Annotated in this window: 51 protein-coding genes (1 of these 51 running past the window's edge); 27 read left to right on the forward strand and 24 right to left on the reverse strand. The window is 69.5% G+C overall.

What is annotated here, in order from left to right:
* Positions 1–507 precede the first annotated feature (507 nt).
* A complete protein-coding gene (locus JUB11_RS20970; RefSeq protein WP_207460534.1) occupies positions 508–1434 on the forward strand; it encodes a hypothetical protein in 927 nt (308 codons plus the stop codon).
* A 372-nt stretch (positions 1435–1806) separates the two neighbouring features.
* Here JUB11_RS20970 and JUB11_RS20975 read toward each other — a convergent pair whose 3' ends face one another.
* From JUB11_RS20975 to JUB11_RS20985, 3 genes are read right to left on the reverse strand one after another with little or no spacing between them, the layout of a single operon-like run.
* On the reverse strand, positions 1807–2796 hold the full coding sequence (locus JUB11_RS20975) for an aldo/keto reductase (protein ID WP_207460535.1): 990 nt from the start codon (positions 2794–2796) through the stop codon (positions 1807–1809).
* A gap of 43 nt (positions 2797–2839) precedes the next feature.
* Positions 2840–3958: a patatin-like phospholipase family protein gene (locus JUB11_RS20980; protein WP_207460537.1), complete on the reverse strand. Its 1119-nt coding sequence runs from the start codon at positions 3956–3958 to the stop codon at positions 2840–2842.
* 39 nt (positions 3959–3997) lie between these two features.
* Positions 3998–5101 carry an SDR family oxidoreductase gene (locus tag JUB11_RS20985; RefSeq protein ID WP_207460538.1) on the reverse strand — a complete coding sequence of 368 codons (1104 nt, stop codon included), beginning with the start codon at positions 5099–5101 and terminating at the stop codon, positions 3998–4000.
* Between the two features lie 196 nt (positions 5102–5297).
* Between JUB11_RS20985 and JUB11_RS20990 the strand changes: the two genes are divergently transcribed.
* Complete coding sequence (locus JUB11_RS20990; RefSeq protein WP_348771480.1) at positions 5298–9359, forward strand: PAS domain S-box protein; 4062 nt, start codon at positions 5298–5300, stop codon at positions 9357–9359.
* 17 nt (positions 9360–9376) lie between these two features.
* Here the strand turns inward: JUB11_RS20990 and JUB11_RS20995 are convergent, their stop codons facing one another.
* Positions 9377–10804, reverse strand: coding sequence for an amidase family protein (locus JUB11_RS20995; protein WP_247887221.1), 1428 nt, complete (start codon positions 10802–10804; stop codon positions 9377–9379).
* A gap of 133 nt (positions 10805–10937) precedes the next feature.
* Complete coding sequence (locus tag JUB11_RS21000; RefSeq protein WP_207460541.1) at positions 10938–11087, reverse strand: hypothetical protein; 150 nt, start codon at positions 11085–11087, stop codon at positions 10938–10940.
* A 243-nt stretch (positions 11088–11330) separates the two neighbouring features.
* Between JUB11_RS21000 and JUB11_RS21005 the strand changes: the two genes are divergently transcribed.
* Complete coding sequence (locus JUB11_RS21005) at positions 11331–13916, forward strand: EAL domain-containing protein (RefSeq protein WP_207460542.1); 2586 nt, start codon at positions 11331–11333, stop codon at positions 13914–13916.
* Here the strand turns inward: JUB11_RS21005 and JUB11_RS21010 are convergent.
* Positions 13879–14802, reverse strand: coding sequence for a LysR family transcriptional regulator (locus JUB11_RS21010; protein WP_207460543.1), 924 nt, complete (start codon positions 14800–14802; stop codon positions 13879–13881). The genes JUB11_RS21005 and JUB11_RS21010 overlap by 38 nt on opposite strands.
* 143 nt (positions 14803–14945) lie before the next feature.
* On the opposite strand from JUB11_RS21010, the gene JUB11_RS21015 reads away from it, so the two are divergent.
* On the forward strand, positions 14946–16169 hold the full coding sequence (locus tag JUB11_RS21015; protein WP_207460545.1) for an MFS transporter: 1224 nt from the start codon (positions 14946–14948) through the stop codon (positions 16167–16169).
* 16 nt (positions 16170–16185) lie between these two features.
* Positions 16186–17010 carry an aldo/keto reductase gene (locus tag JUB11_RS21020; protein WP_207460546.1) on the forward strand — a complete coding sequence of 275 codons (825 nt, stop codon included), beginning with the start codon at positions 16186–16188 and terminating at the stop codon, positions 17008–17010.
* A gap of 100 nt (positions 17011–17110) precedes the next feature.
* Here JUB11_RS21020 and JUB11_RS21025 read toward each other — a convergent pair whose 3' ends face one another.
* Positions 17111–18169, reverse strand: coding sequence for a DUF808 domain-containing protein (locus tag JUB11_RS21025; protein WP_207460547.1), 1059 nt, complete (start codon positions 18167–18169; stop codon positions 17111–17113).
* 127 nt (positions 18170–18296) lie between these two features.
* Positions 18297–19406: a CaiB/BaiF CoA-transferase family protein gene (locus tag JUB11_RS21030; RefSeq protein ID WP_207460549.1), complete on the reverse strand. Its 1110-nt coding sequence runs from the start codon at positions 19404–19406 to the stop codon at positions 18297–18299.
* Between the two features lie 186 nt (positions 19407–19592).
* Here JUB11_RS21030 and JUB11_RS21035 point away from each other — a divergent pair, with 186 nt between their 5' ends.
* A complete protein-coding gene (locus JUB11_RS21035) occupies positions 19593–20021 on the forward strand; it encodes a group III truncated hemoglobin (RefSeq protein WP_247887222.1) in 429 nt (142 codons plus the stop codon).
* 195 nt (positions 20022–20216) lie between these two features.
* Positions 20217–20351 (forward strand): hypothetical protein, encoded by a 135-nt coding sequence (locus JUB11_RS33240; protein WP_282189124.1) that lies wholly within the window; start codon positions 20217–20219, stop codon positions 20349–20351.
* 93 nt (positions 20352–20444) lie between these two features.
* On the opposite strand, the gene nhaA is transcribed toward JUB11_RS33240, so the two are convergent.
* From nhaA to JUB11_RS21050, 3 genes are all read right to left on the reverse strand, one after another.
* The gene (gene nhaA, locus JUB11_RS21040; protein WP_207460551.1) at positions 20445–21671 is read right to left on the reverse strand and encodes a Na+/H+ antiporter NhaA; all 1227 of its coding nucleotides are present in this window, start codon (positions 21669–21671) and stop codon (positions 20445–20447) included.
* Positions 21672–21845: 174 nt separating this feature from the next.
* Positions 21846–23261, reverse strand: coding sequence for an Nramp family divalent metal transporter (locus JUB11_RS21045; RefSeq protein WP_207460553.1), 1416 nt, complete (start codon positions 23259–23261; stop codon positions 21846–21848).
* Between the two features lie 467 nt (positions 23262–23728).
* Positions 23729–23998, reverse strand: a complete 270-nt coding sequence (locus JUB11_RS21050; RefSeq protein WP_207460555.1) for a hypothetical protein — start codon at positions 23996–23998, stop codon at positions 23729–23731.
* A 23-nt stretch (positions 23999–24021) separates the two neighbouring features.
* Between JUB11_RS21050 and JUB11_RS21055 the strand changes: the two genes are divergently transcribed.
* Entirely contained in the window at positions 24022–24735 is a 714-nt protein-coding gene (locus JUB11_RS21055) for a GntR family transcriptional regulator (protein WP_207460557.1), read from the forward strand.
* Between the two features lie 66 nt (positions 24736–24801).
* Here the strand turns inward: JUB11_RS21055 and JUB11_RS21060 are convergent, their stop codons facing one another.
* On the reverse strand, positions 24802–25866 hold the full coding sequence (locus JUB11_RS21060; protein ID WP_207460558.1) for an endonuclease/exonuclease/phosphatase family protein: 1065 nt from the start codon (positions 25864–25866) through the stop codon (positions 24802–24804).
* Positions 25867–25989: 123 nt separating this feature from the next.
* Positions 25990–26283, reverse strand: coding sequence for a hypothetical protein (locus JUB11_RS21065; protein WP_207460559.1), 294 nt, complete (start codon positions 26281–26283; stop codon positions 25990–25992).
* A gap of 220 nt (positions 26284–26503) precedes the next feature.
* Between JUB11_RS21065 and JUB11_RS21070 the strand changes: the two genes are divergently transcribed.
* Together JUB11_RS21070 and JUB11_RS21075 are read left to right on the forward strand one after the other, a co-directional pair.
* Positions 26504–26848 carry a hypothetical protein gene (locus tag JUB11_RS21070; protein WP_207460560.1) on the forward strand — a complete coding sequence of 115 codons (345 nt, stop codon included), beginning with the start codon at positions 26504–26506 and terminating at the stop codon, positions 26846–26848.
* A gap of 140 nt (positions 26849–26988) precedes the next feature.
* Positions 26989–27906, forward strand: coding sequence for a rhodanese-related sulfurtransferase (locus JUB11_RS21075; protein WP_207460561.1), 918 nt, complete (start codon positions 26989–26991; stop codon positions 27904–27906).
* Between the two features lie 41 nt (positions 27907–27947).
* On the opposite strand, the gene JUB11_RS21080 is transcribed toward JUB11_RS21075, so the two are convergent.
* Positions 27948–28145 carry a hypothetical protein gene (locus JUB11_RS21080; protein WP_207460562.1) on the reverse strand — a complete coding sequence of 66 codons (198 nt, stop codon included), beginning with the start codon at positions 28143–28145 and terminating at the stop codon, positions 27948–27950.
* Between the two features lie 323 nt (positions 28146–28468).
* On the opposite strand from JUB11_RS21080, the gene JUB11_RS21085 reads away from it, so the two are divergent.
* Positions 28469–28774 (forward strand): hypothetical protein, encoded by a 306-nt coding sequence (locus tag JUB11_RS21085; protein WP_207460563.1) that lies wholly within the window; start codon positions 28469–28471, stop codon positions 28772–28774.
* A gap of 40 nt (positions 28775–28814) precedes the next feature.
* Here the strand turns inward: JUB11_RS21085 and JUB11_RS21090 are convergent, their stop codons facing one another.
* The gene (locus tag JUB11_RS21090) at positions 28815–30092 is read right to left on the reverse strand and encodes a hypothetical protein (RefSeq protein WP_207460564.1); all 1278 of its coding nucleotides are present in this window, start codon (positions 30090–30092) and stop codon (positions 28815–28817) included.
* A 267-nt stretch (positions 30093–30359) separates the two neighbouring features.
* Here JUB11_RS21090 and JUB11_RS21095 point away from each other — a divergent pair, with 267 nt between their 5' ends.
* Entirely contained in the window at positions 30360–30584 is a 225-nt protein-coding gene (locus tag JUB11_RS21095; protein WP_207460566.1) for a hypothetical protein, read from the forward strand.
* Positions 30585–30617: 33 nt separating this feature from the next.
* Here the strand turns inward: JUB11_RS21095 and JUB11_RS21100 are convergent, their stop codons facing one another.
* A complete protein-coding gene (locus tag JUB11_RS21100) occupies positions 30618–32387 on the reverse strand; it encodes an SLC13 family permease (RefSeq protein WP_207460568.1) in 1770 nt (589 codons plus the stop codon).
* A gap of 247 nt (positions 32388–32634) precedes the next feature.
* Here JUB11_RS21100 and JUB11_RS21105 point away from each other — a divergent pair, with 247 nt between their 5' ends.
* The 3 genes from JUB11_RS21105 to JUB11_RS21115 are packed head-to-tail and all read left to right on the forward strand — an operon-like array spanning position 32635 to position 36500.
* On the forward strand, positions 32635–35568 hold the full coding sequence (locus JUB11_RS21105) for a response regulator (protein ID WP_207460569.1): 2934 nt from the start codon (positions 32635–32637) through the stop codon (positions 35566–35568).
* Positions 35569–35577: 9 nt separating this feature from the next.
* On the forward strand, positions 35578–35961 hold the full coding sequence (locus JUB11_RS21110; RefSeq protein ID WP_207460571.1) for a response regulator: 384 nt from the start codon (positions 35578–35580) through the stop codon (positions 35959–35961).
* Positions 35958–36500 carry a DUF533 domain-containing protein gene (locus JUB11_RS21115; RefSeq protein ID WP_207460573.1) on the forward strand — a complete coding sequence of 181 codons (543 nt, stop codon included), beginning with the start codon at positions 35958–35960 and terminating at the stop codon, positions 36498–36500. The genes JUB11_RS21110 and JUB11_RS21115 overlap by 4 nt, the downstream gene beginning before the upstream one ends.
* A 54-nt stretch (positions 36501–36554) precedes the next feature.
* Here JUB11_RS21115 and JUB11_RS21120 read toward each other — a convergent pair whose 3' ends face one another.
* Entirely contained in the window at positions 36555–36986 is a 432-nt protein-coding gene (locus tag JUB11_RS21120) for a CBS domain-containing protein (RefSeq protein ID WP_247887223.1), read from the reverse strand.
* Positions 36987–37143: 157 nt separating this feature from the next.
* On the opposite strand from JUB11_RS21120, the gene JUB11_RS21125 reads away from it, so the two are divergent.
* Positions 37144–37608, forward strand: a complete 465-nt coding sequence (locus tag JUB11_RS21125; RefSeq protein WP_207460574.1) for a hypothetical protein — start codon at positions 37144–37146, stop codon at positions 37606–37608.
* Here the strand turns inward: JUB11_RS21125 and JUB11_RS21130 are convergent.
* From JUB11_RS21130 to JUB11_RS21150, 5 genes are all read right to left on the reverse strand, one after another.
* Complete coding sequence (locus JUB11_RS21130) at positions 37605–38912, reverse strand: MFS transporter (RefSeq protein WP_207460576.1); 1308 nt, start codon at positions 38910–38912, stop codon at positions 37605–37607. The genes JUB11_RS21125 and JUB11_RS21130 overlap by 4 nt on opposite strands.
* Positions 38852–40156: an FAD-dependent oxidoreductase gene (locus JUB11_RS21135; RefSeq protein ID WP_207460577.1), complete on the reverse strand. Its 1305-nt coding sequence runs from the start codon at positions 40154–40156 to the stop codon at positions 38852–38854. Before JUB11_RS21135 ends, JUB11_RS21130 begins: the two co-directional genes overlap by 61 nt.
* Positions 40157–40253: 97 nt before the next feature.
* Positions 40254–40682, reverse strand: a complete 429-nt coding sequence (locus JUB11_RS21140; protein ID WP_247887224.1) for a PadR family transcriptional regulator — start codon at positions 40680–40682, stop codon at positions 40254–40256.
* Positions 40683–40729: 47 nt separating this feature from the next.
* Positions 40730–41284 carry a GNAT family N-acetyltransferase gene (locus tag JUB11_RS21145; RefSeq protein ID WP_207460579.1) on the reverse strand — a complete coding sequence of 185 codons (555 nt, stop codon included), beginning with the start codon at positions 41282–41284 and terminating at the stop codon, positions 40730–40732.
* 16 nt (positions 41285–41300) lie between these two features.
* Positions 41301–42467 carry an MltA domain-containing protein gene (locus JUB11_RS21150; protein ID WP_207460580.1) on the reverse strand — a complete coding sequence of 389 codons (1167 nt, stop codon included), beginning with the start codon at positions 42465–42467 and terminating at the stop codon, positions 41301–41303.
* 433 nt (positions 42468–42900) lie between these two features.
* Here JUB11_RS21150 and JUB11_RS21155 point away from each other — a divergent pair, with 433 nt between their 5' ends.
* From JUB11_RS21155 to JUB11_RS21170, 4 genes are all read left to right on the forward strand, one after another.
* Positions 42901–44304, forward strand: coding sequence for an RsmB/NOP family class I SAM-dependent RNA methyltransferase (locus tag JUB11_RS21155; RefSeq protein ID WP_207460582.1), 1404 nt, complete (start codon positions 42901–42903; stop codon positions 44302–44304).
* Between the two features lie 160 nt (positions 44305–44464).
* Positions 44465–45058 (forward strand): GNAT family N-acetyltransferase, encoded by a 594-nt coding sequence (locus JUB11_RS21160; protein WP_207460584.1) that lies wholly within the window; start codon positions 44465–44467, stop codon positions 45056–45058.
* 188 nt (positions 45059–45246) lie between these two features.
* Positions 45247–46797, forward strand: a complete 1551-nt coding sequence (guaA, locus tag JUB11_RS21165) for a glutamine-hydrolyzing GMP synthase (protein WP_207460586.1) — start codon at positions 45247–45249, stop codon at positions 46795–46797.
* Positions 46798–47061: 264 nt separating this feature from the next.
* The gene (locus tag JUB11_RS21170; RefSeq protein ID WP_207460588.1) at positions 47062–47322 is read left to right on the forward strand and encodes a hypothetical protein; all 261 of its coding nucleotides are present in this window, start codon (positions 47062–47064) and stop codon (positions 47320–47322) included.
* 400 nt (positions 47323–47722) lie between these two features.
* On the opposite strand, the gene JUB11_RS21175 is transcribed toward JUB11_RS21170, so the two are convergent.
* Entirely contained in the window at positions 47723–48148 is a 426-nt protein-coding gene (locus tag JUB11_RS21175; protein WP_207460589.1) for a response regulator, read from the reverse strand.
* A 222-nt stretch (positions 48149–48370) separates the two neighbouring features.
* On the opposite strand from JUB11_RS21175, the gene JUB11_RS21180 reads away from it, so the two are divergent.
* The 6 genes from JUB11_RS21180 (at position 48371) to JUB11_RS21205 (ending at position 54496) form a co-directional block, all read left to right on the forward strand.
* Entirely contained in the window at positions 48371–48664 is a 294-nt protein-coding gene (locus JUB11_RS21180) for a hypothetical protein (protein ID WP_207460591.1), read from the forward strand.
* Between the two features lie 352 nt (positions 48665–49016).
* Positions 49017–49280, forward strand: a complete 264-nt coding sequence (locus tag JUB11_RS21185; RefSeq protein ID WP_207460593.1) for a hypothetical protein — start codon at positions 49017–49019, stop codon at positions 49278–49280.
* A gap of 348 nt (positions 49281–49628) precedes the next feature.
* Entirely contained in the window at positions 49629–52937 is a 3309-nt protein-coding gene (locus JUB11_RS21190; protein WP_207460594.1) for a PAS domain S-box protein, read from the forward strand.
* Between the two features lie 117 nt (positions 52938–53054).
* Positions 53055–53210: a hypothetical protein gene (locus tag JUB11_RS21195; RefSeq protein ID WP_207460595.1), complete on the forward strand. Its 156-nt coding sequence runs from the start codon at positions 53055–53057 to the stop codon at positions 53208–53210.
* Positions 53211–53226: 16 nt separating this feature from the next.
* Positions 53227–53415 (forward strand): hypothetical protein, encoded by a 189-nt coding sequence (locus JUB11_RS21200; RefSeq protein WP_207460596.1) that lies wholly within the window; start codon positions 53227–53229, stop codon positions 53413–53415.
* Between the two features lie 421 nt (positions 53416–53836).
* Positions 53837–54496 (forward strand): hypothetical protein, encoded by a 660-nt coding sequence (locus tag JUB11_RS21205; RefSeq protein ID WP_207460598.1) that lies wholly within the window; start codon positions 53837–53839, stop codon positions 54494–54496.
* Here JUB11_RS21205 and JUB11_RS21210 read toward each other — a convergent pair.
* The gene (locus JUB11_RS21210) at positions 54471–55199 is read right to left on the reverse strand and encodes a HisA/HisF-related TIM barrel protein (protein WP_207460600.1); all 729 of its coding nucleotides are present in this window, start codon (positions 55197–55199) and stop codon (positions 54471–54473) included. The two genes, JUB11_RS21205 and JUB11_RS21210, sit on opposite strands and share 26 nt — an antisense overlap.
* Between JUB11_RS21210 and JUB11_RS21215 the strand changes: the two genes are divergently transcribed.
* On the forward strand, positions 55198–56141 hold the 5' portion of the coding sequence (locus tag JUB11_RS21215; RefSeq protein ID WP_207460602.1) for an ATP-grasp domain-containing protein. 28 nt of this gene lie beyond the right edge of the window; the window shows 944 of its 972 coding nt (coding positions 1–944); the start codon lies at positions 55198–55200; the stop codon falls past the right edge of the window. The genes JUB11_RS21210 and JUB11_RS21215 overlap by 2 nt on opposite strands.

A 56141-nucleotide genomic window follows, 5' to 3' on the forward strand; every position in this document is an offset into this window, starting at 1 on the left:
CTCGCGCATGGGAACCTCCAAAGCCTCCATAACGCTTTGGAATCACGTTTCTCCAGACGAATCAAGTCTCTGATTGGGTTTTGACCCTAATATGTTGTAGCTTGGCTCTGATTTTATCCTGTAATATTCCTGTAGGTAAAAAAACCTCTATTATGCTCAATTTTGACCATGTTATGAATAGTGCTCTACTGTTTAGCGCCTTGTACGCTTCGCCTTCATTGTCGCATGGTCTATCTGGACGGTGAGCCCGTAGGTTTATTGTTGAGAAAATTTCCTCAAGATGACGGAATTAAGTGTAAGAATGAGCAAAATAATCATTCTGGTTCTTGCGTTGATAATGTGCCAGAATACGGAGATCAGCGCTTTTGGCAGCCCTCTGTGCATGCTAAATATATATACCCCTAAATATAACCCCTCAAAATCTCATTGCGCGCAATTTAATATAAAACCCTAATAATATAAAGGCAGCGCTTCTGGTTTGCAGGCGGATAAAAGGGAGAACAGATAGTGAGTTTTCGCCAGAGTGTTAACTTCGTTCCGCACGAGCAGGTGGATTGGCGAGTATTTGATCCGACGCTGCAGCGCATCACCAACTTTATGCACGTCAGCAACAAACCCGAAGAGCAATGGATCGTTGAAACAACGCGCGCTATTGGGGATTGGCGCTCGCTTGTGCGTACGACCTTCATGCGTACGATCCTAGCCATAGATGCACTTGAAGCCGCAGCCACGGCGTGCGCGGCAAAACCTGAGGAACCCATTTCTATCAACACGTTGCGTCCTAGTCATTGGGGTGCCAAGGAAGTCATCTTACACTCTTGGACAGGGGCGGAGGCAGCTGGCAATCACAGACACACTGCTGCCCTTCTGCCCGCTTACGGGATCACCGACCTAGTCGGCGCCTGGGAGGAAATCACTCTGTCCATGTATCGCATTTTCCTTACCCATCACCCACAACTTCTGATGACTGGCGATCACAAGCAAATGCGCCGCCTCTACTATGATCGTAACAAGGATAAGGCAGCCGAAGAGGCTTGGTCATCGGCCTGGACAAGCCGCTTAGAGGGGTGGGCGCGCAGCAAAACTCACGATGGGTTAGCCAAAGTGTTCAGGGCCTACGTGGAACACGCAAAGTTGAAAACGCCAACATGGCATCGTCATGTCACTGTCACGGATTGGATTATGACTTTAGATGGCTTTGCCGAACTACGCAATTCAATCACCCATGGCGCACATACGGTTTCCGCGAGACTTGCTTCCGCATTCAACCGACCAGGTGCCATGAGCATCGTCTTCACTAGTGGGGACCCACTGCACATTGAGCGCCGCCACCTACAGCTTCTGGAGTGTTTTTTTGATCAACTGCTTTCCGGGCTAAATCTTTCTCTTCTTGAACGTGCAAGGGGTCCGTTGCCGCATCCAAAGCGTCGCTAGTTTTTGTGCGTTCTCGTGCTGGCATTGCTGCTACAATCGACTATTCTTCTGTCCAATCCGAAAAAAGAGAAAGCCCGCCTCCACATGCATGGGGCGGGCAAGTTTCGCGATAGGCCCCCGACCTGTCAAAAAGGGGACGTCGTCACCATGCCCTCGATAACCATCGTTTCTCACCGGAGAGTGCGGCTTACCCATTTCGGGCTCTCCGGCAGCCACGCAAAGAAAAGGCCCGCTCCGGGATGGTCGGAGCGGGCCGAGGTGTGTGCTGTGCAGGGAAATCGCCGCCGGGAATGCCGATGCCCAGCGGCTGGGGAAAGGTTAGGCCCGCCGGGGCACCGCGTCGAATGAACGATATTTCATGTGGCGCCCGGCTCAGCCCGCGGGCGTCGGTGCCTCCTCCGGCAGCAGGCCTTGAGTCTTCAGCGCCCGCCAGAACGCCGCCGGGATCGGCTGGCGCATCAGTTCGGCGTTGTGGCGGACCTTGTCGGCGCCCTTGGCGCCGGGAATGACGGAGGCGACGACGGGGTGCGCCGCGCAGAATTGCAGGGCGGCGGCGCGGATGTCCACGCCGTACTCCTTGCAGAGCGCGGCGATGCGGTCGCGGGCGGCGACCTTGTCGGGCGGGGCCTCGGCGTATTCGAACGTCGTGCCGCCGGCCAGCAGGCCGGAGTTGTAGGGGCCGCCCACCACGATCGACACGCCGCGCTCGGCGCAGGCCGGGAACAGCCCCGCCAGCCCGGCCGTGTCGAGCAGGCTGTAGCGCCCGGCCAGCAGGAAGACGTCCGGATCGGCCATGCGCAGCGCCCGCTCGCAGGCCTCCGTCCGGTTCACGCCCAGGCCCCAGGCGCGGATCACCCCTTCGTCGCGCAGGCGGGTCAGCGCGCGGGCGGCACCCTCCATGGCCTTGTCGAACAGTTCGGTCCAGCCGGCGCCGTGATGGTCCTCGGCGATGTCGTGGATGTAGGCGACATCGATGCGCGCGAGTCCCAGCCGTTGCAGGCTGTCCTCGATGGACCGCAGCGCGCCGTCCGCGGAGTAATCGTATTCCATGCGGAAGGGCAGGCCGCCGACGAAGGGCGGCTGCGGCTTGGCGTTCACGTCCGCCCGGAACAGGCGGCCGACCTTGGTGGACAGAACGAACTCGTCGCGTTCGTACCGGCGCAGCACCCGGCCGAAGCGGTGCTCCGACAGGCCGGAACCGTAATGGGGTGCCGTGTCGAAATAGCGGATGCCGCTGTCCCAGGCGGCGGTCAGGGCACCCTCCGCCGTCTCCTCGTCCACGCGGGCGAACATGTCGCCGAGCGGGGCGCCCCCGAAACCGAGCGGGCCGGGTGGCGCGAAGCGCTTGGTCGTCTCAGCCATTGGAATCTCCTTCGATGATGCGTGATTGGCGGAGCCCCGGCCGTCAGCCGTCCACCTCCGCCGGCTCGCCGCCGCTGAAGGCGTGCAGGGCGAACTCGCCGGGGGCGGCGCGGCGGGCGCCCACGGTGTGCAGGGCCTGCTCCATGTCCGCCCGGCCGCTCTCCCAGCGCTCCGTCAGGACCGGGCGGGAGAAGTCGAAGGCCCGCATCTCGACGTCGCTGGCGACGCTGGCGTGGGACAGCAGCAGCAGCGTGACCGCCCCCTCCGCCCTCATGCCCTCGGCCAGGGCCGGGGCCAGGGCGGGGTCGGCGCGCAGCTCCGCCGGGAGCCGGTCGCCGAGCAGGCGGATCTGCCGGCGCAAGGCGTGGACCCGGCGCAGCTCCTTCACCGCCCGCCAGGTCTGGGTGGAGAGCAGCAGTTCCAGCTGCCGGTCCATCGCCTGCCCGACCGTCCTGGGGCAGCCGCCCTGCCGGCGGAACAGGTCGAGCGCGATGCACAGCCGGTTGTCCGGATCGGGCTCCTCCAGCGCGGCCTCGATCGGCAGGTTGGCCCCCATGCCGCCGTCGAAATACAGGCGCCCGTCGATCTCCACCGGCGGGAAGAAGGGCGGGAAACCGCAGCTCGCCAGCAGATGATCCACGCCGATCGGCCCCTCGGCCGTGTCGAAACGCGCCTCCTCGCCGCTGTGCCCGTCCACGGCGACCACGACCAGCCGGATCTCCCCGCCGTTCAGCCGCTCGAAATCGAGCGCGCGCTTCAGGCTCTCTCGCAAGGGGTCCAGCTCGTAGATGCTGGTGTCCGTCGGCATGCCCGGCAGCATCGACAGGGCGCCCGGAAAGCGCGGCCGGAAGACGGCCGGGCTGCCGAGCAGGGAGGATTGCAGGGCGCGCGCCCGGTTGCCGCCCCAGGTCATCGGCCCGTAGGCCGGCCCAAGAGCGAAGGCCGAGCTGTCCTGCGCCGCCGACTCCCAGAACCCGCGCAGCTTCTCCACCCGCTGTTCGGGCGGGTTGCCGGCGATGATCGCGGCGTTGATGGCGCCCGTGGACACCGCGACCATCCGGTCGGGCCGCAGCCCCCGTGCGTGCAGCGCCTCGTAGGCGCCGCCCTGATAGGCGCCGAGCGCGTTGCCCCCGCCGAGGACGAGCGTGATGCGCTCCGTCATGACGCGTCCCTCACTTCGAAATCCCGATCCGGCCGCTCCTCAATCCAGCCCGTCCGCCATCGCCTCGGCCAGGGGAACGGGCCTTTCCCTCATATGATCCTCCATCCGTTCCGGCATCGCCTCCCGGCGCGTGTCCACCCGCCGCGACCCAGCGCCGGCCCGCTCCTGCGCCCGGCTCCAGTGACGCCACGCCATCAGCCCGAGCGGCAGGCCGACCAGCGCCACGGCTAGCAGCGACGGCACGCCGCCGTTGTTCGGTCCCTTGCGCCAGCCGCCGTCCACCCGGTGCTCGTCGCGCATCGGCTCGAACAGCGTGCCGGTGGTCTCGTCGCTCGGCTCGTCGGCGAGGAAACCGTAATTCAGCGCACGGCCGTTGATCCGCGTCATCAGGGACGGCGCCAGCCGCTTGGACAGGATGGCCGTCCGTCCGGCGCCGCCGATGATCACCTCGGCGCGCGGCCGCTCCACCAGCCCGACCACCGTGCGGGCGACCTTCTCCGGCGTGTAGACCGGCGGGGCGGCGCGCACGCGGTGGTGGCTGTAGTTGGCGGCGTGCTGGAAGAAGGGCGTGTCGATGACCGACGGCAGGATGGTGCAGATGTGGATGTGCGGCTGGTCCAGCACCTCCTGCCGCAGGCTCTCGGCGAGTCCGCGCACGGCGAACTTGCTGGTGGCGTAGGCGGTGGAGTCCGGCTTGGCGAGCCGCCCGACGATGGAGGCGTTGTTGATCAGCACGCCGTGGCCCTGGCTGCGGAACTGCCGCATCGCCGCCTTGGCGCCGTACATGTAGCCGAAGACGTTCGTCTCGATCACCCGGCGCCAGACCTCGGACGGGATGTCCTCGAACCGGCCGAAGACGCCGACGCCCGCGTTGTTGAACCACACGTCGATGCCGCCGAAGCGCGCGACCGCGCGCCGCGCCAGCCGCTCCACGTCCCCCTCGACCGTCACGTCGGTGGGCAGGGCGAAGGCGTTGCCCCCCAGCTCCCGGCATTCCCGCGCCACCTCCTCCAGCCGGTCGGCCCGCCGGGCGGCGAGCAGAAGGTTGGCGCCGCGCTCGGCGAAGGCCAGCGCCGTGGCGCGGCCGATCCCGCTCGACGCGCCCGTGACGACGGCGGACATCCCGGCAAAGGATCGGGTCATGGGGCTCTCCCGGCTGCTTGCTGCGTTGCAAAATCCGGGGTGAGAACAGCGCAATCCTCCGTCCGTTGCAGGGGAATGCGGGGAAGCGGCGGAAACTTCGGGGCGGAAACTTCGGGGCGGCGGCGGGCCGGGGTGCGGAGGATCCCGTGTTCCGGCTGTTGGCGCACGAGGTGACGAACCCTTCAGGAATCCGCCCGTGCCCAACGCCGCCAGCCCGCAAGACGCCATTGCCGAGGAACTGAGTTACCGCAAGCACCAGCAGGAGCTGCTGGCCCATTTCGGCATGGTGGCGCTGAAGAGCACGGACGTCGCCGCCCTGCTCCAGGAGGCGACGCGGCTCTGCGCGGAAGGGCTGCGCACCGAACTGTGCAAGGCGCTGGAGCGGGTGCCCGGACCGGACGGGGAGGACAGGCTGCTGGTCCGGGCCGGCGTCGGCTGGGCGCCGGGCGTGGTGGGGCAGGCCTTCGTCGGGGCCGACCTCGCCTCGCCCGCCGGCTTCGCGCTGAAGACGGGGGAGCCGGTCATCTCCAACCATCTCGGCGGGGAAACGCGCTTCCGCACGCCGCAGCTCCTGGCCGAACACGGGGTGCGGCGGGCGATCAACGTCATCATCCGGGGGGAGGAGGGCCCCTTCGGCGTGCTGGAGGTGGACAGCCCGCAGGAGGGCAAGTTCGACATGGCGGACGCCGCCTTCCTTCAGAGCTTCGCCAACCTGCTGGGCAGCGCCATCGACCGGGCGCGGGTCGAGGCCGCCTTCCACGAGCAGAGCGAGCAGCAGCGCATCATGCTGGAGGGCATCCGCGACCACGCCATCTTCATGATGGACACCGACGGCCGCATCACCAGCTGGCCGTCCGGCGCCCAGGCCATCTTCCAGTGGCGGCCGGAGGAGGTGCTGGGCCAGGACACCGCCATCCTCTTCACGCCGGAGGACCGGGAGGCCTGCGCCCACCGGCGGGAGCTGGACACGGCGCGCGAGACCGGCTTCGCGCTGGACGAGCGCTGGCACGTCCGCAAGGACGGGTCGCTGTTCTTCGCGGAAGGCTCGGTCCGGCCGCTGTCGGACGCGCGCGGCAACCCGCGCGGCTTCCTGAAGGTCGCCCACGACGCGACCGAGCGCCGCCGGACGGAAGAAGCGCTGCGCGAGAACGAGGCGCAGTTCCGCACGCTCGCCGATTCCATCCCGCAGCTCGCCTGGATGGCCGACGACGCCGGGCGGATCTACTGGTACAACCGCCGCTGGTACGATTTCACCGGCACCGAGCCGGGCGAGGCCGAGGGCTGGGACTGGCGGCTCGTCCACCACCCCGACCATGTCGAGCGCGCCGCAAGCCGCTTCCTGCGCGCCATCGAGGCGGGCGAGCCCTGGGAGGACACCTTCCCTCTGCGCGGCCGTGACGGGCAGTTCCGCTGGTTCCTGTCGCGCGCCATGCCGGTGCGTGACGGGCGCGGGCGGGTGGTGCGCTGGCTCGGCACCAACACCGACGTGACCGAGCAGCGCGAGGCGGAGGCCCGCATCGTCGAGGCCGAGCGCCGCCTCCAGATGGCGCTCAGCGGTGCCCGCGTCGGTGCCTGGTCCTGGGACCTGACGAGCGACCGGATCGAAGCCGACGCGCGGCTGCGCGACATCTTCGGCTTCGGCGCGCAGGACCCGCTCCTCGGCGCGCAGGTGTTCGAGCGCATCCACCCCGACGACCGCGCCACCATCCAGGCCATCATCGAGAAGGCGCGCCGGGAGGGCGGGGAGTACGACGCGGAGTTCCGCATCCTGCTGCCGTCCGGCGAGGTGCGCTGGGCCGTCGCCCGCGGCATCGTGGCCGACGCCGGCCCGGACCGGAACCTGCTGCTGATCGGCGTGACCTGGGACACCACCGACCGCAAGCGGGCCGAGGAAAGCCTGCGCATCAGCGAGGAGCGCTTCCGCTCCCTGGTGGAGGCGACCGCCGCCATCGTCTGGAGCGCCTCGGAGGACGGGCGCTTCGTCCGGCCGCAGCCGGGCTGGAGCGCCTTCACCGGCCAGAGCTTCGAGGAGCTTCGGGGGACTGGCTGGATGGAGGCCATCCACCCCGATGACCGGCCCGCCACCATGGCCGCCTGGAACGACGCGCTGGCCAGGCGCGCCATCTACAAGGCCGAACACCGGCTGCGCCGCGAGGACGGGACCTACCGCGACATGCTCGTCCGCGCGGTCCCGATCCTGGACGAGGCCGGCCAGGGTCAGGGCGGTACCCCGGGCAGGATTCAGGAATGGGTGGGCGTGCACACCGACATCACCACCCGCCGCCGCGCCGAGGAGGCCCTGCGCGAGACGGAGGAGCGCTACCGGCTGGCGGCGCGGGCCACCAACGACGCCATCTGGGACTGGAACCTGGAGGCCAACCACATCCTCTGGAACGAGGCGGTCCGCACCCTCTTCGGCTATGGCGAGGACCACACGGAGACGAGCGGCGACTGGTGGAAGGAGCAGATCCACCCGGAGGACCGCGAGCGCGTGGTGCAGGGCATCCATGTTGTGATCGAGGGCGAGGGCACCCGCTGGAACGAGGAGTACCGGTTCCGCCGCGCCGACGGCAGCTACGCCAACGTGCTGGACCGCGGCTTCGTGCTGCGTGGCCTGCGCGGGCGGCCCTTGCGCATGATCGGCGCCATGCAGGACATCACCGAGCGCAAGCAGGCCGAGGCCGAGCTGGCCGCCGCCCGCGACGCGGCGGAGGAGGCGAACCTCGCCAAGAGCCAGTTCATCGCCAACATGAGCCACGAGCTGCGCACCCCGCTCAGCGCGGTCATCGGCTACACCGAGATGCTGGAGGAGGAGCTGAGCGACATCGGCGCGCAGAGCATGCTGCCCGACCTCCAGAAGATCGAGGCCAACGCCCGCCACCTGCTGAACCTCATCAACGGCGTGCTCGACATCTCCAAGATCGAGGCCGGCCGGATGGAGGTCCATGCCGAGAATTTCGAGGTCGGCCCGCTCGCCCGCGAGGTCGCGACGACGGTGCAGGCGCTGGTGGAGAAGAAGGGCAACCGGATGGAGATGCGCGTCGGGGAGGGACTCGGCACCATGCACACCGACGTGGTGAAGGTCCGCCAGTGCCTGTTCAATCTGCTGAGCAACGCCGCGAAATTCACCGAGCGCGGCACCGTCACCCTGTCCGCGGAGCGGGAAGGGGAGGAGGTGCTCTTCCGGGTCGCCGACACCGGCATCGGCATGACGGCCGCGCAGGTGGACCGGCTGTTCGAACGCTTCATGCAGGCCGACAGCTCGACCACGCGGCGCTTCGGCGGCACCGGGCTCGGGCTGGCGATCACCAAGGCCTTCGCCGAGATGCTGGGCGGCGGAATCTCGGTGGACACGGCACCCGGCAAGGGCACGACCTTCACCCTGCGCCTTCCGGCGGAGCTGCGCCGCGCCGGGGTGGCCGCGGTCGCCGCCGCCACCCAGACCGGCAACGGCGCGGTGCAGGCGCCCCAGGCGCCGGCCGTGCAGGACGCGCGCGAGACGGTCCTGGTCATCGACGACGAGCAGGCCATGCGCGAGCTGCTCGCCCGCTTCCTGCACCGGGAGGGGTTCGGGGTGGCGCTCGCCCCGGACGGCAAGGAGGGTTTGGATCTCGCCCGGCGGATCCGCCCCAGCGCCATCCTGCTCGACGTGATGATGCCGCACGCCGACGGCTGGACGGTGCTGTCGGCGCTGAAGGCCGACCCGGAGCTGGCGGAGATTCCCGTCATCATCGTCTCCGCCCGCCGCGAACAGGCTTTGGCCCAGTCGCTGGGCGCGGTGGATTACTTCACCAAGCCCGTGGACTGGCAGCGGCTGCACCGTGTGCTGGACGGGCTGAAGGGACCGGCGCCGGGCTCGGCGCTGCTGCTGCTGGACGAGGACGAGACGAAGGACCTGCTGACCGCCGGGCTGGCGGAGGACGGCTGGAACGTCCGGGCGAGCGACACGCGGGAAAAGGCGCTGGAACAAGTCGCGGCGGCGCGCCCGACCGTGATCCTGGTCGACCTCCACACGGCGAGGATGGACGGCTTCGCCTTCTTCCAGGAATTGCACCGCAACCCCGACTGGCGCGGCATCCCCGTCATCCTGGTGACCGGGGAGGAGCCCGCCAGCCGCGAGGCGGAGCGGCTGCGCGGCGAGGTCCAGACGATGATCCCCCTGGACGAGGCCGGGCCGGAGGCGGCCATCGAGCAGCTCCGCGAGGCGCTCGCCCGCCTGCGCGCGGCCCAGGCGGAGCCCCGGCGCCGGTCGGCGTGACCCTCCGGCCTGACGGGTCAGGCTGGGGGCGGGGCAGGCTCGCGCGGGTCGATCGGCACCGCCGTGCCCAGCCCCAGAATCCCCTCCAGCAGGGCGGCGGCCGAAAGCAGCCGGTGCTCGCCGCCCGGCGGGCCGACGAGCTGGAGCCCGACCGGCAGTCCGTCCGGCGTGAAGCCGCAGGGCAGTGACAGGGCCGGGCAGCCGGTCAGCGTGACCGCGAAGGTCAGGGCGAGCCAGCTGATGTAGGTCTCGAACTTGACCCCCTGCGCCTCGGCGATGTAGCGGACGCGGCAGTCGAAGGGCGGGACCAGCACCGTCGGGGTGACGAGCAGGTCGTGGGTTTCGAAGAAGGCGGCGGTGCGCCGCAAGAGGTCGCCGCGCGCCCGCGCCGCCCGCCCGATCTCCCCGGCCGACAGGGCGAGGCCCTTCTCGATGTTCCAGACCACCTCGGGCTTCAGCGCGTCGCGCCGCTCGGCCAGCAGGGGCGCCATCTCCATGGCATAGCCGGCGGCGCGCAGGGTCTGGAACACGGGTTCGGCGTCGCGGAAGTCGATGCAGGCCTCCTCGACCGCCGCACCCGCCTCGGTAAAGCGGGCCACGGCGGCCGCACAGGCCGCGCGCACGGCCGGGTCCACCGGCACCATGCCCATGTCGGGCGACCAGGCAACGCGGCGCGGCGCCACTGGCTCGTCCACCGCCGTCACGAAGGGGCGGGCGGGCGCCTCGCGGCTCCAGGGATCGGCGGGGTGCTGGCCGCTCATCGCGTCGAGCATCAGCGCCACGTCGCCGACCGTGCGGCCCATGGGGCCGTGCACGTCCAGGTCGGCGAAGGGAAGGGCGGAGGGCCCGTGCGCGACGCGTCCCAGCGACGGGCGCAGGCCCACCACCCCGCAGAAGCTCGCGGGGATGCGCAGGGAGCCGCCGAGGTCGGTGCCGTGCGCCAGCCAGACCTGCCCCGACGCCAGCGCCGACGCCGACCCGCCGGAGGAGCCGCCCGGCGTCAGCGCCGTGTTCCACGGGTTGCGCGTCGTCCCGAACACCTCGTTGAAGGTCTGGGCGCCGGCCCCGAATTCCGGCGTGTTGGATTTGGCGACGACCAGCGCGCCGCGCGATTCCAGGATCTCCACCACGATGTCCGACCGTTCGGGCACCCGGTCGGCGAAGACGGTCGAGCCGCGCGTCGTGCGCACCCCGGCGACGTCGGCGAGGTCCTTGATCGCGACGGGGAGCCCGTGCAGTTGCCCCGGCCCCGGCCGGAGTTCCTTCGGCAGCGCCGCCGCCCGCTCCCGCGCCCGTTCGAAACAGCGCGTCGGCAGCGCATTGAGCGCGCCGTCCGTCGCGGCGGCCCGCCGCTCGGCGGCGTCGATCAGCTCCAGGGGGCTGACCTCGCGCCGCTCCAGCAGGGCGACGGCCTGACGGGCCGTCAGTCGAATGAGATCGTCCAAGAAAAGGCTCCAGCGGTCCGGGCAGAAAAATGGAGGAGGGTTCTTACCCGAGAACCGTTGGTGGAGCAAACAATGGGGATGCGAGAAACAGGAATGCGGGGCAGCGCGCTCCGATTCGGGGCGCCTCGGTCTTCTACCGCTCGACCGGCTCGCGCTCTTCCGCATCTCCGCCTGTCGGCTTGGCGGGGATGATGGTCGCGTAGGCGGAGGATCCGGTTTGTACGTAGATCACGGTCGGTTCGGCGGCCGTCTCTCGGCTCTGGTTCTTCTGGGGCGTGGTCATGCGCGTTCGATCCGCTTCGTTGTTGTTTCCGGTGGCCTTGGTTTGCGGTGCAGCAACAGCCAAACCGCCGGTTTGTTGCGCGGATCGCCGGTCGATTCCGCCATGCGAAAGAAGCCGCCCCTTGCGACCTAGGCGGGTGCTATGCCCTTTTTCGGAGGGCTGATTAGAAAAATTCTAACGTTCCGTTAAGGTTGCCTGCGACAAAAAATAGAAACATAAGAATTTATCGGGGCGGAGCCTATCTTGGGGTTACAGAGCGGTCAGCAAAAGCACGGTCGCGCGGAGAGCGACGCCCGCAGCCTCAACATGCTGGCCTGCACATCCGCGGTCTTCGTCCTGCTGAGCATTGTTTTCGCACTGTTCGTCGCCGTCACCTCCTTGCGGCGCATCGACGCGATCGCGCTGGAGCACGCCACGGCCGAGGTCGAGCGGGCGCTGGCGGAATCCGTCACGACCATGGGCAAGAAGGCGCTCGAATACAGCCTCTGGAACGACGCCGTCGAGAACATCGTCGTCCGTTTCGACCCGGAATGGGTCAATGACAACACCGGCCCCTACGCGGAAAGGTTGTGGCACCTCGACCGCTCCTACGCCGTGGACGGCCGGGACCGGCTGATCTACGCCTCGGCGGACGGCGCCCTGCGGGACGATGTCGAGGAGGCCCAGCGCGAGACCGCCGAACTGCGGGCGGTCTTCGAGGCGGCCCGCGCCCGGCCGGAGACGTTGAGCGGCGTCACCCGCATCGGTGCGTCCTGGTATGTCTTCGGCGCGCATGTCCTCGCCTACGAGGAAGGGCGCGATCCGCTGCCGGCCGATCCGGCGGAGCCGGTCCAGGTCTTCCTGAAGTCGCTGAATGTGGACATCGCGCGGATAGCCGCCTCCCGGCAGACGGGTATGCTGCGCTTCCTGCCGGCGGACCCCGCGGCGCAGACGGACACGGGCGAAGGGGCGGGGGAGATGGCCTCCGTGTCCGTGCTCGATGCCGAGGGCAAGCCGGCCGGCCGGATCGTCTGGGCGCCGGAGCAGCCCGGCGACACCATCATCGCGGAGCTGGCGCCCTTCGCCGGCGCCTTCGGCGGCGCCGTGGCCGTCCTGCTCATCGTGTTCTTGCGCGTGCTGCTGCGCCTCAAGCGGCAGGACGCGCTCCGCCTCAGCGAGGCGCGGCTGGCGCAGGCGCAACGGATCGCGCGGCTGGCCTACGCCGTCCATCTGGCCCAGGACGTTCTGGAGGTGTCGGACGACCTGGCCCACCTCGCCGGGCTGCCGGCCGGCGCCCGCCTGTCCAGCACCGCCGCCTGGCTCGACCGCATCGCCCCCGGCCAGCGGCAGGAGGTGAAGGACGCCTACGCCCGGGCCTGGAGCGAAGGCAGCCGTTTCGACATCGAATATCCGGTCACCCGGCCGGACGGGCGCGTCCTGCACATGCACGAGGTCGGCGAGCCGTTCCGCGACGCGGGCGGGGCCGTGCTCGGGCTCGTCACCGCCATCCAGGACATCACCGACCGCAAGCAGGCGGAGGAGATCATCCGCTACCAGGCGAGCTACGACGCCCTGACCGGCCTGCCCAACCGCACGCTCTTCTTCGACCGGCTCCAGCAGGCGATCCGGCGCGCGGCGCGCGACGGCAGCCGGACGGCGCTGCTCTTCATCGACCTCAACCGTTTCAAATGGGTCAACGACACGCTCGGCCACGGCACCGGCGACATGCTGCTGCGCGAGGCGGCGCAGCGGCTGGCCGGCTGCATCCGCGAATCCGAGACCATCGCCCGGCTGGGCGGCGACGAGTTCACGGTCATCCTGTCCGACGTGAAGGACCGCGCCGGGGTCGATGTCGTGGTGCGGCGCATCCTCGACCGGATCGAGCAACCCTTCCAGATCGCCGGCCAGACCCTGCACCTCTCCGCCAGCATCGGCATCACCTTCGCGCCCGACCAGGGGACCGAGGTGCAGCAGCTCGTGAAGAACGCCGATGTCGCGATGTACCAGGCCAAGCGCGAGGGCAACGGCGCCTGGGCCTATTACGCCCCGGACATGGACGCCGACGCCTACGAGCGGCTGCGCCTGGAGAACGACCTGCGCGAGGCAGTGGCACGGGACGAGCTGGAGCTGCATCTCCAGCCGATCTTCGACACCCGCACGGGCGAGCTGGCCGGGGCCGAGGCGCTGGTGCGCTGGCGCCACCCGGAGCAGGGGCTTCTGCTTCCCGCCAGCTTCATCCCCGTGGCCGAGGCGAGCGGCTTGATCGTCCCCGTCGGGGAGTGGGTCCTGAACGCCGCCGCCCGCCAGCTCGCCTTCTGGCAGGAGCTGGGCCGGACGTCGCTCCGCCTGGCCGTCAACATCTCCGGCGCGCAGATCAAGCATCCGGACTTCGAGGAAACGGTCCGGCGGGCCATCCGCGCCCACGGCATCCGCCCCGACCGGCTGATCCTGGAGATCACGGAGAACTTCATCCTCGACCCCTGCCCGGAGACGCTGCGGCGGATGCAGGCGTTGCGGGACCTGGGCGTCGCCTTCGCCGTCGATGATTTCGGCACGGGCTATTCGTCGCTGAGCTGCCTGAAGCGCCTGCCGGTGGACATATTGAAGGTGGACCAGAGCTTCGTGCAGAGCATGGCGCAGAACGAGGAGGACCGCGCCATGGTCCGCGCCATCGTCGAGTTGGCGCACAGCCTGCGCCTCCAGGTGATCGCCGAGGGGATCGAGACGGGCGAGCAGCAGGCGGCGGCCGGCCAGGTCGATTGCGGCTACGCCCAGGGCTTCTTCCTCGGCCGGCCGGAGCCGGTGGAGGGGTTCAACCGCCGCTTCCTGCCGGCGGCGGTTGAAGCATAGCCCGCAGCCGCGGCGTCATGAAATCCAGGAAGGCCCGGATGCGGCGGGGCGCGCGCTCCCGGCCGATGTAGAGGGCGTGGATCTCCTCGCTGTCCACCATCGTGTCGTCCAGCACCGTGACCAGCCGTCCAGCCTCGACGTCCGTCCGGACATGGAACTCCGCCAGCCGGGCGAGCCCCATGCCCAGCACCGCCAGGTGCCGCACCGTCTCTCCGTTGTTGGCGACGATGCGCCCGCTGACCTCGCGGTCCACCAGCCGGCCGCCCGACTTCATCGGCCAGACCGCGGCGGCCCGGCGGAAGTTGAAGCCCAGGCAGTCGTGATGCTCCAGGTCGGCGGCCTCCCTCGGCACGCCCTTGCGGGCGAGATAGTCCGGCGAGGCCACGATCCGCCGCCGGACATTGCCGAGCCGCACCGCCAGCAGGGCCGAATCCGGCAGCCGCCCGGTGCGGAAGGCGATGTCCACCTGGGCCGCGTAGAGGTCCACGATCTCGTCGGTTAGGGTGATGTCCACGCGGATGTCGGGATAAGCCTCCAGGAAGGCGGGCAGCAGCGGCAGCACGCAATGCCGCCCGAAGGGGACCGAGACGTTGATGCGGATGACGCCCGAGGGCGAGCGCGCCCCGCCCGCGATCTCCGCGTCCAGCGCGTCCAGCTCCTCCAGCAGGCTTTCCGCCCGCTCCCGGTAGGTTTCCCCCTCCGGCGTCAGGCGCAGCTGCCGGGTCGACCGCTCCACCAGCCGCACGCCCAGCCGGTCCTCGATCCGGGTGATCAGCTTGGCCGTGGCCGACGGCGTCATGCCGAGATCCCGCCCCGCGGCACTGAACCCTCCCAGCGCCGCCACCCGGAGGAACACCCGCATCTCCCAGACACGCGGATCGCTCATGGCCCGCCCTCTCTCCACCCACCTTGTCCCCCAATGACAAGATGATACGAAACCGGGCGGCATTCCCGCCAGCGCATTCCGGGTGCATCTAAGCGGCCTGCAAGATTGGCCCGCAAGACCGGGCCGCACCACTGGAGTGTTCCATGCCTCTCGCCCTGCTGGCCCTGGCCATCAGCGCCTACGCGATCGGGACGACGGAGTTCGTCAGCGTCGGCCTGCTGCCCACCGTGGCCAACGACCTGAGCATCACCCTGCCGACCGCCGGCATGGTGGTCAGCGTCTACGCGCTCGGCGTCACCGTCGGCGCCCCCGTCCTCACCGCCCTGACCGGCCGCTTCCGGCGCAAGCCGCTGCTGCTCGCCATGATGGGGCTGTTCATCGCCGGCAACCTGCTGGCCGGCTTCAGCCCCGATTTCGGCACGCTGCTGGCCGGGCGGGTGCTCAGCGCCTTCGCTCACGGCGTCTTCTTCTCGGTCGGGGCCACCATCGCCGCCGACCTCGTGCCGGCTGACAAGCGCGCCTCGGCCATCGCCCTGATGTTCTCGGGCCTCACCGTCGCCATCGTCACCGGCGTGCCGCTCGGCACCTGGATCGGCCAGAATTTCGGCTGGCGCGCCACCTTCCTGGCGGTCGCCGGGCTGGGCGTCGTCGGCGGGCTCGGCGTCGCCGCACTGGTGCCGCGCAAGCTCAGCCAGCCCCCGGCGGCAAACCTGGGCGACCAGTTCCGCGTCCTCGCCCAGCCGCGCCTGCTGCTCGCCTTCGCCATCACGGCGCTGGGCTATGGCGGCACCTTCGTCGCCTTCACCTTCCTCGCCCCGATCCTGGAGACCATCACCGGCTTCTCCAGCGCCACGGTCAGCCTCGTGCTGATGCTCTACGGCGCCGCCATCGCGGTCGGCAACATCGTGGGCGGCAAGGTCGCCAACCGCGACCCGGTGCGGGCACTGGCCTGGCTCTTCGCGCTCCAGGCGCTGGTGCTCTTCGTCTTCGCCTTCACGGCCGATTCGAAGATCCCCGCCCTGATCACGCTGGCGGGCATGGGGATGCTGGCCTTCGCCAACGTTCCGGGCCTCCAGCTCTACGTCGTCCAGCTTGCCCAGCGCCACGCGCCGGGTGCCGTGGACGTCGCGTCGGCCCTGAACATCGCGGCCTTCAACCTGGGCATCGCGGCCGGCGCCTTCTTCGGCGGGCAGGTCGTGGCCTCTCCGCTGGGGCTTGCCGCCACGCCCTGGGTCGGCGGACTGTTCGTGCTGGGCGGGCTGCTGCTGACGCTGATCAGCGGCGCGCTCGATCGGCGCGAGGGGCACGCCCCCGGCCTCGCCGGCCCAGCCCATCCCGGAACCGCCCTTCCCAACACCCACGCCTGACAAGGGATAGAGAACCATGCACACCGTCACCGCCAACGGCGCCGCCATCCCGGCGCTCGGCTTCGGCACCTTCCGGATGCCCGGCCCGGACGTTCTGCGGATGGTCCCGCAGGCCCTCCGCCTCGGCTTCCGCCACGTGGACACCGCCCAGATCTACGGCAACGAGGCCGAGGTGGGCGAGGCCATCGCGGCCTCCGGCGTGGCGCGGGCCGACGTCTTTCTCACCACGAAGGTCTGGGTGAAGAGCTACCGCCACGCCGACTTCGTCGCGTCGGTCGAGGAAAGCCTGCGCAAGCTCCGGACCGACCATGTCGATCTGCTGCTGCTGCACTGGCCGAACGAGGAGGTCCCGCTGGCCGAGCAGATCGGCGCCCTGAACGAGGTGCGCGCGGCCGGCAAGGTCCGGCACATCGGCGTCAGCAACTTCTCCACCGCCCTGATGGCCGAGGCCGTCCGGCTCAGCGACGCGCCCATCGTCACCAACCAGGTCGAATACCACCCCTACCTGAAGCAGGAGGTCGTGCTGGAGGCCTCGCGCCGGGCGGGCATGTCGGTCACGGCCTATTACGCGATGGCCGACGGCAAGGTCGTCTCCGACCCGGTCCTGAAGGACATCGGCGCCCGCCACGGCAAGAGCGCGGCGCAGGTCGTCCTGCGCTGGCTGGTCCAGCAGGAGGGGGTGGTCGCCCTGTCCAAGACGGTCGGCGAGGCTCGCCTCGCCGAGAACCTCGCCATCTTCGACTTCGCGCTGTCGGCGGAGGAGATGGCCGCGGTCCACGGCTTGGCGAAGCCCGACGGCCGCATCGTCAGCCCCGCCGGCCTGGCGCCCGTCTGGGATTGACGGAAGGCCCAGCCTGAAAGGTTGCCGCAATGGAAAGGGGCGGGTGCCGCGAAGCACCCGCCCTTTTCATGTCCGCAAGCCGCCTGTCAGCGGGCGGCCATCAATGCGCTGCCGTCGTGCGGCCCCGCAGCTTGCCCCAGGCGGGGATGGCGACGCTGTGGACCAGCGGGATCAGCGCGGCGCCGACCACCAGCCCGACGACGCCCGACAGCGCCGCCGTCACGAACCATTCGACCGCACCCGCGATCCCGGCGATGGCGTGGCCCGCGGCGGCGGCCACGTCGTGGATGGCGTGGCCAAGCCCGTCGAACCCGAACTCCTCCAGCCCGTGAACGATGATGCCGCCGCCGACCCACAGCATGGCGGCGGTGCCGACGAGGCTCAGCAGCTTCAGGAAGATCGGCATGCCGTAGACCAGCGCCCGGCCGAACCCCTGGGTCACCGGGCGCAGCGCCCGGTCGGCCCCGCCCGGCGTGGCCGTGCCGATGCCGCGCATGCCCAGCAGGCTGCTGGCCGGCGCCGGGTTCTGCGCCAGCGACAGGCCGGCGTCGTCCGCCTTCACGATCAGCGCCACGGCGCCATAGACCACCACCGTGATGCCGATGCCGACGATCGCCAGCACCAGCGCCTGGGTCCAGAAGCTGGAGGTCTCCTCGGCGACGGTGGACAGGGTGATGGCCATGATCTCCGCCGACAGGATCAGGTCCGTCTGGACCGCGCCCTTGACCTTCTCCGCCTCGAACCGGGCGGGGTCCGGCGTCTCCTCCGGCTGGATGCCGCCATGGCCATGCTTCTCCGCGTGCGGCCACAGCGCCTCGTAGGCCTTCTCCGCCCCCTCGTAGCAGAGGAAGGCACCGCCCAGCATCAGCAGGGGCGTGATGGCCCAGGGCGCCACGAAGCTCAGCAGCAAAGCGCCCGGCAGCAGGAAGACCAGCTTGTTCTTCAGCGAGCCCAGCGCGATCTTGCCAATGATCGGCAGCTCCCGGTCCGCCGAGAGCCCGACCACATAGCGCGGCGTGACGGCGGCATCGTCCACCACCACGCCCGCCGCCTTGGCGCCGGCCCGTCCGGCCTGCGCCGCCGCGTCATCCAGGGACGCCGCGGCCACCTTCGCCAGGCCGACCACGTCGTCGAGCAGTCCGATCAGTCCTACGCTCAAGGGGAAAGCCTCCGGTCCGTTCGGTGGCAAGCCCTGAGACCAGCAGCTCACCGTCTGCCTCCAACACCACCATGGCGGGGTCGGTTCCGGGAACAGGGACTTAGGTCGATACAGGGGGCGGCGCTGGCTAACCGATCAGCCCGTTCGCCTCGCCCAGCGCCGGGTATCCGGCCTCCGCTGCGTCGGCGCGCAGGCTGGGGGCGAGCGGGGTGGGCAGGGCGGGGATGCTGCGCCCGTCCGACGTCAGCCGGCGGTCGAACAGGCCGCGCCCGGCGAACTGCGGGTCGGCCACGGCCTCCTCCAGGCTGCTGACGATGGAACAGCAGACCTCCCGCCCGGCGAATGCCTCGCGCCAGTGGGCGGAGTCGCGCGCCAGGATGGCCGCCGCGACCGCCTGGATCGTGGCGCCGGGATCCCGGCCGTCGTCCCGCAGCTCCTCCGGCAGCCCGATCAGGTCGCAGAAGCCCGCCCAGAACTTATCCTCCAGCGGGGCGGCGGCGACGAATCGGCCGTCGGCGGTGGGATAGACGCGGTAGCGCGGCGATCCGCCCGTGAACAGCTCTCCCCCCGGCCGGGGCCACTGGCCGGCGGCGAGCCCCTGGCCGAGCGCCCAGAACTGGTAGGTGAAGAGGTTGTCGGCCATGGCGATGTCGAGATGGCAGCCCTTGCCCGACCGGTTGCGCTCCAGCAGCGCCAGCAGGATGTTGAACAGGGCTGGGTAGGTGCCGCCACCGACGTCCCCGACCAATGCGGCGGGCGGCACCGGCGCCCCGTCCGCCCCGGCGGCCAGAGACAGCATGCCGGACTCCGCCGCGAAGTTCAGGTCGTGGCCCGCCACCTGCGCCTTCGGCCCCTCCTGCCCGTAGCCGGTGATGGAGCAGTAGATCAGACGGGGATTGATGGCGGACAACGCCGCGTAGCCCAGCCCCAGCCGCTCCATCACGCCCGGCCGGTACTGTTCGACCAGCACGTCGGCCTCGCGCAGCAGCGGCATCAGCCGCTCCACCGCGTCCGGCGCCTTGAGGTCGATGGCGATGCTGCGCTTGCCCCGGTTCAGCAGGCCGAAATTGACGCTGTCCGCCCCGAATTTCGGCTCGTAGCTCCGCATCTCGTCGCCCCGGCCGGGCCGCTCGATCTTCAGCACCTCCGCCCCGGCCTCCACCAGCATCAGCGTCGCCAGCGGCCCCGGCAGCAGCGTGCTGAAATCGAGAACGCGGATTCCCTGGAGCGGACGCATGCCTCACCTCGTGCCTGTTCAAACTCTGTTCCGGCCGCGGACTATACGCCGGGCGAAGCGAGGCGCCATCGGCTCTTCGGTGGAAGGAAGCCCTCGACAGGAGCCGGGCGCCTGCCCAGATTGGCGGGCATTGAGGGGCCAAGCAGAGATAGGGTGGGACCGGCCGTGGAAAACCAGACGAGGGACATGAACTCTGGCGACCTGAACGCCAGGGAGCGGATGCGGCGCACCGGCATCGACGAGCCGATGATCGTCCGGCTGGTCCACGCCTTCTACGGCAAGGTCCGGACCGACGAACTGCTGGGTCCGGTCTTCAACCGCAAGGTCGAGGACTGGGACGAGCATCTGCGCACGCTGGTCGCCTTCTGGTCCTCCATCGCCATGGGCACCGACGGCTACAACGGCCGTCCGCTGCCCGCCCATATGGGCCTGGGCATCGAGGCCGAGCACTTCACCCGCTGGCTCGGGCTGTTCCGCGACACGGCGGCGGACGTCTGCCCGCCGGAAGCCGCCGCCTTCTTCATCGGCCGGGCGGAGACGATCGCGCGGAGTTTTCAGATGGGGTTGGATTTCCACCGCTCCGCCATGGCGAAAGGCGCTCTGCCGGCGGGCTGAGGCTCCGGGTGCAGCCTGCCCGCAGCCCTGGCGGGAACCTCCACCGCTGGCCGGCCCATCATTCCGCAGCGCCCACAGTCGGCAACCTTAACGAACACAGGCATGCGGATGCGCAGCGCCAGGGTTGAGTGTTTTGCGTATCTTGAATTATGTATACCACGCTATTCTCCCCTCACCGAACAAGGGAGACGATTTATGACTTACATGACTGTGACGCGTTTCGCCCGCGAGACCGCTCCTTCCCCGTCCCGGTTCGAGCGGCTGCTCAACGGCTTCCTGACTTTCATGAACGCCTGGTGCGAGAAGTCCCGCCTGTACGGGGTCCTGTAACCTTCCGACGGCGGAACGCCGGCGTCCCGGGCGCCGGGCACGAAAAAAGGGCTGCGACCATGTCGCAGCCCTTTGTCGTTCGCGCGGGAACGCTTACGCGTTCTGCTCGGCCTCGCTGAGAGACCGTGCCGGGGCGGGGCTCTTCGCGCAGGCGGCGCGCAGCACCAGCGCGCCGGCCGTGGCGGAGAGGAGCGAGCCGGCGAAGACGCCGACCTTCACCGCGTCGCCCAGCTCGGGCGAGGCCGGGAAGGCCAGCGCGCCGATGAACAGGCTCATGGTGAAGCCGATGCCGCACAGCAGGGACACGCCGTAGAGCTGCGCCGTGTTCGCGTGCGCCGGCATGTCCGCGAAGCCCAGCCGGACGACGATCCAGGCGGTCCCGAAGACGCCGACCATCTTGCCAAGGAACAGCCCCAGCGCGATCCCCAGCGGGAGCGAGCCCGTCAGGATCGAGGCGTCCATCCCGGCGAAGGAGACGCCGGCGTTGGCGAAGCCGAAGATCGGCACGATCAGGAACGCCACCCAGCCGTGGATGGAATGCTCCAGCCGGTGCAGGGGGGAGCGCATGTCGTCCGGCTTGCCGGGGGCGGGCCGCAACGGGATGGTCAGGGCGAGAGTGACGCCCGCCAGCGTCGCGTGGACGCCCGACAGCAGCACGGCACCCCACAGGCCCACGCCGAGGATGAGGTAGGGCCAGAGCTTCTGAACGCCGGCCCGGTTCATGGCGATGAGGCCGGCCAGGATGAGTGCCGCCGCACCCAGGGCGGGCATCGACAGGTCGGCGGTGTAGAAGAGGGCGATGATGATGACCGCGCCCAGGTCGTCGATGATGGCGAGTGCGGTGAGGAAGATCTTGAGCGAGGTCGGAACGCGCGGCCCCAGCAGCGACAGGACGCCGAGCGCGAAGGCGATGTCCGTCGCTGCCGGGATGGCCCAGCCCCGGATCGTCTCCGGGTTGCCGCTGTTGAAGGCCACATAGACCAGGGCGGGGACCAGCATGCCGCCGGCGGCCGCCACGCCCGGCAGGATCCGGCGCGACCAGGTGGAGAGCTGGCCGTCCAGCATCTCCCGCTTGATCTCCAGCCCGACCAGCAGGAAGAAGACCGCCATCAGCCCGTCGTTGATCCAATGCCCGATGCTGAGTCCCAGCACGTAGCTGTGCAGCGCGTGGAAATAGGCGTCCGACAGGGGGGAGTTGGCGACGATCAGGGCGAGCGCCGCCGCGATCATCAGCAGGATGCCGCCCGACGCCTCGCTGTGCATGAACTCCCTGAGGATGGAAATCGGGCGCTTTCCATTGGGTTGCGTCTGTCCTGCCATGACTGTTCTTCCTTTTTGATTGTCTTCCGGGTCTGCGGTTCCGGGCGCCCCTGCCCGGACCGGATCGCCGGCTCGGGGGCCGATGCCCGTGAGCGGGTGTCCTGAACGCAGAATGACGCCAGGGAATGTCCATTCCGTGGCGTCACGCTCCGCTTCAGGCGAACCCGCCTGGGATCAGCCCAGGAACTGGTAGTAGAGGACGTAGAAGGTCAGCAGGACCAGGCTGATGGTGCCGGCCCAGGCCCAGGCGAACTGGAACTTGCTCGGCAGCAGGTCACGCTCGAAGTCCGAGGTGAAGTTGTCCTTGACCGCCTTGATGGTCAGCCAGTACAGGACCGGCGAGAAGACCAGGGCCATCACCGACGCGACCTGGACCACGAAGATCGGCTCGGGCAGGCCGAAGACCACGGCGATGCCGGCGATCAGCCAGAGGATCTGCATGCCGCGGTACAGCAGCTTGCGGGCCTTCGGGTTGTCCCAATCCTTCTTCAGGCGGACGGCGCATTCCTCGAAGATGCGGGCCTGGCCGTCGAAGTAGGTGAAGACGGTGGAGAAGAGGGCGGCCACGCCGCCGGCGATGATGACCGGGAAGATCCACGCTCCGAAGGTGTTGGTGTAGATGCTGGCAATGGTGACGCCCATCTCGCTGCCCTTCGGAACCAGCCCCAGCGGGTTCAGCACCGCCGCGCCGACGATCAGGAAGATCATGCCCGACAGCATCGAGATGATGTAGCTGATGTTCATGTCGCGCTTGAACAGGATCAGGCTGTTCTTCATGTAGTTCGGGTCCATGTGCACGGTGTGCCCCTGGGCCCGCATCTCGTTCACCTTCACCATGCCGGCCTTCTTGTCCACGGCCCAGTTGGACTGCATGGGGGCGACTTCCAGCGTGGTGGGAAAATAGCCGAACATGGCGCCGAACAGCAGCATGGCGCCGACCGGCGGCAGGGTCGGCAGCAGGCGCGACAGATACTCGGCCGGCGGCGGAGCCTGAAGCGCGAAGGCGACGAAGCAGGACACGGCGAAGATGATGATCAGCAGCTTGCAGATGCCCTCGACCGCCTTGTAGCTGCCGAGCCACAGGATGGCGACGGTGCCGACCAGGATCGTGACCGCCCACATCTCCATCGGCATGAAGGGGAAGGCCGCCCACATCAGCGCCGCGCAGCCGAGCGCGCGCCCGGCGATGCCGACGGTGTTGGCCAGACCCTGGAAGATCATGAACCACAGCGGCCAGTTGCCGACGCGGTGGTAGGCGTTGATGATGGTCTCGCCCTTGACCATCGTGTAGCGGTGGGCGAACTCGAACGCGCAGTATTTGATGATGTAGGCGGCCAGGATCACCCAGAGCAGATCATAGCCGAACCGCGCGCCGGCGGTCGGCGCGTGCATGATGTGGCTGGCGCCGATGCCCGTCATCGCCGCGGCGATGCCGGGACCCATGGCCTTCCACGTGTCCATGAAGCCGGTGCCGGGCGCGGTCAGCCTGATTTCTTTTTTCGCCGCAGCGGCGGCGCCGGCGCCGGCGGTGGTGCCGCCATAATGCGGTCCTGCGCCGAGCGCGAGATCGCCTGTCGAGTTGATGCTCATTATTAGTCCTCCCTAGTAAACTCAAGAGCCGGTGAACGGCTGTCTGATTGGCGCTCTCAAGTCCCTCCCAGAACGGCAGTGAAGCATTGTATGCCGACGATGCGCGTCCCAGTGGAGGCGTTTCTGCGCGGGTCGTCCCGTTTTTCGCAGAGAAAAAAATGCAGAATCTCAGGGATTAAAATTCGACAGGGCGGTTTAATCAGATATCATTCCTGAAGAGACGGGAAGAGCGGTACCTGCAATATTAGGTGCAAGCCGATCTGTCCCGCAGTCTGATAGACATGACTCGGCCTATCCTGGAGGCATCATGCCACAGGATTTGCGTGCGGCATTCCAACACCCTGTGAAATCTGACAGGTTGGTCCGCATGGCGACCGCCATACATGATGTCTGCCTGGAGGCCGAACCAGCCTCCTGGCCCCTCCCCCGAAGGCCGCCTTATTGGGACCATAAGGCGGCCTTTCGCTTCAAAGCGTCAGCGCCTCTTCCAAGGAAACGCGTCGCGCCGAACGGAGCAGTCCGGTCATGCTGAAAGGACGATGCGGCGGTCGACGGCCGGACGGCCAATGGAAGCGATGGAAAAGCGCCTTGAGTTGTTCGGGAGGAATGGGTTCGGTGAGGGTCAGTGCTGAGAGGGTTGGTTCAACCGATGCCTGAGAGGTGATGCGCAACTTACCTGGAACAAAGGATGTGTCGTTCGCTTCCTGTCCGATTTCGCGGCCGACAGGCTCGCCCAACCTTCAAGAGTGTGGATCCAGCCATGTATTATGACCTTACGGAATCTCGGAGCAGGCACGTTCTCAGGACCTACATCGAACCGATCGACCGTCCGCCATCGCTGACGGAAGTGGCGGCCACCCGCCTGCGCACCCTGATCATCGAGGGGGAAATGCCCTTCGGACAGCTCCTGTCCGAGAACCGCCTCGCCACCCTGCTCTGCGTCAGCAAGACGCCGGTCCGCGAGGCCCTGGCGCAGTTGAAGGCGGAAGGGCTGGTCGAGGTTCAGCCCTACAAGGGCACCTTCATCTTCACGCCCAACCCCGCCGAGATCGCGCCGCTCTGCGAATATTGGGGGACGCTCCTGTCGGCGGCGACGCGGTCCGCGTACCACCGGGCCAGGGATGAGCTGCTGCTGTCCCTGGAGGAACCGCTGCTCGCCCTTCAGGCGGCCTGCGAGGAGCAGGACGTCGTCGCCGCCATCCGCGCGGAGATGGCGGCCTACGCGATCCCCTTCCTGCACTGCGAGAATCCGTTCCTGCTGGAAGCCCAGCGGATGATCGAATCCAAGATCGTGACGCTACGGGTGCATGCCTGCCGGCACGAGCTTGCGTCGGCGGCCTTTCATCGGGAAGCGGAGCGGTTCGTGGCGGCGCTGCGGACCGGCGCGCCGGAGGCGGCCGTGGAGATCCTGAACGGGCGGATCGCCGAGATCAGCGGCGTTCTCGAATCCTCGGTGACGCGGGCGTTCGTCTGAACGCCAGGACCCGGGCGCAAGTTTCCGGCCGCCCGCCAGGAGACGGCAAGCCGCGCCGGGAGGGCCCTATGCCCGCGGCCCGATCCGGCAGCGGGTCCGCGCCGCGTCCTTCGGCCAGCTCAACTCGTAGGTGACCAGGAACCCGTCATGGTCCGACAGCAGGGGACCGCCCGGCCCGCCGTCGAACATCGCCTCGACCCGGATGGGGCGGACCGACACCGTGCTGCCGTTTGAAAAGAATTGAAGGTCCTGCGTGTCCATCCAGGGTGCGTCCCCGTCCCACGACATGCGCACGTCGCACCCGGACTCCGGCCCGGCGCAGACCCGGTGAACCAACCTCAACGGATGGTGCGCGGAGAAGGCGGAGAAGCGTTCCTCGGAATGGCGCATGTTGAAATCCCCGCCGAATATGACCGGGGAGCCGTCCGAGTGGGTCTGCGCGATGAACCGCGCCGCCTCGGCCGTTTGCCGCTGGTGCGCCGCCAGGTTGCGCTCCCTGGAAACGCGGGAGGCACCCCGCGCGTTCATGTGGGTGTTGTAGAGATCGACCGTCGCTGGAACGCCCGGCACGTGCAGGCGCGCCAGCATGACGCCCTTGTTCGCCAGGCAATCGAACCCGGCGCAGGACCGCCGGCCATAGGCCTGGGACTCCACGCTGGTCAGCGGGTAGTTCGAGGCGATCGCCAGCCCGCTTCCAAGCAGCGCGATCCCGATCTCCCCGCGCAGGGGCTTCGCCTTGCCGGGCAAGCTCTCCGTGGCGGCGTCATGCGCCGGCGTCGACCGCACCGGGCCCTTCGCGACGGCGGGGTAGCCCGTGCTGAACACCGCGGCCTCCGCGGCCCCGCTGAACATCTCCTGGAACATCACGACGTCCGGCGCTTCCCCCCGGTCTCTCATCTGGTCGAGCTGCTCGCCGATCTCCCGCAGGTGTTTCGCGCGCCCGGTCCGTGCCGGCCAGGAAAGGCCCTCGATGTTGTAGGTCAGCACCGACAGCGTGGTCTCCAGCCGCGTGCCGTCCCCGGAAAGGCGGATGCCCGGCGGTTGGGCCTCATCGCAGGGCATGACCTTCACCGTGGGGCCGCCCGCGCAGGCCGCCACCAGGAACACCGCACCGACAACCAACCGTCTCATTCCACCGCCCGACCTCTACCGGCTCGAAAACCCGTCCACCCGCCGCCTCCTCGCGGCGCACCGGGGTCCATGACGCCTACCTGCCAACAGCGCCGGAAGGGGAGTGCTCTCGCGAGGGGGCGATCAGTCGGCCGCCCTTGCGCCGCCGAAGCCGATGCCCTGGTCGAGCATCTCCGCCGCGCAGCAGGGCGCGTCGAAGCCCTCGACCAGGGAAGCCCCATCATCCGGCGCCCCGAAGCTCATGTCGAAAAAGCTGGGCGTTCTGGCCGAAGAGTAGGCGCGGTCGCCGACCATCCAGCCGCCCAAACCGCTCTCCGTGCCGGCGCTGGCCTGTTCGGCCGCCACGGTCTCCGCCATGCCGGGGACCGCCGAAAGACCAAAAGCCAGTGCGGCAACGGCAGCCATCGTCCTGAACATCGTCACTCCTTCCGCTTCTCGCTCTGCGCATCGAAGGCAAGCGGCCCAGCATGGCGGAGGAGTCGGGATGAGATCCAGCTGTGCGATCATACAGCTTTGCGTCCGTGTGACCCCGGCGCGCCGGATTCTCCAATCTGTCCCGCGACCTCCGCGCGGGGAGACCTGTTGGTGTTGCGAACAGTTTTCGAAAGAGCAGATCCCCCTGAAGAAAGGCGCTGACATGGCAGAGGACGATCCCCGACAAGCCGCAGGCGGCATCACGCCGCCCAGCCAAGTCCTGCACCAGCCGAACGCCGGCATGGTGAGCCAGGCCGACGCCGCCGGAAGCCCGGACGAGCGGCTGGAGCAACAGCGCCGCGACAACATCAACCCCAGCCTCGCGCGGGAACAGCCGCCGGATGCCGACGCGCCGAGCACGGACGAGCCTTCGGGTGCGCCCGACACGCCCTCCACCGGGCCGAAAGGCCAGCGGGGCGGCTGGTGGCAGAAGGACAAGTCGGGCAACGAGTCCACGCTCGACCATTCCAACATGAACCCGGACAACCTGAAGGCCAACGACATGTGATGGCCAGCCCGTGACGGCGGGGCAGGGCGGTTCACGGGGCCGCCTCACCGGTTCTGTTTTCCTGACGGTCGGCGCGTTGCTATAAGGCAAGGTCCCGATGCATCGCGCCGATTGGCCGCGCCAGACCGTCAAGAGCACCCATGCCCCGGATCGAGATCGCCGCCTTCTACAAGTTCGCCCGGCTGCCGCAGTATGAAAGCCTGCGCGCGCCGTTGCAGTCCCTCTGCGAATCCCACGGCGTGCGCGGCACGCTGCTGCTGGCGCGCGAGGGCATCAACGGCACCCTGGCGGGGGAACCGGCGTCGCTCCACGCGGTGATGGACGGCATCCGTGCCGCCACCGGGCTGGAGGAGATCGAGACCAAGACCTCCTTCGCGGACGCCATGCCCTTCCTGCGGACGAAGGTCCGCACCAAGACCGAGATCGTGACCATCGGCGACCCGACGGTCGATCCGCTGGAAGGGGTCGGCACCTATGTGGAGCCGGAGGACTGGAACGCGCTGATCAGCGATCCCGAGACGCTGGTCATCGACACCCGCAACGGCTTCGAGGTGGCGGTCGGCACCTTCCGGGGTGCGGTCGATCCGGGAACGCGCAGCTTCAGCGAATTCCCCGCCTATGTCCGCGAAAACCTCGACCCGGAGAAGCACAAGAAGGTCGCCATGTTCTGCACCGGCGGCATCCGTTGCGAGAAGGCCACCGCCCTGATGCTGCGGGAGGGGTTCGAGCAGGTCTACCACCTGAAGGGCGGCATCCTGAAATACCTGGAGCGCATCGCGCCGGAGGACAGCCTGTGGTCCGGCGGCTGCTTCGTCTTCGATGAGCGCGTCGCGGTCGGCCACGGCCTCGGCGTCGAACCGGTCCAGCTCTGCCACGGCTGCCGCCGCCCCCTGACGCCGGAGGACAAGACCCTCCCCGGCTACGAAGAGGGGGTGAGCTGCGCCCATTGCGCCCCCACCCTGACCGAGGCCCAGAAGGCCTCCTCCCGCGAGCGCATGCACCAGATCCGGCTGGCCGAGGCGCGCGGTGTCAGCCACCTGGGGCCGAAGGCGGAATAGGGGCGGAAAGCCCTGGAGCGCTACGCCGTCGCGTCGCCCTGTCACGCGCAGCTCGCCCGGGCGCAGGAGCAGGCCGGAAAGCGGCAGTTGTCGCCGTTGATCTCCGTAGCCTGGGCCGCCAGCCGGTACCGGATCGCCTGAAGCTCCTGGGCTGGCAGTTCGCCGTCCTCCTCGTGGAAGTCGGCCAGCATCTTCAGATAGCTCAATGCGTGGCGCTCGGCGTCGAGATCCCAGGGCATTCCGGTCCTTTCATGGGGAAAAGCTTACCGCTTGCCGAGATGGGACCGTCCTGGCTCTGGTCCTATGCCTTTGAGCATGTCCATGTCATATGGCTGGGCTGCAAGAACAGGAAGCACGCAGGCTCGGATCAAACGTTTCAGCACAATCCGTACAGCGCCGCGCAAGGACGGCCCGGATCGCCTGCGGTCGGAGGCGGATCTCGCCTGCCGGGCGCGCGCCAGGCCCGCCGCGACGTTCCCGTTCCGGCCCTGTTGAAAAACGTGCCGAGCCGCCGTTCCCGGTGGCTTCCATCCTGTGTCCCCACAGCGGAGGGTCTGGATCCATGAACCGCGCGGTCGGGCTTGCCGCCCTTGTGTTGACCGGCCTGGGCGCCGTCTGGATGCTGCGCCGCTCCAACGGCCTGCACGCCGGCGCGGGCCATGGCGCCACCGGCCAAAGCACCTTCGGCCACGGCGTGGAGCGGGGCCGGGTCGGGCATCACCCGTCACCAGCCAAGCCGGGACCCGCGCCGAACCTGTCGGCGGTGGGCAGCGGCATGGCCGAGGTCGGCGGGGGCCGCACCGTGTCCCCGGGCGGCGGGGCCAGGGGGCACATGGCAAAGGCGCGGCGGCGCGACGCCACGCACTGACGCCTCAACACCCTGACGTCAGGCACCGGCACGCCGGCCGTCAGGGCACCCGCTCTCCCGTGAAGGGGTTCCAGCCCGTGGCGGCCAGCACGGCCCAGGCCGTGGCGCCGAGATGGGGCTGGCGGTAATAGAGGAAATCGTCGGTCCGGCTCGCCGGGCCGATGGCGAGGCCGGTCGTCACCTGCGGCTCGCGCGTCGCCCACAGATAGCCGCCGGGGCTGAACTGGCCGCCGACGACGGCGAGCAGCCGTTCCGCCTCCTCCCCCCGGCCCAGCGCGCGGTAGACCAGCGCCGCCTGGGCGGTGCCCTCCACCCACAGCCCGTCCCGGTCGTCGTTGAAGTCGAAGCCGCCCGGCACGCCGTGCGCCCGCTCGGCATAGGCCAGCGCGCGCCGCCAGTGGGCCGGCGCCTCCGGCAGCAGCAGCGGCCAGAGCTGCGCGTCGAGGCCGGAGGTGGCCCGGTTGGGCGTCGTGCCGTCGGGCAGGGTGCCCGTCAGGAAGCAGCCCCGTTCCTCGTCCCACATCGCCTCCAGGAAGCCGCGCGCGGTCGCCTCTCGCGCCCGCCAGTCCTGCCGCGCGCCTGGGGCCAAGCGGCGGAAAACGGCGGCGAGGTCGGTGTTGTGCTCCGTCGCCTTCCAGCCCAGCGGCTCGGCGGCCCGCTCGAAGCCATGCAGCCCGCCGGCGAAACCAGCCGGAGTCCGTTCGTCCGCCATGGTCTCCGCCACCCAGCTGCCGAGCCGCGCGGCGCCATCGGCGTAGCGCGGCTCGCCGGTCCGCTCCGCCAGGGTCAGCAGGGCGAGCGCCGCCCAGGCGACGTTGCCGGTCGCCGTTCCGACCTGGTAGGCGTCCTCCAGCCAGCGGTTCTGCCGGGCGTCCCACCAGCCGTTGGGCGGGACCGGCCGTTCGTCCTGCCGGCCGGCGCGGTAGGTGTTGCGCAGCCGCCCGCCGCCGAGCGCGCTGCGCATGCGGTCATGGTCCACCGCGGCCAGCAGCGCGTCGCCGATCCGGCGAGCCGCCTCCGCCTTGCCGCAGGCGGTCAGGGCGATGGCGGCAAGCGCGTTGTCGTAGGTGAAGGCGGCGGTGGCGAGCGCCGGCTCCAAAGGCTTGCCGACGCCATGCTCGCTGTCGTAGCTCGGCAGGAAGGCCGGCCCGCCTCCGGGGATCGCCGCCAGCCGCGATGTCAGGGTGGCGCAGCCCTTCGCCGCGACGGCGGTGGCGGCGGGTCCGGTGCCGGATGCTGTCGCGGCCATGGCGGCGCCCTCCGGGTTGAAGAAGAAAAGGCCGATCAGAAGGGGTGCGAAGCGAAGGGAACGATGCATTCGGAAGAGGTGCCGTGCCGGTCTGTGTCAGGCTCTCCAGCCTATACCATTCCGCCCGGAAGGGCCGCTGCAAAGGCGGTCCGGCGGCTTGCCCATGGCCTGCCGATAGGAAGGGGCGCCGATCCGAAGGGCTGTGATCGTTGGAGGATACACCCCTGCACGGATTGCGGCGGGGCGGGGGCGGCGGTTACCTTCCCGTCACGCCGCCCGCTTATTTGGCTTACGAGCCCCGGTGCGGCTTCGGCACCAACGACAACGAGACGAGCAATGACCGGACTGCCTGAACAGCAGACGTGGCGCCGCCGCGTTGCCGAACTGCTGGACGACCCCGTTGCCCGGGCCGTGCTGCGGCGCGATGGCCTGACCGACAGCCATGTGCTGGAGGAGCTTGCCCCCATCGCCCGCCATCTGCGGGCCGTGCGGCGGAACCTCCTGCGCGGCGACGGCCCGCAGGGCGCCGGGGCGCGGCCCCGCTCCTCCAGGCGGCTCTGATCCGCCCGCCCGCCGCACCTCACGGCGGGCACCTCACGGCGTGAGCGGCCAGACCCAGGCGATCAGGAAGGTGCCCAGCACCAGCACCAGCAGCGACAGCGGCACGCCCAGCCGGGGGTAGTCGGCGAAGCGGTAGCCGCCGGGACCCATCACCAGCGTGTTGCACTGGTGCCCGATGGGCGTCAGGAAGTCGCTGCCCGCACCCACCGCCACCGCCATCAGGAAGGGGTCGGGGCTGAGGCCGAGTTGCTGGGCCAGGCTGGCCCCGATCGGCGCCATCACCAGCACGGTGGCCGCGTTGTTCAGGAAGGGGGTCACCGCCATGGCCGCGGCCATGATCAGCGTGATGCAGGCGGTCGGCGGGATCATCGCCGCCACCTGCGCCAGGCCCGCCGCAATGACCTCCGTCCCGCCCGTGCTCTCCAGCGTGCCGCTGACCGGGATCAGGGCGCCGAGCAGCACCAGGATCGGCCACTCGACGGCGTTGTAGGCCTCCTCCGCCGTCAGCACGCCGGACAGGATCATGGCCGCCGCCGCCGCCAGGAAGGCGATGGTCACCGGCAGGATCTGGAATCCCACGACCAGCATGGTGATCACGATGATGGAGACCGGCACCCAGCTCGGCCGCCGCCGCCCGAGCTGGAGATGGCGCTCGGCCAGCGGCAGCAGGCCGGCGTCCGCCAGCGCGTCGGGGAAGCGGCTGCTCGCCACGTGCAGCATCAGCAGGTCTCCCTCCTGGAAGACCGTGTGGATCAGCCGCTGGTCCCGCCGTTCGCCACGCCGGCTGACCGCCAGCAGGCTGAGGTCGTGCTTGCCCGGCAGGTCCAGGTGGCGCGCCGAATGGCCGATCAGCGGCGATTCCCGCAGGATCGCCGCCTCGACGATCAGGAAATCGGTGTTGCGGGCGTCGGCCGCCGCCCCCAGCGGTTCCAGCGCCGCCCCGCGCACGATCTTCTGCAGGGCCGGCGCGTCGCCCTCCAGCACCAGGATGTCCTCGGGCAGCAGGGTCCAGTGGGTGTCCGGCGTGTAGCGGCGGAAACGCTCGCGGATCAGCCCGACGATGCGGGCCTCGCCCTCGGCCAGCGCCTCCAGGTCGGCGATGGTGCGCCCGATGAAGGCCGAGGCGGCGGGCAACAGCATCTCGCTGCGGTAATCCTCGACCGCGAAGGTCTCCTCCGGCGGGCGGGCGCCGGTGCGCTCGCTCGGCAGCAGGCGCCAGCCGACCACCAGGAACAGCGTGCCCGCGATGGTCAGCCCCAGCCCGACCGGCAGATAGTCGAACATGGTGAAGGGCTCGTGCCCCATCTCGGCGCGCACCCGCGACACGATGATGTTGGGCGAGGTGCCGATCAGCGTCATCAGCCCGCCCAGCAGCGAGGCGAAGGCCATCGGCATCAGCACGCGGTGGGCGCCCGTGCGGTGCCGGCGGGCGAGCTGGACCGCGATGGGCAGGAAGATCGCCAGCGCGCCGATGTTCTTCATCAGGGCCGACATCAGCCCCACGGCCCCCGCCAGGAAGGCGACCTGCTTGGTCGGGCTGTCGAGCTTCCCCGCGACCGGCCGGACCAGCGCGTCCACCACGCCCGACCGCGCGATGCCCGCGCTGACGATCAGGGCCGAGGCGATGATGATCACGATGTCGTCGGCGAAGCCGGAAAAGGCCTCCTTCGCCGGGATCAGCCCGGCCAGCACCCCGGCCAGCAGGGCCAGCACGGCCACCACGTCGAAGCGGAACTTGTCCCAGACGAGTAGCACGACGACCGCCCCCACCAGGGCGAAGGACATCATCTGCTCGACCGTCATCGTTTCATCCTTCTGCGTTTCCCGTCCGCCGTGCAGGGGCGCGGGTCCGCTGCCCGCCCGACTTGCAGCAGGCCATAACGGGCCTGGTTAGCCCAACGTTCCCGTACCCTTCCGCCATAGGCGCGGAAACAAGGGAGGGGCCGTCCTGTTTAGGAGGGACTTTCCCCAGCCCTGCGGAGCGGCGCGCTTGCCCGACATCGACCGGAACGCCCCTGGCCGGAAGCCGGCTGATCGGAAGCCGCCAGCCTTGAAGCCGCCAGCCCGGAAGCCGATTGACCGCAGCTGCGAGACGGAGCTGCGCCACAAGGCCGCCGTCCTCGACGCCATCGACATCGGCGTCTACGGCGTCGACGGCCACGGACTCTGCACCTTCATCAACCGCGCGGCGCTCGACATGCTGGGCTACGCGGAGGAGGAGGAGCTGATCGGGCGGAACATGCACGACCTGATCCACCACACCTACCCGGACGGGTCGCACTACCCGCAGACCTCCTGCCCGCTGCTCGGCACCTTGCGCAACGGGCAGGACGTGCGGCTCGACAACGAGGTGCTCTGGCGCCGGGACGGCAGCTTCTTCACCGCCGAATACTCCTCCCACCCCCTGTGCGAGGAGGGGGCCGTCACCGGCGCCATCATCACCTTCCACGACATGTCCAAAAAGGGGGAGGCGGCCCGGCGGCTGGGCGTGCAGACCGCGGTCAGCCGCATCCTCGCCGGTTCGGCGGACCTTGAGGTCGCGCTCACCCAGGTGCTGGCGACCATCGGCATGGGGCTGGAGGTGCAGGTCGGCGCCTTCTGGGTCCTGAACAAGAACGAGCAGGCTCTGACCGCCGCGGCCACTTGGGCGGCCCCCGCCATGCAGGCCGGCGACTTCCTGGAGGAGACGCGGTCGCGCAGCTGGGCGCGCGGCGTCGGGCTGCCCGGCCGTGTGTGGGAGACCCGTGCCACCGAGCGCATCGAGAATCTGCCCGACAACCCGGACTTCCTCCGGCGGGAGACGGCGTCGCGTGCCGGCCTGACCTTCGGCTTCGCCTTCCCGGTGAGCTTCGGCACGCGGATGCTGGGTGTCGTCGAGCTGTTCGGGCGCCAGCGCCACCGGCTGGACGAGGAGTATCTGGAACACATCGCCATGCTGGGCCACCAGCTCGGCCAGTATCTGCGCCGCAAATGGACCGAGACGGCGCTGCGCGAGAACGAGGCGAAGTTCCGCACGCTCGCCGATTCCATCCCGCAGCTCGCCTGGATGACCGACCCCGACGGCTCCGTCGAATGGTTCAACAAGCGCTGGTACGACTTCTCCGACACCGGGCTGGAGGAGATGAAGGGCTGGGGCTGGCGCGACGTGCTGCACCCCGACTATGCCGAGCGGGTGGTGGAGGGCTACCGCGCGGCGCTGCTGGCGGGCGAGCCCTGGGAGGACACCTTCCCCCTGCGCGGCCGGGACGGGGAATACCGCTGGTTCCTGTCGCGCGCGCTGCCCGTCCGCAACGACACGGGCGAGCTGGTGGCATGGCTCGGCACCAACACCGACATCACCGAGCGCAAGCGGACCGAGGAGGCGCTGGCCGCCGCCAAGGAGGAGGCGGAGGAGGCCAACCGCGCCAAGAGCGTCTTCATGGCGAACATGAGCCACGAGCTGCGCACTCCGCTCAGCGCCGTGATCGGCTACGCCGAGATGCTGGAGGAGGAGTTGGCCGACATGGGCCTGGCCGACAAGGGTTTGGGTGGCGAAGGCGAGGAGGGAGTCCTGCGCGACCTCCAGCGCATCGGCTCCAACGCCCGCCACCTTCTGGAGCTGATCAACGGCGTCCTCGACATCTCCAAGATCGAGGCCGGCCGGATGGAGGTTCACGCCGAGGATTTCGACGCAGCCGACCTCGTCCGCGACATCGCCTCCACCGTCCAGGCGCTCATCGACAAGAAGGGCAACCGGCTGGAGATCACCGTGGCCGCGGACGCGGGGCGCATGCGCACGGACGTGGTGAAGGTCCGGCAGTGCCTGTTCAACCTGCTGAGCAACGCCTCGAAATTCACGGAGAACGGCAGGATCGTCCTGTCGCTGGAACGCGACCCGGAGCGGCCGGGCTGGCACGTCTTCCGGGTGGCCGACACCGGCATCGGCATGACGCCGGAACAGCGCGACAAGCTGTTCCAGCGCTTCGTGCAGGCCGACAGCTCGACGACGCGCCGCTTCGGCGGCACCGGGTTGGGGCTGTCGATCACCAAGGCCTTCGCCGAGATGCTGGGCGGGGAGATCCGGCTCGACAGCGAGGCCGGCAAGGGGTCGACCTTCAGCCTCTTCCTGCCGGAGGAGCTGCCCCGCGACCGCGAGACGTCGCTGGCGCCCCCGCACCCGGCGGCCCCGCGGAGCGCCGCGCCGGACGGAGGGGGCCGCGCCGAGGGCGGCCAGGGAGAGGCCGTCATGGCCGAGGGGCCGTCCGACACCATCCTGGTGATCGACGACGAGCGACCGATGCGGGAGCTGCTGGCGCGCTTCCTGCTGCGGGAGGGGTTCGGGGTAAGCGTCGCCAGCGACGGGCCGAGCGGCCTGACGCTCGCTCGCCAGGTGAAGCCGCGCGCCATCCTGCTCGACGTGATGATGCCGCACACCGACGGCTGGTCGGTGCTGTCCGCGCTGAAGGCCGACCCGGAGCTGTCCGACACCCCCGTCATCATGATCTCGTCGAGCCGCGAGAAGGGCCTCGCCATGGCGCTGGGGGCCGCCGACTACCTGACCAAGCCGGTGGACTGGCAGAAGCTGAAGACGGTGCTGTTCGACTGCTGCGGCTCCGCCACCAACACGGCGCTGGTGGTGGACGACGACGACACCACGCGGGCCATCGTGCGCATGACGCTGGAGGAGGACGGCTGGTCGGTCGTCGAGGCGCCGGACGGCCGGGCGGCGCTGGAGCGCATCGCCGAGGCGCCGCCGGCGGTGATCCTGCTCGACCTCAACATGCCGCGCATGAACGGCTACGCCTTCCTGCGCGAGCTGCGCGCCAACCCGGACTGGCGCGCCATACCGGTGATCATCGTCAGCGGCGGCGAGCTCGACCCGGCGGAGCGGGAGAAGCTCAGCGGGCGGGTCCAGCAGATCGTCGAGCGGGACGGGATGGAACCCGAGGCCCTGGTTTCGGAGTTGAGAGAGGTAATCGGCACCGTGCGGCCGAGAGCCGGTTAGGGGGAAGCGATGGCAAAACTGTTGTTGGTCGAGGATCACGAGGAGATCTGGGACTTCCTGTCACGCCGGCTGAAGCGCCGGGGCTACGACGTGGCCCTGGCCTTCGACGGGCAGCAGGGGGTGGACAGCGCCCATTCGGAGGCGCCGGATCTCATCCTCCTCGACATGAACCTGCCGGTGATGGACGGCTGGACCGCCGCGAAGCAGCTGAAATCGGCCCCGGACACCGCCGGCATCCCGATCATCGCGCTGACGGCGCACGCCATGTCCGGCGACCGGGAGAAGGTGCTCCAGGCGGGGTGCGACGACTATCACCCGAAGCCGATCGATTTCTCGCGGCTGCTGACGCAGATCGACAGCGCGCTCCAGACCAAGGGAAAGGCCGCTGAATGACGTCCGCGGACACGGTCGAGGAAGAGCAGGGGCGCGTGGCCGGCGGGGGAACCCCGCCGCCGCTGGGCAGCCGCCTGGGCCACATGCCGGTGCTGCACGCGGTGCTGGCGCGCAAGATCCTCGACAGCCACCTGCGCAACCGCAACCAGCTGCTCGACCCGCCGCCGTCCGACCTGCGGGCGGTCCCGGCGGCGGAGGCGCGGCGGCTGATCCAGGCGATGGCCGCCGCCGCCCACGCGGACGGCGGGCTGGACGCGATGGAGAAGAACCGCATCCGCGCCGCCCTCTCGACCAGCACCATCGCGGCGGAGGAGCGGCGCAGCCTGGAACAGTCCATCGAGGATCCGGTCTGCCTGGAAAGCCTGCTGCGCGGCGTCTCCACGCCCCAGGAGGCGAGCCGCTTCTACGCGGTGTCGCTGGCGGCGGTGGAGAAGGGCAACGCGCTGAACCGCGCCTATCTGCGCTACCTCGCCCTGCGGCTCGGCCTGCCGTCGGACCTCGTGGTGCGGCTGAACCGCCGCTTCAACATGCCGGTCTGAGATCCCGTCCAAAATCCCGAAGACCCCGGCGACCGGCTCCGGGGCCTTTGGGGCTCAATCCCCCTTTGCCGTGCTGCTGAGTTCGGCCAGCGCGTTCTGCATCGCGCCGGTCTCCAGCATCAGCGTGCGCGACAGGTCCGACAGGGTCAGCATGCCGGTGACCTCGCCGGCCTCGTTCACGACGGGCAGCCGGCGCACATGGTAGGAGCCCATGATGTCCATGGCCGCCTCGACCGTGTCGGTCTCCCGGCAGGTGAAGACGGTCGTGGACATGACGTCGCGCACCCGCACGGCGGTGTTGTCCTTCCCCTCGGCCACGACGCGGAACAGGATGTCGCGGTCGGTGATCATGCCCTGGAGATCCTCGGGCGAGCCGACGGGCAGGGCGCCGACGTCCAGTTCGCCCATCAGGACCGCGGCCTCCTGGATCGTCGCGCTGGACGGGATGAAGTCGAGCGCGCGGGCCATGATGTCGGAAATCAGCATCGGCGAAACTCCTGTCGGCCAGGCGACGGGCCGCATTGTTCTGTCAGTGCCGCGAGCAACACCGGCGGCGGCCCGGCGGTTCCTGCACGCTCCGCGCGAAGGGTTCGGAACGGCAAGCCTTCTGCCATTGTTGAGGAGGGACCATGGCGAGGACAGCATGACGAATCCGACCCGACCCTCCAGGCCGATTCCCACGAGCATCCACGGACTGATCGATTACGCGGCCGGGGCCGCGCTCGCCGTCGCGCCGGTCGCGATGGGCTGGCACGGCACCACGCGCCGGCTGATGCACGCCGCCGCCGCGGGCAGCGCCGCCTACGCGCTCGCCACCGACTACGAGCGGGGGGCCGTGCCCCTGCTCAGCATGGACCGGCATCTGGCCATCGACGCCGCGCAGGGGCTGGGCTTCATCGCCGCGGCGGCCCTGCTGACCGGCGAGCCCCGGGGGGCGCGTTACGCCATGGCCGGCTACGGGCTGTTCGCCTTGACCGCCGCCGCCCTGACCGAGCGCCGGCCGTCGCGCGGACCCGCGCCCACGCCGCGCGTGACCCGGCGGGCCGAGGCCGAACTGATGCGCCGCGAGGCGGCGACCCGCCAGTGGATGGGGCAGGAGGAGGGCTAGACGCCGCTCCGCCGGCTCGCCAGCGCCGCGGACCAGAAGCCGCCGGCGATGACCAGCGTCGCCGCGAAGGCGGCGGCGAGCACCGCGTCGTAGGATCCCGTGAAGGACCAGAGCGCGGCGGCGCCGAAGGGGGCCGCCGCCTTTGCCGCCATGGCGGGCACGGACAGCGCCCCGTTGATGGCGCCATAGGCGTTGCGCGTCAGCATCTCCGGCACGGCGAGCGCGCGGACGATGGTGATGATCCCGTTGCCGGCCCCGTAGACCAGCGCGAAGGCGGCGAGCGTCGCGAACCCCTCCGGCAGGAACATCAGGATGGCGAGGGCGACCGGGAAGGCGGCGACCGTCACCGACCCGACCAGGCGGATCGGCCGGCCCGAGGCCAGGAGCCAGATGAAGACGCGCCCGGCGACCTGCGCGGGACCGATGACGGCGATGGCGCCGACCACGCTCGCCGTGTCGAAGCCCCGCTCCATCAGCATCGGGTAGAGATGGTAGGTCAGGCCCGAGAAGGTTCCGTAATAGACGGTGAAGGCGACCAGCAGGCCCCAGAAGGCCGGCTGCCGCAAAGCCCAGCCGACGCCTTCGCGTGCCGGTTCCGGCATGGAGGAGGGCGCTCCGGCTTGCGGCATGCCCGCCGCCGGCCAGGCCGCTGAGTCGATCAGCGAGAGGTGGAGCGTCACGCAGAGCAGCAGGTTGACCGCCGCCAGGGCGAGCAGCGCGTCACGCCATCCCGCATGGTCGAGCAGGAACTGCACGGCGGGCACGAACACGGTGCTTGCGAAGCCGCCCCACAGGGTGAGCGCCGTGATGCCGCCGCGCGCCTCCGCCCCGAGGCGGCGGGCGATCACGGCGAAGGCCGGGTCGTAGAGCGTCATCGCCTGTACGAGGCCGATCCCCGCGAAAAGCGGGTAGAGCATCCAGGCCTGCCCGATGGACGCCCAGGCGATCAGCAGCAGCCCGCCCAGCAGGGAGCCCAGCGCCATCACCAGCCGCCCGTGGCCCCGGTCCACGGCGGCGCCCACCGGGTAGGCGGCGAGGCTGGCGACGAGAAGCCCGACCGTGGCGGCGCCGTAGACCTCCGGCTTGGTCATGGCGAATTCCTCGGCCATCGGGCCGGCGATCAGGGGAAAGCTGTAATAGAAGGTTCCCCAGGACACGATCTGTCCCACGCCCAGCCCGGCGATGAAGAGCCGCTGGCCGGGGCGCCGCGCCGGGCGCCCCGCGCCATGGGCGAGGCTTCCGGTCACGCGCTCCCCGCGCAGCAGCCGGCGGTCACCGGACGGGGCGCGGGTGGGGCGCCGCACACCCCGGTTTCCGGCAGCACGAGCCGGACCTCGCGCGCTGCCGCGCGGTCGCCCGAGATCTCCGCGGCGATGGAACGGACCTGCTCGTAGCCGGTCGCCATCAGGAAGGTCGGTGCGCGGCCGTAGCTTTTCGATCCGGCGATGTAGAAGCCGGGCTCGGGGTGCGACAGCTCGGCGGCGCCGTGCGGTGGCACGGTTCCGCAGGAATGCAGGTTCGGGTCGATCAGCGGCGCCAGGGCGGGCGGCGCCTCCAGCGCGGGGTCGAGCGCCAGCCGCAGCTCGCGCAGCATTCCGAGATCCGGGCGGAAGCCGGTGGCGACGATGATGCGGTCCGCCTCCAGCGCGTGAGGCCGGCCGGCCAGCCGGCCCTCGACGTGGATGGCGCCGTCCGCCGGGGCGAGGCGCCGGGCGGCGAAGGGCGCCAGGACGGGCAGGCGGCCCTCCTCGATGGCGCGCTTCGCGGCAAGCCCGAGCGCGCCGCGTTCCGGCAGCTGGTCGTTCAGCCCACCGCCGAGCAGCTTTCCGACACGGTCGTGGCGCAGCGCCCAGACGATGCGCGTCTCCGCCTCCTCCTCCCGCAGGCGCATGAGGTCGAGCACGGCGTTGATCGCCGAATGGCCGGCCCCGACGACCAGCACGCGCGCGCCGGCATAGCCGGCCCGGTCGCCGCCGGTCACGTCCGGGATGCCGTAGGCGATGCGGCCCGACAGCTCGGCCTCGCCCTCCACCGGAAGGCCGTCGGTGCCCATCGGGTTGGGCTGGAACCAGGTGCCGGAGGCGTCGATCACCGCATGGGCACGGTCCGTCCGGGTGTGGCCCTCCGCATCGCGCCAGCGGATCAGGAAGGGCGCCCTCTCGCGGCCGGCACTCGATGCCTTGTCCAGCCCCTCGCGGGTGATGGAAAGGACCTCGGCCTCCAGCCGCAGGTGCGGCGCGATGGCGGGATGCGCCGCCAGCGGCTCCAGATATCGGCTCGCGATTTCGCCGCCGGTCGGCAGCGCCTCCGCGTCCGGCGCCCGCCAGCCGGTGTCCGCCAGCAGCGCTGTGGCGGCGGCATCGATGATGTAGCGCCAGGGGGTGAAGACCCTCACATGGCTCCATCCGCGCAGGGCATGTCCGACGGACGGGCCGCGCTCGAACAGCAGCGCTGTCAGGCCGCGCCGCGCCAAGTGCGCCGCGGCGGCGAGCCCGACGGGACCCGCGCCGATGACGGCGACCGGAAGTCCGGATGCTGAAGATGTCATCGACCCTCTCCTGCGCTGTTGGTCATCTATGTTGGTTATCTATGCATCGATCATCGAGGTATATGCGCGTAAAGGAACCCCGTCCCGTCAAGCGGTCTCAGCCGCAGCAGCCCGAACGTCCCTCCGCCGGAACCTGCGCGGCGGCGCTGGCCGCGACCGCCCGTTCGGTGTCCAGCAGGACACGGGTGACCTCCATCCAGGCCTCCACGGCGACCTTGAAAGAGTCCCGGCCCCGGTCGGTCAGCGTGTAGACCTTGCGCTCCCGCCCCGAGACGGTCTCGGCGTGGGAGGTGACGTAGCCCCCCTCCTCGAACTCCCGCAGGACGGGATAGATCGTTCCTTCCGTCGGCGAGCAGCAGCCGTTCGTCGTCCTCTCCACCGCGCCGGCGATGTCGTACCCATGCATGGGCCGCTGGTGCAGGACGCGCAGGATGAAGAACTTCGACAGGCTCATCTTGATCGTGCCGTTCCAGTAGGAGCGGCTGGTCAGATCGGGACCCGGTTTGGGGACAGAGCGTGCAGGCATCGAGGGGCTAGGCATGGGCGAAGCATGATGCCTTGCACCTCGAGGTGTCAAGCGGGAAGAATGCCGCCGCGCGTGTCGAGGCGCCGTCCCAGGAAGAGCAGGGGACCGCGCCGGTGTTCTTCGGTGAAGCCGGCGCGCCGGTAGAAGGCGGCGTTGCGGGCCTCCGCGCCCGTGACCAGATGCACACCGGCGAGCCCGTCCGCCGCGCAGTCCTCCGCGAAGCGGTCCACCAGCCGGCGGCCGAGGCCGGCGCTCCGATGTTCGGGCCGGACGTTGACGTGCAGATGGGCCGGGAAGGCCGCGAACAGGTCGGCGAAGACCTCGTATTTCGGGATGGTGCCGTCGAGCCCGGCCGCACCCGCGCCGGCGCTGTCCTTGCAGCCCGTGAGATAGCCCAGGACCGCGCCTTCGCCGTCCAGCGCGAACCAGACGTTGGCGGGGGCGTGGCCGAGGTACCAGCCGGCCCAGGTCCGGAAGAAGTCCGCGCGTTCCCGCCCGGACGCGAAGCCGGTCCGGAGTGCCGAGAGGAAGAAGATCTCCTCCAGCCCGCGCAGGGCGGCGTCCCGGTCCGGCAGGTCCGTCAGGCGGGCGAGTTGGATCATGCTCGGCAGGGTAGCCTCAGCGGGGCTGCGAGGCGACCGCGTAGCCGGTGTTGCGGGGCGCCAGCATCGTATAGCGGCCACGCGCCTTCATCAGGCCGGCGCCGTACTCCGCCTCGGCGCCATGGCCCCAGAACAGGTCGCCGCGCACCGGCCCCTTGATGGCGCCGCCCGTGTCCTGGGCGAGCACGAGGCGCCTGATCTCACCGCCCGGCACCGGGGCGTCCCTCACCTCAAGCCAGAGCGGCACGCCGAGCGGGATGTGCTCCCGGTCGACGGCGAGGCTGCGGCCGGGGGTCAGTTCCATGTTGCGGGCGCCGCGCGGCCCCCCCTCCGGGCGGAGCGTGAAGAAGACGTAGGAGGGGTTGAGGTTCATCACGCGCCTGGCGTCCTGCGGGTGCTCCTTCAGCCAGCGGCGGATGAACTGGAGCGACATCTCCTCCGGCGTGCCGTAGCCCTGGTCGATCAGGTAACGGCCGATCGGGACGTAGCTGTGGCCGTTCTGGCCACCATAGCCGACGCCGACGACGGACCCGTCGGTCATGACCACGCGGCCGGAGCCCTGGATTTCCAGGAAGAAGGCGTCGATCGGGTCGTCCACCCACATCAGCTCCAGCCCCTTGCCCTTCAGCGCGCCGTCGGTGATGCGGGCACGGGAGGGCAGCCCCTTGCCGCCGCGCTTGGGCGCTCGGTAGAGGGGCACGTTGAAGCGTTCGGTCCTGGTCCAGCTGCCGCGCAGCTCGATCTCGTAATAGCCGGTGAACAGCCCGTCGAAGCCCTGCGTCAGCGTCACGGGCGTGAAATTGGCTTCGAAGAAGCGGCGGGCCGCCTCGGAATCGTTGGCCGGCAGCTGGCGCGCCGCGTCGCAGATGGGACGCCAGTCGCTGGTGGTGCCGGCGGCCGGATGGGAACCCAGCGGGCGGCCCGCCCCCTGGACGGCGACCCAGCCGCAGGTGCGATGGACAGCGGGCAGGGCCTGGGCGTGGTCGTCATCGACCCAGCCTGGAAGCTGCCGGAAATCCTGCGCCACCTGGTCCAGCGAGGGCCGGTTCTTCGCAGCCGGGAGGTTGCTGTGGGGAAGGTCGTTGGTGGCCGTCCCGGCACAGCCGGCCAGCAGCGCCAGCCCGAGGATGGAAGACACCAGGGAGGCGGCACGCCCCACGCTGCCCAAGACCGCACCGGCCATCGCACAACCCCGCACAGAAGCGAAGAACTTCGCTGAAAAAGGAAAGACGCCCTGTCCGCCGCATCTGATGGGGGTAAGACGAACGCTGTCCTTCATCTATGCCTGCACGCGAAATTGCCGTCAACGGACGGCACGAGTGCAAGCAAGGAGCGGTGCGCGATGTCACAGCACCATGGGCGGCGCGAAGTCATGGAATTCTGCGCAACCCATTGAGCTGCCTTATCTATTTAGGTAACCCGAATGGGGTCGGCGGGGAAGGGAAGAATCCGGCCTTCGGCGCTTTCCGCCGCGAAGGGGCATGACAAGCGCCACTGAAACGGGTTATCGACCGTGGTGACCGCGAGGCCAAGCTTCGCCGGGGGGCTTCGCACGCCCGTCCTTCCGGACCGCCGCCCTTCCAAGACTGCCCTAAAGCTGCCCTTAAGGACCTGCCATGACACCCGCCGCCCGCCTCCAGGCGGTCATCGACCTGCTGACCGAGATCGACCAGACCCAGCGCCCCGCCGACGCGGTGATGAGCGCTTTCTTCCGGAACCGCCGCTACATCGGGTCCAAGGACCGCACGGCGGTCGCCCAGGCGGTCTATGCGGTCCTGCGCCGGCACGCGCGCCTGCACTGGTGGCTGGAGCGGGAAGGGCACCCGGCGACGCCCCGCGCGCTGGCCTTCGCGAACGAGATCCTCGGCGAGGGGCGGGCGGCCGCCACGGTGCTGAAGCTGTGCGACGGCGCCAAGTTCGCGCCCGCCGAGCTGTCGCCGGAGGAACTGCGGCTCGTCCGCGCGCTCGACACCCACACGCTGGAGCATCCGCAGATGCCCGAGGCGGTGTGGGTCGAATGCCCGGACTGGGCGGAGGAGCCGATGCGCGCCGCACTCGGCGACCGCTTCGCCGTGGAGATGCGCAAGCTGCTGGAGCCGGCACCGCTCGACCTGCGCATCAACCCGGTGAAGGCCAGCCGGGACAGCGCGAAGAAGGCGCTGGAACGGGCGAGCATCACCGCGGCGCCGACACCCTGGTCGCCCTGGGGCCTGCGCGTGCAGGGCCGCCCGCCGCTGGGCGGGGTGGACGCCTTCAAGCAGGGGCTGGTCGAGATCCAGGACGAAGGCTCGCAGCTCGTCGCGCTGGCGGTGGCCCCGAAGCCCGGCCAGCAGGTCGTGGATTTCTGCGCGGGCGCCGGCGGCAAGACGCTGGCCATCGCCGCGATGATGCAGAACAAGGGCCGCGTGGTCGCCTGCGACGTGCTGGCCGGCCGTCTGAAGCGCGCGGGCGAGCGGTTCCGCCGCGCAGGGCTGCACAACATCGAGCCGCACCCGCTGACCAGCGAGCGCGATCCGTGGGTGAAGCGTCACAAGCGCAAGTTCGACCGCGTGCTGGTGGACGCCCCCTGCTCGGGCACGGGCACCTGGCGGCGCAACCCGGACAGCCGCTGGCGCCAGCTCGGCCCGGGGCTGGACAAGCTGTTGCCCTTGCAGGCGAGCATCCTGGACAGCGCCGCGCGTCTCGTGAAGCCGGGCGGGCGGCTCATCTACGCGACCTGCTCCATGCTGCCGGAGGAAAACGAGAAACAGGTGGCCGCCTTCGTGGAGACGCACCCCGACTTCACCGTGCTGCCGGCCGGCGACGTCTGGAACGAGGAGGGCTTCGGCACCCCGCCGTCGGAGGGCCCCTACCTGCGGCTCACCCCCGCCCGCCACGACACCGACGGCTTCTTCGCGGCCATCCTGCTGCGCAAGTCGGACCAGACCCCGGCCGAGACGGAGGACGCGCAGGACGCGGCACCACCGGCCATGACCGCCGAGACCACCGCGGCGGCACCGTCGGAGGTGGCCGAAGCCTAAGCCGCACCGCCGGGACCGCCCGGCCGTCCTATGACCGCTGCCGCCCGGCTTCAGCCTAACCGAAGGGAGAGTGCCCGGAAGTAGCACTGCCTGGACAGGGCCGCTTCCGCTTCCCAGCTAAGCTTCTAAGGACAGGCCGAAGCTTGAAGGGGAGGGCGTCATGGACGGATCGCAGCCGGGCGGAGTGGAAACGGGCGGACCGCGGACCGTGATCCGGGAGGCGCGCCCCGAGGACGCCGTCGGCATCGCCCGCGTCCATGTGGCGAGCTGGCGTTCCACCTACGCCGGCATCGTTCCCGCCTCCTATCTGGTCGGGCTGTCGGAAGGGGCGGCCGCCATGCGCTGGTTCAACGCGGTGCAGACGCGCGGGCCGGGGCGCGGCTCCTTCGTGGTGGCGGACGCGGAGGACCAGGTGATCGGCTTCTCCACCTTCGGCGCCCGCCGCACGCCGGTGGACAATTTCGCGGGCGAGATCTACGCGATCTATCTGGACGAGGACGCCAAGGGCCAGGGAATCGGCCGGCAGCTGATGTCCGCCATGGCGGAGCGGCTCCTGCTCGGCGGCATCCGCACGGCGGTCGTCTGGTGCCTGCGCGACAACCCGTCACGCTGGTTCTACGAGCGGCTGGGCGGCGTGCGCGTCGCCGAGCGCCCGATCCATTTCGGCGGCAAGGCCATGACCGAGATCGCCTACGGCTGGCGCGACCTGACGGCGCTGGCCCAGCTGTCCGCCGGGCCTGAAATGCGGTCCTGAGGCGTCCCGGAAAGAGGCGGGCGGTATGGAGGGCGAGTGCTGCCGGCCATCCCTCCTCCGGCGCGGGGGAGGGATGGGCGAAAGCACGGCAGCATCGCGTGGAACTCCGGGCTTTCCGGGGCAAAGGGGCTTGACCCGACGCGCGGTCCGGTTCATCTAGCACCCTTCCCGCACGAAAGCCGAAGCCCATGTCCGCCGAACGCGTCCTCATTCTCGATTTCGGGTCGCAGGTGACCCAGCTCATCGCCCGCCGTGTCCGTGAAGCCGGCGTCTATTGCGAGATCCACCCCTTCAGCGTCTCCGAAGAGAGGATCCGCGATTACGCGCCCAAGGCGATCATCCTCTCGGGCAGCCCGGCTTCCGTCACCGAGGAGAACGGCCCTCGCGCGCCGGAGCTGGTCTTCACCATGGGCGTTCCGGTGCTCGGCATCTGCTACGGCCAGCAGACGATGTGCCACCAGCTCGGCGGCGCCGTCTCGGGCTCCGACCACCGCGAATTCGGGCGCGCCTTCATCGAGGTGAAGAAGACCTGCGCCCTGTTCGACGGGCTGTGGGAGGTCGGCACGCGCGAGCAGGTGTGGATGAGCCACGGCGACCGGGTGACCGCCCTGCCGGAGGGCTTCGAGGCCGTGGCGATCAGCGAGGGCGCGCCGTTCGCCGCCATCGCCGACGACGCCCGCCAGTTCTACGGCGTGCAGTTCCACCCGGAGGTCGTGCATACCCCCCACGGCGCCCAGCTTCTCGCGAACTTCGTGCACCGGGTCGCCGGTCTGAAGGGCGACTGGACCATGGCCGCCTTCAAGCAGCAGGCGATCGAGCGCATCCGCGCCCAGGTCGGCGACGGCAAGGTGATCTGCGGCCTGTCCGGCGGCGTGGATTCCTCCGTCGCCGCCGTGCTGATCCACGAGGCCATCGGCGACCAGCTCACCTGCATCTTCGTGGACACCGGCCTGATGCGCGCGGGCGAGGCGGACGAGGTCGTGACCCTCTTCCGCGACCACTACAACATCCCGCTGGTCCACCGCGAGGCGGCCGACCTGTTCCTCGGCAAGCTGGCCGGGGTCAGCGACCCCGAGCAGAAGCGCAAGATCATCGGCGGCCTCTTCATCGACGTCTTCGACGAGGAGAGCCACAAGGTCGGCGGCGCCCAGTTCCTGGCCCAGGGCACGCTCTACCCCGACGTGATCGAGAGCGTCTCCTTCACCGGCGGCCCGTCGGTGACCATCAAGTCGCACCACAATGTCGGCGGCCTGCCCGAGCGCATGAACCTGAAGCTGGTCGAGCCCCTGCGCGAGCTGTTCAAGGACGAGGTCCGGGCCTTGGGCCGCGAACTCGGCCTGCCCGAGCCCTTCATCCGCCGCCATCCCTTCCCCGGCCCGGGCCTCGCCATCCGCGTTCCCGGCGAGATCACGCCGGAGAAGCTGGACATCCTGCGCAAGGCCGACACGGTCTATCTGGAAGAGATCCGCGCCGCCGGCCTGTATGACGCGATCTGGCAGGCCTTCGCCGTGCTGCTGCCGGTCCGCACCGTCGGCGTGATGGGCGACGGCCGCACCTACGAGCATGTGCTGGCCCTGCGTGCGGTGACCTCCACCGACGGCATGACCGCCGACTGGTACCACTTCCCGCACGAGTTCCTGGCGCGCGTTTCCAACCGCATCGTCAACGAGGTGCGCGGCGTGAACCGGGTCGTCTACGACATCACCTCCAAGCCGCCCGGCACCATCGAGTGGGAGTGATTTCAGCGGAATGGGCGCTTGGGCAGTCCTGATGGCGTGATACGGGGAGGGCGGTTCCATATTGGATGGAGCCGCCCTCTTTCTTGACGCAGGAAGTTGCACCCCTCCTGTGCAGGCGCTTCGCGAAGACGCCGCCGGCGCGCCGTTTCGGACGGTGGTGGGGCCGATCCCGCAACAACTGTGCAATCCGCGTGCAACAACTCCCGTCCCCGCGCGTTGACACCCTCGGGTTCAAGATTGAATCAGGCAGAGGGAGACAGGACCATGCTTAAACGTACTCTTCTGATCGCGGGCGTCTGCGCGGCTCTGTCCGCGTGCAGCGGCATGGGCGGCAGCGACACCAGCAGCGGCACGAGCACCTACGGCACCACCGGCACCTACGGTGCGACTGGCGCCACGACCCCGACCGTTCCGTCCGAACTGCCGAACTCGAAGTCCGGCGGTGGCGTCGCTCCGCCTCCGGGCACCGACTCGGTCAAGGGCATGGAAGGTTCGGGCGGCGGTGGCGGCGGCGCGGCCAAGTAAGCCCGGCGTCCAGGCCTTCGGCCTGTCGCTTTTGCGGACGGCTCCGACCCTGGTCGGGGCCGTTCGTGCTTCTGGGGGGCCAAGCTTTCGGGGGTGGCCCGCCGCCGGGAGCTGGCGGGATGGCGGCGGGCCTGCAGGGCGTCCGCGGCGGGGTTGGCCGCGAACAAGCCGAAGCTAGACCATAAGCGCCGGGTCCGGGATGTAACAATATTCGGACGGGAAAACGCCCGCCCCGCGGGGAGCGGGGCGGGCGAGTTTGCCTTCTGCGAAGAAGCGCGGCGCTCCTTGCGGAAACGCCGGGAACCAAGGTGCGCCCGTCGGGGCGGCGGCGCACGCGGGGAGAATGGGTAGGCCATGTCGCGGGAGCCCGTGCGACAAGGATAAGGGCCGCCCGTGGTGGTCAGCCGCGCAGGGAGAAGATCTCCAGCTGTTCCGGCAGATCGGGAAGCGGGCGCCGTTCCATGATCGCCTGGGCGGCGGTCAAGGCCTCCCCCAGGACCAGGACCGTGAAGGGTTTCGCTAAGCACCCGATCGCGGCATCGCCAAGCGTCGCGCGCTCCTTTTGGGCGTCGCTGCAATTGCCGGTCACGAAAAGCGACCGCACGCCATGCCGTTGCCAGAGGATCCGGGCCACGTCGATGCCGTTTCTTTTGTCGTGTCCCAGGTTTATGTTGACCGTCGCGAGTTCCGGCCTGTGCGCCTCCGCCAGGCGAAGCGCCGCGTCTCCATTCTCGGAGAGCCCGACGACTTCATGGCCGAGAATGGGCAATGAGGCTTCAAGGGCCATTGCGATCAACGTCTCGTCCTCTACGATGAGTATACGCATGGCGGCTCCTTTGTTGCCACCGACAACAGTCCACGATGATTTTCATTCGTGTTCCCCTTTAAAAAAGCAAATCGAACACTCCCGGATGCGGGAGCGGCGCTTTCTCCAGGGTAAGGCTCCCGGCGGAAAAGGCGATTCCACTTGGCGGATGTGCAACATTTCGGTTTGTCGCGGGTTGTTTCCTCCGTGTGCGAACTCGAACACAAGGATGGAGGCACGATCATGCTCAAGCGTACTCTTCTGGTGGCGGGCGTCTGCGCCGCCCTCTCGGCCTGCAGCGGCATGGGCGGCAGCGAAAGCAACATGAGCGGCAGCGCCGGCACTTCCGGCATGTCGACCTCGACCGGCACGTCGGGCGTGACTGCGGGCAACGCGGCGGACAGCCAGCGCCCGGAGGACCAGATGGGGCGCCGGTATGATCCGGCTGACCGGATCCACAATTCGGACACGAACGTCGATACGAACCGCGGCGGCTACAGCGGCACGCGCAGCGGCAGCGGCGGCGGCGGGACCTGATCCCCGCTCCACCGGAGTGTTTCATGAAAGCGGAGAGGCCTCGCCTCTCCGCTTTTTTCATGGCGGTCCAAGCGATCCTGGCGGTTTCCATGGCGAAATGCAGGATTGGCAAATCATCCGCAAAGCAAATCTAAAGTGATCCCTGCGGACACCCTTAAGGAAACGCAAGGGCACAAAATTTCTCATAAAACCTCTTGGCAGATCATGCCTGTAAATGACAGCATTGCGTTCGGGAAGCTCTTGCGGTTCAGAGATCACGACCAAGCAGGGGAGCCACGGGCCGTTCCGTTTTCAAAGGAGCGGCGCGTCTACAGCCTTGATCCATCGCCCCAATCCTTGAAGCGAGGTTCACATGCTGACTGCCCTTATCCTTGTCTGCTCGACCGCCATCACGCCCGAACTGCGGGACTGTAACCGCGACAACGCCGTCAGCGTGATGCGGCTGCCCGAAGAAACCATGGCACCGGGAAGCTGCCTGAAACTCGGCAGCGCTTATCTCGCCCAGACCGAGATCGGCACGCATCTGGCTTCCGATGAACGGGTGAAGGTGGTCTGCACGCGCTCCCGCGCGCCGAACCGTCTCGCCCAGGCGCAGTTCGGCGCCGGGTTCCGGTGATCACGGGCGAGCCCGGTTCCGCCATCTGTTCCGTTGACTCGTCTAGCAATCAGCCATACACACAGACAGCCGGGGGATGGTGAGCCCCTGGCACAGCGTGTCTGCGCGCGAGTGAAGGGCGTCGTCCATCGGCGCCCTTCATTTCATTCATCGCGTTCCCGCGCGGCGTGAAAGCGGGCTATGACGAAATGCCGGGGCGCCGGCCTTTCCCGCAACGCCCTTTGCCCTCGACTTCGAACGGCCGGGCGTGAGAATGATGATCCTCCCTGGAGGAGCTTCCCTGTCCATGCCGGCCACCGATTCTCCCGCTCTCGCTTTGCCGTCCGGCTTTGACGCGCCCGGACGCTGATGGCCCGGGACACGGCGGCGTCTGGCGCGGCGACCATGGATGAAGCCCGGCTGAACTTCCTGTCCGGCGGCGGCGAGGTCGGCGCGTTGATCCGGGGCAGAGACTGGGCCGCAACGCCGCTCGGCCCGCCGGAGCGCTGGCCGGCCGCCTTGCGCATCGTCGTCGGCACGATGCTGGGCTCCCGCCAGCCGATGGCGATGAACTGGGGGCCGGACCTCACCTTCCTCTACAACGATGCCTTCGCGCTGCTTCTGGGCGGCAAGCATCCCTCCGCTTTGGGGCGGCCCAACGCGGAGGTCTGGCCCGAATTCTGGGACCGGCTGTCGCCGCTGATGGAGAGGGTGCTCGACGGTGGGGAGCCGGCCTGGGCGGAGGACCAGCTCTTCGTCACGCGGCGGCACGGCCATGCGGAGAAGGTGCACATCACCTATTCCTTCGGCCCGATTCGGGACGAGGAGGGCGCCGTCCGCGGCGTGTTCTGCACCTGCGTCGAGACCACGGCGAAGGTTCAGCATGAGCGGCGGCTGACCTTTCAGCTCCGCCTCAGCGACCGGCTGCGCGATCTCGCCGCGGCGCAGGACATCATGGCCGCCGCGTCGGAGGAGGTCGGCCGGGCGTTGCAGGCCGCCCGCGTCGGCTATGGGGAGATCGACGCGGCCGGGCAAACGGTCTCCGTGGACCGGGACTGGACCGACGGCACGGTCGTGAGCTTGGCGGGAGAAACGCGCCCGCTTCTCGGATTCGGCCGGGGGGTGATCGCCGAGCTGCTGGCCGGGCGCACCCTGCGGCTGGACGACGTGGCGACCGACCCGCGCACGAACGATCCGGTCCTGCTCGCGGCCTTCGACGGCATCGGCGCGCGCTCGATGCTGGTCGTCCCGCTGCTGAAGGACGGGCGTCTCGCCGCGATCTTCTACCTGCACGAACCCGGCCGCCGCCGCTGGACGGACGCCGAGGTCATGATGGCGGAGGACGCGGCCGAGCGCACCTGGGCGGCGGTCGCCCGCGCCCGCGCCGAGGCGGCGCTGCGGGCCGGCGAGGAGCGGCTGGACACGCTCGTCCGGAACCTGCCGGTCGCCGTCGTCTTTCATGACGCGAAGGGCGAGGTCCTGCTGTCCAACCCGGCCGCCCGGCGCCATCCGCCGGATGCGGAGGAGCGCCGGGTCGGCCGGCGCGCGCTCCGGGGCGAAGCCGTGCCGGGTCAGGAGTTCCTGCACCGCTCGCCGGACGGGGAGGGAAGCTGGACGCGCGTCAGCGGCGTGCCCCTGCGGGATTCCCTGGGGCGGATCACCGGGGCCATCACCGTCGCGGTGGATATCGACGCGCAGAAGCGGACGGAAGCGGCGTTGCGCGAGAGCGAGGCCCGCCTCAAGGCGATCTTCGAAACGGTGCCGTTCGGCATCGTCATCGTCGAGGCGCCGTCCGGCCGTGTCGTGATGGGCAACCCGCAGACCGAACGCATCTTCCGCCACCCGATTCACCCGACTCCGGGACTGGAAGGCTATCCGGAGTGGCGCGTGTTCCATCCCGACGGTCGGCGCGTCGAGCCGCGCGACTATCCGGTCATGCGGACCATCACGCTGGGCGAGCCGACCCCGGAGGAGGAGTATCTCTACCAGCGCGGCGATGGCAGCATGGCCTGGATGCGCTTCGCCGCCGCCCCCATCCGGGACGCCTCCGGCAGCGTCGTCGCCGGCGTCGTCGCCATCATGGACATCGACCGGGAGAAGCGGACGGAGGAGGCGCTTCGCCGCCTCAACGAAACGCTGGAACAGCGTGTCGCCGATCAGGCGCGCGAGCGGGACCGCATCTGGCGGATCAGCCAGGCCCTGATGCTGGTGGCGGGCGCCGACGGCACGCTGATCGCGGTCAACCCGGCCTGGACGGCGATCCTCGGCTGGGCCGAGGAGGAGCTGATCGGCCGCTGCATCTTCGACTTCGTCCATCCGGAGGATGTGGGGCGGACCCTGGAGGAGAATGCCGGGCTGGCGCTCGGCCTGACCACCAGCCGGTTCGAGAACCGTTTCCGGGGCAAGGACGGCGATTACCGCTGGATTTCCTGGACGGCGGCGCCCGACGGGGAGCTCGTCCATTCCGTCGGCCGCGACATCACCGCGGAGAAGGCGGCCGAGGCGGCCCTGCGCCGGGCCGAGGAGCAGCTCCGCCAGTCGCAGAAGATGGAGGCGGTCGGCCAGCTCACGGGCGGCATCGCGCATGATTTCAACAACCTGCTGCAGGCGATGGGCAGCAGCATCGAGGTGGTCGGACGGCGGCTCGCCGACGGGCGGGGGGAGGTCGAACCCTTCCTGAGGACGGCGCGCCTGTCGATCGAGCGGGCGGCCTCCCTGACCCAGCGGCTGCTCGCCTTCTCCCGCCGGCAGCCGCTCCAGCCGGAGCCGGTGGACCTGAACGCGCTGGTCGTGGGCATGGAGGACCTGATCCGCCGCACGGTCGGGGTCGCGGTCCGGGTCGACACGGTGGCGGCCGAGGGGCTCTGGCCGAGCTGGGCCGATGCCAACCAGGTCGAGAGCGCGCTGCTGAACCTGATCATCAACGCCCGCGACGCCATGCCGGACGGCGGGCGGGTCACCATCGAAACGGCGAACGTCGAGCTGGACGCCGTCTATGCCTCGGCCGAACCCGGCCTGGAGCCGGGACCCTACGTCATGCTCTGCGTGACCGACACCGGCGCCGGCATGACCCCCGACGTTCTGGAACGTGCCTTCGAGCCCTTCTTCACGACAAAGCCGCTGGGCCAGGGCACCGGGCTCGGGCTGAGCCAGCTCTATGGATTCGTCCGCCAGTCGGGCGGCCATGTCCGCATCGACAGCGTCCCCGGACAGGGCACAAGCGTGGCGCTCTACCTTCCGCGGCATCACGGGCCGGCCGCCACGGTCGCGGAGCCGCCTGCCGTTTCCGTGCCCGCTGCGCGCGGCGGGCGCATACTGCTGGTCGAGGACGAGGCGCTGATCCGCGCGATGCTGCTGGAGGCGTTGTGCGAGGAAGGGCATGAGATCGCCGAGGCGGAGGACGGGCCTTCCGCGCTGGACGTCCTCGAGGGGCCGCTGCCCCTCGATCTGCTGGTGACGGATGTCGGACTGCCCGGGCTGAACGGACGGCAGGTCGCCGAGATGGCGCGGCGCCTGCGCCCGGGGCTGAAGGTGCTTTTCCTGACCGGATACGCTCATGGAACGGGGCTCGGCGAGGAGGCTTTCGGTCCCGGCACGCAGCTCCTGACCAAGCCCGTGGCGCTCGGCACGCTCCTCGCGAAGGTCGCGGCGATGCTGGCGGAGGATCCCGGCGCCTGAGCCGAAGCGTGGCCGTTGAAAAAACGTTGCGATCCCGACGCTATCCCGTCAAAATGCTGATTGTACGTTAAACGATCAATTGCGGAGGCGAATGGTTACCTCGCTCATGATGAGCACGTGCTGACCCTGGGGATCATCACGATGCTGGCCGGCCGTACCTGGCTGCGGGCGTCGGTCGAGCGGGAGCACCGGGCATTCCAGCGGGAACTGGACGCAATCATGCTGGGCCGACTTGAACTTGTCGAAGCGGCCCGGCAGTCGAACAAGAAGTAAGACAAGGGAGGGACGCATGCCCACGGGCGACCACTTCATCATTGAAGTGAATCGGGAAGCCGCCGGGATTCTGGCGCGCATGGACGACCAGTTTCAGTTTTTCGCCTCGGCGCCGAAGGCCTTCACGCTCAATCGGCAGATGTTTCCGTCGGTGCGCGATGCCATCAACGCGGTCGGCCGGGCCTTGAGCGAATCGCGGGCGTGAGGGATTCGTCCTCATGAACCCACGGACATGACCGCACGGGCAACCCCAAGGCGCAGAAGGTGACCGTTGTGAAAAGGACCGCACGGAAGTTCCTCTTGCCCAGGAACTTCCGTGCGTTAAGACGCCATTCCGTATTGGTGACGTCAAGTCGCACCGGAACCGGCGTGTTTGCCCGGACCCTGGCCGACCAGCCTGACCGCTGGCGGCCATTTCCTTTTCCACGGACCCAACAGGACACTCAAACGCATATGCTTGATGCGCTTGTTATTAAGCCTCAGACGATCCGCTTCGCCAACAATACTTTCGTACCGCCGATTCGCCGGCCGGAGCCGCCATACCGTTTCACGCTGGCGTTCGCCGTGCCGCCGGGGCGATACTCCGCCCGTTTCCGTGCCATGGAATGCCGAGGGGAGACGACGCCATGGTGATGGTGGCCGAGCAACTGAACACCGATTACCTGCTGGTGGCGGCGATGATCTTCGTTGCCATGGCGGGGCTGCTCGGCAGCGTCCTGCTCTGTTCGATGTACCAGGAACTGCGCGAGGGCACGGTGCGGCTTTGGGCGCTGCTCTCCTCCGTGGCGCCGGTGGCGCTGGTCGGCATGGCCCTGTGGTCGCTCGTCCTTCCGCTGGCGATGGCGCTCCTGGTCGCGACCTCCACCGGCCTCGTCGCCTTGGCCGCCGTCCTGCTTCTGCCGCATGGACCCTGGCGCATCATGGACCTGGCGCCATCGCGGCTGAGGGTCGGCCTTGCCGCCCAGCCCGTGGCGGCCTCCTTGGGGACCGGCTATGGCGGAGCCGCCTTGCGGCAGGTCGCCGATTTTCTTGCCGGCAGCTTCTGGGGCGTGGTGCGTATGGGGCTGACGATGGCGCCGGGAATCCTGATCGGCGGCGCCCCGGACTGGCTGCTGTGGTTCTCGCTGGCCGGCATCCTGGCGGCTGCCGTCCATGCCTGGGCACCCCTGCTGGCACCGAAGGAGCCGGGCCGGCTCGCCGAGGTCAGCTGGGGGACCGCGCAGGGCTTCGTGCTGGGGAGCCTTCCGGCCCTGATGCTCGTCACCAGCCGGGCGGTCGGCCACTGACCTCCAGGGCGGCGAGATCCTCGCTGGTGAGCCGGCCGTCGTGAAGGGCACTGGCCACCAGCACGGAATCAATCCCCGCGGCATCCAGTGCCGCCAGATCCTCCGGCCCGCGCACGCCGCCCGCCGCCCACAGCCGCGCGTCCGGTCGCCGGGCGGCGATGGCCCCCAGCCGCTCCAGGTCGGGCCCGGTTCCCGCACCCACCCGGTCCAGCGTCATGGCGATCACCCGCCCCGGCCAGAGGTCCGGCTGGTCCCGAAGCTCGGGCGGCCCCAGGAAGCGACCGCCGCGGAAATCCAGCGAGAGGGCAACCCGGTCCGTTCCGGCAAGGCCGATGGCCGCCGCCAGGGTCGCGGTGCCGGTCTGGCTTTCGCTGCCGATCACGAGATGGCGGATGCCGGCGCCCGACCAGTCCCGGCAATCCTGCGGCGTCGCCAGCCCGGCGTCCACCCAGACCGCCAGATCGGGCCAACGCGCTTGGAGCCCGGCGAGGAGTGCGCGATGATGGCCCATGCCGCGGATGGCGTCGAGATCGGCGACATAGAGGGCGCGGAAGGGAAATAGGGCGAGCAAGGCTTCGACGATGGCCGCCGGCTCCGACCCGGCGGCGAGCCGGCTCCGGACCGGCGCGTAGCTGTCCCGCTCGCCGCGCCGGGCATGGACCACCTGACCGGCCATGAGATCGAGAACGGGAATGACATGCATGGGCAGTGACCGGGTCCGGATTCTGGTGTGCGAGTTCGTGACGGGCGGGGGCATGGCGGAGGAGCCCTTTTCCGCCGATCTGTTCGCCGAGGCCGAAGGAATGGCGGCGGCACTGGTGCAAGATCTCACCGCCCTGGACGGGGTTCAAGTCCTGCTCTGCCGCGACGCGCGGCTCGGGCCCATGGCCGGCTGCGAGTCCCTGACCATCGGTGCGGGCGACCCCGTGGAGGCGGTCTGGGCCGAGGGTGCGCGGCGCTGCGACGCGGTCTGGCCGATCGGGCCGGAGACCGGCGGCGTGCTGGAACGCATGGTGGCCCTCTTCGCCGCGACGGGCCGGCCGGTGCTCGCCCCCGAGCCGTCCGCCCTGGCGGTCGCCGCCAGCAAATGGGCGTCCTCGGAGCGCTTGCGCGCCGCCGGCCTGCCGGCCGTTCCCACCGTCCGCCTTGGCGAGGAGCCGCCGCCGGCCGAACGCTACGTGGTCAAGCCGGACGACGGGGCCGGCACGGTGGATACTTTCATCCTCGGCTCCGCCGAACTCGCGGCCTGGACCCCGCCCTCGGACGGGGCCTGGGCCGTGCAGCCGCTGGTCGAGGGCGACGCCGCGAGCTTTTCCATGCTGGTCGGGGCGGACGGGCGGGCGCGGCTGCTGGCCTGCAACCGCCAGCGCATCCGCCGGCTGGCGGATCGTTTCGAATCCGACGGCGTGACGGTCGGCGCCCTCGCCGAGCGCCGGGACGCCTGGAAGCCCCTGGCCCAACGGGTCGCCGACGCGCTGCCGGGCCTGCGCGGCTACGTCGGGGTGGATCTGATCGACGGGCCGGACGGCCCCGTCCTGCTGGAGGTCAACCCGCGCCTGACGGCCTCCTACATCGGGCTCAGCGCGGCGCTGGGGGAGAATGTGGCGGGCCGCGTCCTTGCGGATCTGCTGCCGGACTGTGTGCG

This window comes from Azospirillum sp. SYSU D00513 (assembly GCF_017356015.1).
GTDB lineage: Bacteria > Pseudomonadota > Alphaproteobacteria > Azospirillales > Azospirillaceae > Azospirillum.

Excerpts from the sequence above, each read along its gene's own strand:
- nhaA (WP_207460551.1), bottom strand. The coding sequence starts at position 21,671 with ATGGCAGGACAGACGCAACCCAATGGAAAGCGCCCGATTTCCATCCTC.
- JUB11_RS21140 (WP_247887224.1), bottom strand. The coding sequence starts at position 40,682 with ATGCCTGCACGCTCTGTCCCCAAACCGGGTCCCGATCTGACCAGCCGC.
- guaA (WP_207460586.1), top strand. The coding sequence starts at position 45,247 with ATGTCCGCCGAACGCGTCCTCATTCTCGATTTCGGGTCGCAGGTGACC.
- JUB11_RS21065 (WP_207460559.1), bottom strand. The coding sequence starts at position 26,283 with ATGTTCAGGACGATGGCTGCCGTTGCCGCACTGGCTTTTGGTCTTTCG.
- JUB11_RS21205 (WP_207460598.1), top strand. The coding sequence starts at position 53,837 with ATGGTGATGGTGGCCGAGCAACTGAACACCGATTACCTGCTGGTGGCG.
- JUB11_RS21175 (WP_207460589.1), bottom strand. The coding sequence starts at position 48,148 with ATGCGTATACTCATCGTAGAGGACGAGACGTTGATCGCAATGGCCCTT.
- JUB11_RS21035 (WP_247887222.1), top strand. The coding sequence starts at position 19,593 with ATGAACTCTGGCGACCTGAACGCCAGGGAGCGGATGCGGCGCACCGGC.
- JUB11_RS21060 (WP_207460558.1), bottom strand. The coding sequence starts at position 25,866 with ATGAGACGGTTGGTTGTCGGTGCGGTGTTCCTGGTGGCGGCCTGCGCG.
- JUB11_RS21080 (WP_207460562.1), bottom strand. The coding sequence starts at position 28,145 with ATGCCCTGGGATCTCGACGCCGAGCGCCACGCATTGAGCTATCTGAAG.
- JUB11_RS21135 (WP_207460577.1), bottom strand. The coding sequence starts at position 40,156 with ATGACATCTTCAGCATCCGGACTTCCGGTCGCCGTCATCGGCGCGGGT.
- JUB11_RS21055 (WP_207460557.1), top strand. The coding sequence starts at position 24,022 with ATGTATTATGACCTTACGGAATCTCGGAGCAGGCACGTTCTCAGGACC.
- JUB11_RS21150 (WP_207460580.1), bottom strand. The coding sequence starts at position 42,467 with ATGGCCGGTGCGGTCTTGGGCAGCGTGGGGCGTGCCGCCTCCCTGGTG.
- JUB11_RS21090 (WP_207460564.1), bottom strand. The coding sequence starts at position 30,092 with ATGCATCGTTCCCTTCGCTTCGCACCCCTTCTGATCGGCCTTTTCTTC.
- JUB11_RS21180 (WP_207460591.1), top strand. The coding sequence starts at position 48,371 with ATGCTCAAGCGTACTCTTCTGGTGGCGGGCGTCTGCGCCGCCCTCTCG.
- JUB11_RS20980 (WP_207460537.1), bottom strand. The coding sequence starts at position 3,958 with ATGACGGAGCGCATCACGCTCGTCCTCGGCGGGGGCAACGCGCTCGGC.
- JUB11_RS21155 (WP_207460582.1), top strand. The coding sequence starts at position 42,901 with ATGACACCCGCCGCCCGCCTCCAGGCGGTCATCGACCTGCTGACCGAG.
- JUB11_RS21030 (WP_207460549.1), bottom strand. The coding sequence starts at position 19,406 with ATGCGTCCGCTCCAGGGAATCCGCGTTCTCGATTTCAGCACGCTGCTG.
- JUB11_RS21170 (WP_207460588.1), top strand. The coding sequence starts at position 47,062 with ATGCTTAAACGTACTCTTCTGATCGCGGGCGTCTGCGCGGCTCTGTCC.
- JUB11_RS21020 (WP_207460546.1), top strand. The coding sequence starts at position 16,186 with ATGCACACCGTCACCGCCAACGGCGCCGCCATCCCGGCGCTCGGCTTC.
- JUB11_RS21115 (WP_207460573.1), top strand. The coding sequence starts at position 35,958 with ATGACGTCCGCGGACACGGTCGAGGAAGAGCAGGGGCGCGTGGCCGGC.
- JUB11_RS21010 (WP_207460543.1), bottom strand. The coding sequence starts at position 14,802 with ATGAGCGATCCGCGTGTCTGGGAGATGCGGGTGTTCCTCCGGGTGGCG.
- JUB11_RS21190 (WP_207460594.1), top strand. The coding sequence starts at position 49,629 with ATGGCCCGGGACACGGCGGCGTCTGGCGCGGCGACCATGGATGAAGCC.
- JUB11_RS21185 (WP_207460593.1), top strand. The coding sequence starts at position 49,017 with ATGCTGACTGCCCTTATCCTTGTCTGCTCGACCGCCATCACGCCCGAA.
- JUB11_RS21095 (WP_207460566.1), top strand. The coding sequence starts at position 30,360 with ATGACCGGACTGCCTGAACAGCAGACGTGGCGCCGCCGCGTTGCCGAA.
- JUB11_RS21100 (WP_207460568.1), bottom strand. The coding sequence starts at position 32,387 with ATGACGGTCGAGCAGATGATGTCCTTCGCCCTGGTGGGGGCGGTCGTC.
- JUB11_RS33240 (WP_282189124.1), top strand. The coding sequence starts at position 20,217 with ATGACTTACATGACTGTGACGCGTTTCGCCCGCGAGACCGCTCCTTCC.
- JUB11_RS21000 (WP_207460541.1), bottom strand. The coding sequence starts at position 11,087 with ATGACCACGCCCCAGAAGAACCAGAGCCGAGAGACGGCCGCCGAACCG.
- JUB11_RS21210 (WP_207460600.1), bottom strand. The coding sequence starts at position 55,199 with ATGCATGTCATTCCCGTTCTCGATCTCATGGCCGGTCAGGTGGTCCAT.
- JUB11_RS20985 (WP_207460538.1), bottom strand. The coding sequence starts at position 5,101 with ATGACCCGATCCTTTGCCGGGATGTCCGCCGTCGTCACGGGCGCGTCG.
- JUB11_RS21110 (WP_207460571.1), top strand. The coding sequence starts at position 35,578 with ATGGCAAAACTGTTGTTGGTCGAGGATCACGAGGAGATCTGGGACTTC.
- JUB11_RS21070 (WP_207460560.1), top strand. The coding sequence starts at position 26,504 with ATGGCAGAGGACGATCCCCGACAAGCCGCAGGCGGCATCACGCCGCCC.
- JUB11_RS21125 (WP_207460574.1), top strand. The coding sequence starts at position 37,144 with ATGACGAATCCGACCCGACCCTCCAGGCCGATTCCCACGAGCATCCAC.
- JUB11_RS21075 (WP_207460561.1), top strand. The coding sequence starts at position 26,989 with ATGCCCCGGATCGAGATCGCCGCCTTCTACAAGTTCGCCCGGCTGCCG.
- JUB11_RS21085 (WP_207460563.1), top strand. The coding sequence starts at position 28,469 with ATGAACCGCGCGGTCGGGCTTGCCGCCCTTGTGTTGACCGGCCTGGGC.
- JUB11_RS21045 (WP_207460553.1), bottom strand. The coding sequence starts at position 23,261 with ATGAGCATCAACTCGACAGGCGATCTCGCGCTCGGCGCAGGACCGCAT.
- JUB11_RS21200 (WP_207460596.1), top strand. The coding sequence starts at position 53,227 with ATGCCCACGGGCGACCACTTCATCATTGAAGTGAATCGGGAAGCCGCC.
- JUB11_RS21015 (WP_207460545.1), top strand. The coding sequence starts at position 14,946 with ATGCCTCTCGCCCTGCTGGCCCTGGCCATCAGCGCCTACGCGATCGGG.
- JUB11_RS21145 (WP_207460579.1), bottom strand. The coding sequence starts at position 41,284 with ATGATCCAACTCGCCCGCCTGACGGACCTGCCGGACCGGGACGCCGCC.
- JUB11_RS20975 (WP_207460535.1), bottom strand. The coding sequence starts at position 2,796 with ATGGCTGAGACGACCAAGCGCTTCGCGCCACCCGGCCCGCTCGGTTTC.
- JUB11_RS21160 (WP_207460584.1), top strand. The coding sequence starts at position 44,465 with ATGGACGGATCGCAGCCGGGCGGAGTGGAAACGGGCGGACCGCGGACC.
- JUB11_RS21120 (WP_247887223.1), bottom strand. The coding sequence starts at position 36,986 with ATGCTGATTTCCGACATCATGGCCCGCGCGCTCGACTTCATCCCGTCC.